We start from the raw sequence: 44,516 nt of genomic DNA on the forward strand, positions 1-44,516 counted from the left end.
GGTGCATCACCACGAACTTCGGATCGATCCCGGCAGCGCCCGCCGCGATCGCGCCGGAGCGCGTCGCGAACTGATTGCCGGAATAGATGTGCAGGATGTCGCCCTTGAACTCCGCGGTGGCGTTCATCGGCTCCATCGGCGCGTGGATGTTGATGCTGGTGGTGTACTCCGCCTCCAGCACCTTGGCCGCCGAGCCGAGCGCGGCTGCGACGTCGCCGTCCTTGACGAAGAACTGGCCGGAATCGTCGAGCCCCTGAAGCCGCTTGGCTTCGTCAAGCAACGACTGGCTCGACAGCTTTGCGTTCGGACCGCCGTCATAGCTGATCTTCAGCGCCGCCGCGGCCTTCTTGGCGTTGGCATAGGTGCCGGCGACCGCGACCACCCAGCCCGTCGTCGTCTGGGTCTTGTCGTCGAGGATGACGGCCTTGATGAAGCCCGGCACGGACTTCGCGGCGGAGTCGTCGACCGATTTCACCGTGGCACCGTAGCGCACCGGCGGCGTGACGATCGCGCCATAGGCCATGCCCGGAATCATCACGTCGATGCCGTATTTGGCGGTGCCGTTGGTCTTGGAGGGAATGTCGATCTGCGGCACCGACACGCCGATCATGGTGTATTGATCAGGTGTCTTCAGCTTGATCGCCTTCAGCTCGTCGGGCGTGAAGGTCTTCGTTGCCTTGCCGCTCTTGACGATGTCGGCGAAGGACATCTGCTTCTTCGACTTCGCGTGCGAGATCATGGAATCGCGCACCGTGAGCTCAGAAGCCGGCACGCCCATGGCCGCGGCCGCGCCTTCCGTCAGCGCCATGCGCCCGGCGGCGCCCGCCCGGCTCATCGCGTCGAAGTTCATCATGGTCGACCAGCTGCCGCCGGTGATTTGCGCACCGAGCACCGGATCGTTGAACTTCGGATCGTTGGAGGCGAGATTGACCCGCATGTCGCTCCACTTCGCACCCAACTCTTCGCAGACGATCTGCGCCATGGTGGAGGCGATGTGCTGGCCCATGTCGGCCTTGCCGCAGGTCACGGTGACCAAGCCATCCGGCGAGATCGAATACCAGACGCTCGGCTCGAAATTGGCGGGCGCGGCAGCCAGCGCGTCGCCGATACCGGGCACGCCGGCATAGCCGAGCACGAGGCCGGTTGCGGCGGTGCCGACCAGGAAGGAGCGGCGGCTGAGATCCGATGTCTCTGGTGTGATGGTCTTCACGTGCTTGTTCATGTGGGCCTCCGCTCGTTGCCGGCGGCGGATGCAGTGCGCATCTCGGTGGCGGCGCGCATGATGGCCTTCTGGATCCGCGAATAGGTCATGCAACGGCAGAGATTGCCGTCCATATGCGCCACGACCTCTTCCTTGGTCGGATTGGAATTCTTCGCCAGCAGCGAAGCCGCCTGCATGATCTGCCCCGACTGGCAGTAACCGCATTGCGGCACCTGCTCGGCGATCCATGCCTTCTGCAAGGGATGATCGCCCTTGGCGGACAGACCTTCGATGGTGGTGATCTTCTTGCCGGCGACATCGCCAACCATGGTCTGGCACGACCGCACGGCTTCGCCGTTGACGTGCACGGTGCAGGCACCGCACAGGCCGGCACCGCAGCCGAATTTCGTGCCGGTCATCTGCAATTGTTCGCGGATGGCCCAAAGGAGCGGCGTGTCGTTTGCCGCATCCACGGACATACTCCGCCCGTTGATCGTGAGCGTTGGCATAGGCGTCTTCCCCTGCCGGTGCATGAAGCCGCTTACGGCGGCAACTTGATCGACGGACGCCCACCGGGCTGGCCCCCGCCTTGCGCGCAAGAATGATCGCGTTCGTGGACGGAGGCAAATGCAATTTGGAATCGATCGAAACCAACCAGGCAGTCACGTGTTGTGCGTTGCGACAACGGCGCTGAAGTTAGCGGCTGGACGCAACAAGCGGCGCGCGAGGTGTACATGCATCGCGATCGCGACGGTTTCCGCGAAGTAACCTTGCGGGCTAGCATGCAGAGAACGAGACAGTGTCGTAGGGTGGGCAAAGCCAAGCGTGCCCACCATCCGTTGCAATCGGAGACAGGTGGCGGGCACGGCGCAAGTGCGCTTTTACCCACTCTACGATTCCGGGCTCGCGGACAAGGACAACAAAGGGCGGAAACAATGCCAAGGATCGATCGGGACGGCGTCGGCATCTATTACGAAGTACATGGCGACGGGCCGCCGCTGCTGCTCACCCATGGCTATTCCTCGACCTCGGCGATGTGGCATGGCCAGGTCGAGGCGCTGGCGAAAGACCACAAGCTCGTGCTGTGGGACATGCGCGGTCACGGCCAGGCAGATTATCCTGACGATCCCAAGGCCTATAGCGAGGCGCTGACTGTCGGCGACATCGCTGCGATCCTCGATGTCGTCGGCGCCGAGTGCGCCATCATCGGCGGGTTGTCGCTCGGCGGCTACATGTCGCTTGCGTTCTATCGCGCCCATCCCACGCGCACGCGCGCGCTGCTGATCATCGACACCGGTCCGGGCTTCAAGAAAGACGACGCGCGCGAGGCCTGGAATGCACGGGCGCTCGCCACCGCCGACAAGCTCGACCAGGAAGGTCTCGCTGTGCTGAAAGCGGCAACCCGCGAACGCGCCACCGCCAGCCACCGCAACGCCAGAGGGCTGGCGCTCTCCGCGCGCGGCATGCTGACCCAGCGCGATGCCGCGGTGATGGAGCTGCTGCCCGACATCAAGGTGCCCTCACTGATCGTGGTCGGCGCCGATGACACGCCATTCCTGGCGGCCTCGGATTACATGGCGGCAAAAATCCCGGGCGCACAAAAGGTCGTGATCCCCGCGGCCGGACACGCCGTCAACATCGATCAGCCCAAGGCTTTTGTTGACGCCGTGCTGCCTTTCCTGAAGAACTTGCCGGCATAGACGGCGAGAGGAGAATACGGGCGATGAAGCGGGTCATCTTGGCGGCGGGCGCAGCGCTTCTCATCATGGCAGCATCCGTGCAGGCCGAGCCGCTCGGCACCGTACCGCTGCGCCGTCCCTTCGTCGACACATTGTCGAACAACACGCCCCTGGCGTTCGGGATGGACGCAGATCAGACCGCGCATGCGCTCGGACAGCCCCTGCAATACGTCAAGGGACGGCCCGGCAACGAGATCTATCTGGCGCTTCGCGATCTCGGTGGCAGCGGACTGGTGCCGTCCCGTCATCGCCTGTTCCTGCAATTCCGTCATGGCCGGCTGGCAGGATGGAAAGAGGATTATGGCGACAACTGGATGTGGGAGTGAGAGTGGTTGCCTGAAACAACTGAGATCGTAGCCCGGATGGAGCGGAGCGAAATCGGGACCGGCCTTGTCCCAGCGCAAGCCACTTCCCCGGATTGCGCTGCGCTCCATCCGGGCTACAGGTGACGGACGAGACGGCTGCGAAGCAACAACAAACAACAAGGATCATCCCGTGGGACAAGACATCAAACTGACGGCGTCGGACAATTTTCAGCTTGGCGCCTATCGCGCCGATCCCGCTGGCAGCCCGAAGGGCGCGGTGGTGGTGATCCAGGAGATTTTCGGCGTCAATCATCACATCCGCTCGGTCTGCGACCGTCTCGCCGGCGAGGGCTATGTCGCGATCGCGCCGTCGATCTTCGACCGGACGTCGCCGGGCTTCCAGTCCGGCTATACGCCCGACGAGATCGCGGAAGCGCGAAAATTCGTCGCCAATCCGGATTGGGCGGCGATGCTGCGCGATACGCAAGCCGCGATCGACGCCGTGAAGGATGTCGGCCCGGTCGGCATCATCGGCTTTTGTCTTGGCGGCAGCATCGCCTTTGTGGCTGCGACGCGGCTCAACGGCCTGAAGGCCGCGATCGGCTATTACGGCGGCGCCGTCGTGCGCTTTGCCGATGAGACGCCGAAGGTGCCGACCCAGCTGCATTTCGGCGAGAAGGATGCCGGCATTCCGCTCACCGATGTCGAGACCGTCAAGGCCAAGCGGCCCGACGTCGAGGTCTTCATCTATCCTGGCGCCCAGCACGGCTTCCATTGCGACGAGCGGCCGAGCTACGACAAGACCAGCTCCGAGATCGCCTGGCCGCGCAGCATGGCGTTTTTCGCGAAGCACCTTGTGAAGTAGCGAACAACACCCTGGCCGTCATTCCGGGATGGTGCGTTAGCACCAGACCCGGAATCTCGAGATCCCGGGTTCGATGCTTCGCATCGCCCCGGGATGACGACGTACGCTGTACGTCGTCAAAACCAGCGCTCGCCGACGAACACGGTGTCGCCGGGGCTGACGGGGGTGCCGAGCGGCACGACGGCGCGCATGGCGCCGCCGGCTTCGGCGTGGGTCACGGTGACCATGTCGCGTTTGGCGCGCGGCGAGAAACCGCCGGCGATCGCGACGGCGCTCTCGACCGTCATGTTGGGCACGTAGGGATATTGGCCGGGCGCTGCGACTTCGCCGAGGATGAAGAACGGGCGGTAGGACTCGATCTCCACAGCAACCGAGGGCTCGCGAATATAGCCGTTGCGCAGCCGCGCGCCGATCTCGCCGGCAAGGCCTGCCGTGGTGCGGCCACGCGCCGGCACCGCACCGATCAGCGGCATGGTGATGGAGCCGCCGGCATCGATGGCGTAGCTGTTGGTGAGACCTTCCTGGCCGTAGACCACGACACGCAGCTTGTCGCCGGCATCGAGGTGATAGGAGGTGTCATAGCGGATCGGGGCAGCCATCACCGGTTCGCCATAGGCGACCGGCAGGGGTGCGGACATCGAGGCAAAGGAATTCGTGAGCGCATCGATGGCGCCGCCGCCGCTGTTGGCAACGGCGACCGGATGTGGCGCGCTGTAGGGCGAGCCATAGGCCATGGTGTCGAGATCGGGGCGAGGCTGCACGTAAGCGACCGGACCTGTGGTCTGCATGCAGCCGCCCAGGGTCAGCGCGGCGGACGCTGCCAAGGACACTGTCAGGATCGACCATCGAAACGCGCGCAGAACCCGCACCAGACCATCCCTGAAAACGAGACAGGTCCAGTGATGCACCCGGTATGGTTAACAAAGCGTTGAGGGCCCGTGGCGCCAGCGACTTGGTGTCATTCCGGGGCGACGCGTCAGCGTCGAACTATGGTGCGCAATTGCGCACCTGAGAACTCGCGCTACAATTTCTGGATTCCGGGGTCGCGCTTGCGCGCGCCCCGGAATGACAGGGTGGAAGCCTACGCACTCACGCCAACACCGATCGGACACGACACGCCGGTGCCGCCGAGGCCGCAATAGCCGGCGGGGTTCTTTGCCAGATATTGCTGATGATAATCCTCGGCAAAGTAGAACGGACCCGCAGGCGCGATCTCGGTGGTGATGGCTCCCAAGCCCTTTGCCTTGAGCGCCTTCTGATAGAGCGCCTTGGACTCCTCGGCGGCCTTCTTCTGCGCATCGGAATACGTATAGATCGCACTCCGATATTGTGTGCCGACATCGTTGCCCTGGCGCATGCCCTGCGTCGGGTTGTGGTTCTCCCAGAACGTCTTCAAGAGCTTCTCGTAAGAGATCTTCTTGGGATCGAACACGACCAGCACCACTTCGGTGTGGCCGGTGCGGCCCGAGCAGGTCTCTTCATAGGTCGGGTTCGGCGTGTGACCGCCGGCATAGCCGACAGCGGTCGTATAGATGCCCTCGCCAAGCTCCCAGAATTTGCGTTCGGCGCCCCAGAAGCAGCCGAGCCCGAACACGGCCTGCTCGAGGCCATCAGGATAGGGCGGCTTCAGTTTGCTGCCATTGACGAAATGGATGCTCGCGGTGGGAATGGCCTGCGCACGGCCGGGCAGCGCCTCAGCGGCATCAGGCAATGCGGTGGACTTGCGCATGAACAGCATGATGGAATCTCCGAGAAACGAGCTGGCGCGCGCATCAGCCAGGTGCTCAGGCGGCGGGCTCGCGATTGCGTGGGAATATAGGTCTTTACGCAAGCAGCCGCAGGCTTGTTACGCCGCCCCTCGTTGCGAGCTCGTCCGGCGGGAATTGAAAGATCAATCCCGGCGGGAATTGATGCTCAATCCCGGGAATAGCCGATCAGCGGCTTGCGCGGGCGGAACAGGATCATCAGGAGGATGCCGAGCAGGCCGAGCACGGCGAAAACCGGCTGGTCCAGCACCAGGCGGATCACCGAGGTCCAGAGCCAGGGCGCCTTGGCCTCGACCCAGGTCCGGAAGGCGGACTGGCTGGCCTGGTTGATGTCGTTCCAGAACTGGCCGAACCGGGTGAAGCGGAGGGTCTGGTCGGCCACCCAGCGGGCGCCGTCATAGACCATGAAGAAGAACCCGCCGGCCAGCAGCAGCAAGCCAATCAGTCGGAAAAAGCCGCGGATCATACCCCACCCAATATGGTCGCCCGATCGGACGACGGCGATAAACGCCGTCAGCCAATAGCCAAGAGACGGCAGAAATTCAACCTCATCAGAGCGTTACGGACCCTTTTGGCACGCCTGGAAGCCTGCTTTTCCAGCCCCTAAAGCGTTGACGGTGCCAAAGACCCCCTCTATAAGGGCGCCAACTGGCGGTGGGCGCAATCCTGCCGCCGCTGTTCTTTGAGCAGTTGCAGGCTCTTTTGGGGCCGCAGAGATGACCGCAAGGCTCATCGCTCATGTTCCGGGAACGGCCCAGCAACCGCACACCCTAAATCCGAGCGTCGATTCCGCGGTCAAGCTGCCGGCGCTACCCGACCAAGACGCGACCGGTACCCGCAAAGGACATTGAGACCATGGCCAACACCACCTCCGCCAAGAAAGCGACGCGCAAGATCGCCCGTCGCACTGCCGTCAACAAGTCGCGCCGCACCCAGATGCGCGGCGCCGTGCGTACCGTCGAAGAAGCCATCAAGAGCGGCGACCGCGCCGCCGCTGCGAAGGCGCTGGCCGCTGCCGAGCCCGCGCTGATGCGCGCCGCCCAGCGCAACATCATTCACAAGAACAACGCCAGCCGCAAAGTCTCGCGCCTCACCGCGCAGATCGCCAAGCTCGCCAAGTAAGCTCGCGAAGCAAGGTCGCGAAATGATCCTCGCGAAGTAGATTTGTTCGCGCCAGGCCAATCGCGTCATTCGATTGGTTGAAGCAGATATCGCAAGTCTCGATCAGCCCGGCTTTCGCGCCGGGCTTTTTGCTGCCTGTTACAATTCACCCTTGCAGTCTTTGCGCGACCGATCTTGCGTTGGAAGAGTATCATCGGCTTCGCTATGCCGCGCCCGTAGTTTTACCTGCCAGTGGTTTTACCTGCCGTTGTTTTGCAACAGCTGAAACCTTTGATTGCGCTGCGCTGCGGTGCGAAAAACCACTGCGGCGCGGGCCTAAATTGAATTCGCGCGAAGCAAGGTTCTGCACACCGTAGTTTCACCGGAACCTGTTTTCTGCTCGGGTTACCCTGTGAAACGAGACTCAAAAAACGGTGTCTCGCTAATCACTTATCGACATAGCGGCGACAAGCATTTGGAAAATTCGCTTGCACGTCGCGCGCGTGACGATTTTGTAAAAATTTTTTGGCGGCGGCGGCGTCGCTGTCACATGACACGCGCGATTTTCGAATCTGTGCACGAATCCAAAAACTTGGTCTCAAGGCTGTGAACAACTCGTGCGCGGCGTTAACGCTGGTCAAGTTTTTTGATGCCTCGAGTGTGAATCAATTTCGTTGCGAGTCTTTCCGCTTAGTGTATTCCTTAAGTCGTTCGCGGCGCCCACGATCTTCAGACCAGCGCGGTTTAAGAACGAGGCGAGCGTGCAAATCGGCGGCGGTGTGCACGTAGGCGACGCTCCAACAAGCGATAGTCGGATAAACCCGTAGCAATATGGGAACGGTAGCTCTTTGTCTTGACCTCTCCAAGCGAGATCTTTTCGATCCCGCACATGTGCAAGATCACACGAGAGGCATCTTGAGACTACCCCGACACGCATGATGGCGTGGCCGAACGGACGACACGAGCAGACGGGCTGGACATCCGCGAGTTGAGTACAGCGCGGAGGTTCTTTTACGCAGGACCTTGCCGTGAGCGATCACGGCAGGACGGGGAGGTATCATGGCCTACGGATTCAACGCGGTATTGACTTTCGCTTCATCGTCCAACGATGCCGTTTCCAATCCGTCCTCCGACCACCCTCCCATTTGCGACGACGCGTCGAGTACGCGCTGACCTCGCGAACCCTCCATCTCCGACATCGCTGGTCTGACCCGCGGCGCTTCCGCCGAAGGGTCGAGCTATGCCCGAATGATGGACTCGCTTGAGGTCGCGCCCTGCATGGCAGGAACTCTGCATGGCGCTCACCACGCAACCTTATCTCTCAAGAAAAGTTTTCAAATGATGACGAACTCGGAACAGGATCGCTGGTCGCGCGTGAAGAATCGCCTGCGCTCGAACGTCGGCGAAGACGTCTATACGAGCTGGTTCGCGCGCATGGATCTGGAAGGCGTGCAGGACGAAAGCGTGCGACTGTCGGTGCCGACGCGGTTCCTGAAAAGCTGGATCCAGGCCCATTATGCCGAGCGCGTGCTGTCGTGCTGGCAGGCCGAGATGCCGGAAGTGCATCGCATCGATCTCACCGTCCGTTCCGCGGTGCGTCCCGTGGTGCAGCCGAAGGAAGCGCCCGCGCCGGTCGAGGCGCGCCGCGCCCCCGCGCCGGAGCTGCGCTCGACCGCGACCGCGCCCGTTTCCGCCAATCATGACGCGCTCGGCGGCTCGCCGCTCGATCCGCGCCTGACCTTTGCAAGCTTCGTCGTCGGCCGCTCCAACACGCTGGCCCATGCGGCCGCGCGTCAGGTCGCCGAAGGCCGCCGCGGCGACGCCGTGATGTTCAACCCGCTCTACATCCATGCCGGCGTTGGGCTCGGCAAGACGCATCTGCTCCAGGCGGTGACCTGGGCCGGCAATTCCGGCAATGAGCGCAAGGTGCTTTATCTCACCGCGGAAAAATTCATGTACGGCTTCGTCGCCGCGCTGAAGACGCAGACGGCGCTTGCCTTCAAGGAAGCGCTGCGCGGCATCGACGTGCTCGTCATCGACGATCTCCAGTTCCTGCAGGGCAAGTCGACCCAGGCCGAATTCTGTCACACGCTGAATGCGCTGATCGATGCCGGCCGCCAGGTCGTGATCGCGGCCGACCGTCCGCCGTCGGATCTCGAGAGCCTCGACGATCGCGTCCGCTCGCGCCTCGCCGGCGGCCTCGTGGTCGAGATGGGCTCGCTCGGCGAGGAGTTGCGCCATGGCATCCTCAAGTCGCGCGTCGCAGCCGCCCGCACCCATCACGCGACCTTCGACGTGCCGGAGGAGGTGCTGCATTATCTGGCCCGCGCCATCACCCATAACGGCCGCGACCTCGAAGGCGCGATCAACCGGCTTCTTGCTCACTCGAAACTCAACAACCAGCCGGTGACGCTGGAGATGGCGGAGCGCGAGGTGCGCGATCTGATCCGCCCCTCGGAGCCGAAGCGGATCAAGATCGAGGACATCCAGCGCGTGGTGGCGCGGCAGTACAATGTCAGCCGCTCCGACCTGCTGTCCTCGCGCCGCACCGCCAATGTGGTGCGTCCGCGCCAGGTGGCGATGTACCTCGCCAAGACGCTGACCCTGCGCTCCCTCCCCGAAATCGGCCGCAGATTCGGCGGCCGCGACCACACCACGGTGCTGCACGCCGTGCGCAAGATCGAGGCGCTGGTCTCCAAGGACAATGCGCTGTCCGAGGAGGTCGAGTCGCTCAAGCGCCAGCTGCAGGAATAAACGCCTAAGCCTCCTGACATGCTCCCGCCGCCCGGCCATGCCTGGGCGGCGGTCGTTGTTTTGGCGGGTAAATCGTGGGGAACTGGCTCCCGATCCCTTGAATCCCGGGGCCATCCGCGCCACCTTGCGCCACCCTGACGGCTTTGGTCATATCGGCTCGATGACCCGGCTTCCCAGGGTCTTCGGTGCCGCGGCGCGCTGTCCTTCGCCCGGCTTTTTCCATCTTTGGGGATCGGGCGAGTAGTGCAATGAAGGTTACGGTCGAACGCGCGCAACTCCTGAAATCACTGGGCCATGTCCATCGCGTGGTCGAGCGCCGCAACACGATTCCGATCCTGGGCAACGTGCTGGTGCGCGCCGAGAACGCGAAATTGTCGCTGAAGGCGACCGACCTCGACCTCGAGGTGACCGAGACGCTGCCGGCGGAAACCGCAACCGCCGGCTCGACCACCGTGCCGGCGCACATGTTCTACGACATCGTGCGCAAGCTGCCGGATGGTTCGCAGATCGTGCTGGAGGCCGACGGCGACCGCGCGGTGCTGGCGATCCGCGCCGGCCGCTCGCGCTTCACGCTGCAGACCCTGCCGGAGAACGATTTCCCGGACCTTGCCGCCGGCGACCTCTCGCATTCGTTCAATCTCGCCGCCAAGGACGTCAAGCGGCTGATCGACCGCACCCAGTTCGCGATCTCGACCGAAGAGACGCGCTATTACCTCAACGGCATCTATCTGCACGCCGCCGGCACCGCGACCGCCGCGACCTTGCGCGGCGTCGCCACCGACGGCCACCGCCTCGCCCAGCTCGATCTCGTCCAGCCCAAGGGCGCCGAGGGCATGCCCGGCGTCATCGTGCCGCGCAAGACCGTCGGCGAGGTGCAGCGCCTGATCGAGGACACCGAAGCCGAGATGACGATCGAGCTGTCGCAGGCCAAGATCCGCTTCACCATCGGCAATGTCGTGCTGACCTCAAAGCTGATCGACGGCACCTTCCCCGACTACGGCCGCGTCATTCCGCAAGGCAATGACAAGGAACTCGTGGTCGACAAGAAGGATTTCGAGAACGCGGTCGACCGCGTTTCGACGATTTCGAGCGAACGCGGCCGCGCGGTCAAACTGTCGCTGTCGGCGGGCAAGCTGGTGCTGTCGGTGACCAATCCGGACTCGGGGAGCGCAACCGAAGAACTCGAGGTCGAATACGCCTCCGACGCGCTCGATATCGGCTTCAACTCCCGCTATCTCCTCGACATCGCCGCCCAGATCGAAGGCGACGTCGCGGTGCTGAGGTTGGCCGACCCCGGCTCGCCGACCCTGGTGCAGGACAAGGACGACAAGAGCGCGCTGTACGTGCTGATGCCGATGCGGGTGTGAGGGGGGTTCTCTCGACCATCCATCGGAACCGTAGGGTGGGCAAAGCCTGCGCCGTAGCTCGAAGAGCGAAGGTGAAAGCGTGCCCACCATCGAGCAGCACGAATCGCCGCGAGACGTGGGCACGGCGCGCAGAGCGCGCCTTTTGCCCACCCTACGGCATGCTCTCAAGGGGAGCGCGCGCGCCCATAACGAATGACCATGACCACCTCCCGCATCCATCGCCTGACGCTGACGCATTTTCGGAACTATCGGGCGGCGGGGCTCGAGACGGCGGCTGACATGGTGGCGCTAGTCGGGCCGAACGGGGCGGGCAAGACCAATTGCATCGAGGCGATCTCGTTCCTGTCGCCGGGCCGCGGCCTGCGCCGCGCCACGCTGGAGGATGTCGCCGATAACCAGGGCGACGGCTCCTGGGCCGTCTCCGCGCAGGTCGAGGGCGCGCTGGGCCTCGCCACGCTCGGCACCGGCATCGAGCCGCCGCGCGCAGATAGCCCGGTGATCAGGCGCTGCCGCATCGACCGCGAGCCGGTGAACTCGGCGGCCAGCTTCGGCGATCACATCCGCATGGTGTGGCTGACGCCGGCGATGGATGGGCTGTTCATGGGCGCCGCGTCCGAGCGCCGGCGCTTCTTCGACCGCCTGGTGCTGGCGATCGACAGCGAGCATTCCAGCCGCATCAACGCGCTGGAACGCTCGCTGCGTTCGCGCAACCGCCTGCTCGAGACGCGCAATTACGACGACCATTGGTGTGACGCGATCGAGCGCGAGACGGCCGAGCTTGCCGTCGCGGTCGCCGCAACACGCGGCCAGACCGCGGCGCGCCTGACCGGCATGCTCAACGCGCGCGCGCAAGCCTCGGCTTTTCCTTCCGCGCAAATCGCGCTCGACGGCTGGATGGAGAACGCGCTGCTGACGGAAACGGCGACCTCGGTCGAGGACCGCTATCGCCAGATCCTGCGCGACAACCGCCAGCGCGATGCCATCGCCGGCCGCACCACTGAAGGTCCGCATCTGACCGATCTGCAGGTGATCTACGCGCCGAAAGGCATGCCGGCGCGCGATGCCTCCACCGGCGAGCAGAAGGCGCTCTTGATCGGCCTCGTGCTCGCGCATGCGACGCTGGTCGCCGAGATGACCGGCATCGTGCCGCTTTTGCTGCTCGACGAGGTCGTCGCCCATCTCGATCCCAACAGGCGCGCCGCGCTGTTCGACGAGCTGCGCAAGCTCGGCGCGCAGGTGTGGCTGACCGGTGCGGACCCGGCCGCCTTTGCCGAGATCGGCGCGGGCGGCGAAGTCTTTGACGTCGAGAGCGGACGCGTTTCCGCCCGGCGCTAGCCTGATGTGTTGAACCCGGCCTATTCGGATCGCGACTAGGACTGTGAGGCCGCAGCTGGCGGTGTCGCAGCCGTTGCAATCGCGCGATCGACAGGCGCGAGATCCCTGGAGAGAAAGACCATGACGACGGTAAGGCGCGGGATGAAAGTCCCGGCACGATGGCGGCTGTTCGTGTGCGGCCTCGCTCTGCCCGGCAGGCCGGGATACCGCTTTTGAACCTGCCCGGTTCCATCCACGACTAGCTGTCTGGGCCGCGCGATGACGTCGCAGCCCGCACATGACGCAAAGAGCGAGAAATCCTGGAGTGCTGCCGATGTCGATGATCAAGCGCGGGATGCGGGTCCCGGCACGTGGGCTGCTGCTCGCCTTTGGCCTTCTGCTGATGGCGAGCACCGCACGCGCGGCGCAATTCGACGCCGGCTATGTTGATCCCCACACGCTGCCGAGGCTGCCAGGCGCGGTCGAGGACACCTCCGATCCCTCCCGGGTGCAATATGGCGTGCCGACCGTGGTCGCGGTGACATCGGCGGCCGTCAGGAAGATGCTCGTCGCCGAGGGCTGGGTGCCCTATGTCCGCCCGCTCGACGAGGCCAACACCAGTCTCGCCTTCAAGAAGGGACGGCAGGGCCTGTCCGTCTCCTTCACGCAGGGCCTCGGCCGACCGGACCAATCCGCGGTCACCTACTCCCCGAGCCGGATCTATTCGAACGTGCCGTTCCCCGAGGGCGCTGTTGACCTCGTGTTCGACGAGACCCGGCCCTATCTCGGCTGCATCGCGCCGGCCACGCTCGAGGCGGTACAGGATTTCTATGCGAAGGAAATGGCCGCGATCGGCTGGCGCAAGCTGACGCCCGAGACGGCCGCAAGCTGGCCGAACGCGGACCTCTCTGCGGTCATCCCGAACGGCGTGCGCGCCTATTACGACCATCCCGAGGGCGACTCGACGCAGTTCTACAAGCAGAAGCCGGTGATGCTGACGCTGACCCGCCGCGACGACGGCCGCACCAATGTCGACATCAGGATCGCGCCGTTCGCGCTGCCCACCGATCTTGAGCGCGGCGATACGGCCGGCCTGCCGGAGCCGAAGCCATACAAATCGTCCTCGGGCCGAGGCAACGCCCGAACATCAACGCGCGAGCTGATCGTTGCCGCCCTCGCCGATCTGCCCACTGTGGAGGCCTTCTACCATCGCGAATTTGCAAGGCGGGGCTGGACGGAAGAGGGAAATGCACCTCTCGCCCCGGGCGACGAGGTCGCGCTGAAATTCTCCTCGCCGGAGGAGAACGGCGTGCTGCATCTCGGCCGCAAATACGATTTCACGATGGTCCATCTGACCGCGCAGGTGAAGGAGAGCGTGCTCGCCGCCCGCGCCAAGGCGAAGAAAGACGCCGATGACCAGTTCATGAACGACGCGGAGGCGATGACGAAGCGGGTCCTCGCCGAGGACGCGGCACGTCGCAAGGCGCAGGCCGCAACGCTGTCCGATGCGCCGTTGCAGGCGCTCGCAGGCAGCAACGCGCCGCTGGCCGTCCCTGAGAACGCGCAGGAGGTGGAGTCCGGCGACGGCCGGCTCGAGTTCAACTCGACCTCGAGCGTGAAGGCGCTGGCCGCCTTCTATCGCGCCTCCCTGAAGCCCGCCGGCTGGAAGGAGCAGCCCTCCGTCATCAACCAGCCCAACATGGCGGTGCTGGAATTTTCCAAGGCCGGCAAGTCGATCTCGATGACCTTGATGCAGATGGGCCCGAAGGTGAACGTCAGCGCCAACGGATCCGGCCTGAGGACAGCCGCTGCCAAGCCTGCCGTCACCAGCCCGGCGGCGAGCAACGATCCTGCTGCCACGCAGCCCGGAGCATCCGCGCCGCTGGAAGCAGATCCGGACTCTGCGCTGCCGGTGCCGAAGCAGCACAGCTCGACCTCGCTGGGCACGGCAAAGCTGCCGGGCATCGCGGTGCCGTTCCGCCGCGAGCTCGAAGCCAGCGTGCCGGCCGAGCTCGGCGACGTGCTCGCCTTCTACCGCAGCGAGCTGAAAAGACTCGGCTGGCAGGAGAAGCCTGAAGGCGCGATCACGACCGCCGATCGCGTCCAGGTCGCCTTCGCCTCGCCGCAGGGACCAGCAATGCTGAAGCTCGGCCGCGCCAATGGCGAGACGTCGATCGACCTCGTGCAGAAGAATCCTGAAGCCGCGGCCAAGGCGGACATCATGCCGAAACCAGGTCAGGCCAAGCTGCTGCTGGGCAATATGGGCAACCAGGAAGCCATGCTCACCATCAACAAGCAAACCGTCAAGGTTGCGGCCGGCGCCGGTGGCCCGCAATCGCCGAAAGGACCGATGCTCGATCTGCCGCCCGGCAAGTATCCGTACGCGCTGAAGATCGCAGGGCAGAGCGGCCGGAGCGGCACGATCGAGTTGGCCGCGGGCGATGCCTGGGGCCTGATGGTGGGGCCGACCGGCGAGGTGCTGCCGCTGCAAATGTATTGATCCGCAGCCTTTGCCAGTCACGGCCGGCTTGAACCTGAGCGGTTCGCGCGGCGACTAGTGGTCCTGAGGCTGCGCATCGCCGCAGCCTTCGCATCGCACGAAGATCACGACGCGGCGTCCCTGGAGAATGAGCATGACCATGGTCAAACGCGGGCCGAACGTCCCGGCACGATGGCGGCTGCTGCTATGCGCCCTCATTCTTCTGGCGGGGTGCTCGAAGGAACAGCTGACGGCAGATCCCAACGTCGAGATGCCGGCACCGAAGCAAAGCAGCTTCAGTCAATTCCGCACCACGCGGGCGCATGGCGCCGAGGCCCCGCTCCGGACCGAGATCGACGCGCGGGTGCCGGCGGAGCTCAACGAGGTGCTGGCCTTCTACCGCAGAGAGCTCGGGCAGCGCGGCTGGCGGGAGCTGCCGGATGACGCAATCATCGCCGCCGATCGCGTGCAGCTGGCCTTCATCTCCCCGAAAGGCCCGGCCGTGCTGAAGCTCGGCCGCGCCAAGGGCGAAACCACGGTCAGCCTGGCGCAGAGGAATCCGGAGGCCGCAGCCAAGGCCGATGTCCTGCCGACATCAGGACAAGCGCGGCTGATATTCGGCTATCTCAGGCCCGACGTGGCTTCGCTTGTGATCAACGCTCAGACCATTGAGATCGCAGGCGGCGAAAATCATCCACAAACGCTGGATCTGCCGCCGGGCACGTATCCCTACGAGCTGCTTGTGTCAGGCCTTCGGGTGCGCGCCGATACGATCACGCTGGCCAAAGGCGAGGCCTGGACCCTCAGCGACGACAAGAAGCCGTCCCAGATCTACTGAACCCCTGGCCTGTTCCGGGCCGCTGCAGCGGCTCCGAACAGGCCCGTCCCCCCGCAAGATCCACGTCTTTGAAGACCCAAAACGGGGCCTCGAATCGGGCTTTTCAGGGAGCTTGGAATCGGCCTTCGAACGGCTTGAAATCAGGCCCAAAAATCCTATCTGATCAAAGGGTTGCCGGGAGATACTTTGCGCTAGGCGCAAACTCTCTTTCATGGCACAAAGAGCATCCTGATCAGCGCCTTTTGCGCGGCTGATTCGGGCGACATTTCGAAGGCCTCTCATGACAGAACCTGCTCGGCAGCAAGCTGCCGAAAACGAGCCCTCCACCGCGAGCGAATACGGCGCGGAATCGATCCGCGTGCTCAAGGGGCTCGACGCCGTCCGCAAGCGCCCCGGCATGTATATCGGCGACACCGATGACGGCTCGGGCCTGCATCACATGGTGTACGAAGTTGTCGACAACGCCATCGACGAGGCGCTGGCGGGCCACGCCACGCGCGTCGACGTGATCCTCAATGCCGACAATTCCGTCACCGTCCGGGACGACGGCCGCGGCATTCCCGTCGACATCCACAAGGGCGAAGGCATCTCGGCGGCCGAGGTCATCATGACCCAGCTGCACGCCGGCGGAAAATTCGACCAGAACTCCTACAAGGTCTCCGGCGGCCTGCACGGCGTCGGCGTCTCCGTCGTCAACGCACTGTCGAGCAAGCTCGGCCTGCGCATCTGGCGCGATGACAAGGAACATTACATCGAGTTCGCCCATGGCGATGCGGTGGCACCGCTCAAGGTCGTCGGCGATGCGCCGGGCAAACGCGGCACCGAGGTGACGTTCCTGGCCTCGACCGAGACCTTCAAGAACATCGAATATGATTTCGCGACGCTCGAGCATCGCCTGCGCGAGCTCGCCTTCCTCAATTCCGGCGTCAACATCGCGCTGTCAGACATGCGTCACGCGGTCGAGAAGCGCGAGGAGATGTATTATTCCGGCGGCGTCGAGGAATTCGTCAAATATCTCGACCGCAACAAGAAGGCCCTGGTGCCCTCGCCGATCATGGTACGTGCGGAAGCCAATGGCATCGGCGTCGAGGCCGCTTTGTGGTGGAACGACAGCTACCATGAGAACGTGCTGTGCTTCACCAACAACATCCCGCAGCGTGACGGCGGCACTCATCTCGCCGGTTTCCGCGGCGCGCTGACGCGCCAGGTCAACGGTTATGCCGAGGCCAATGCCAAGAAGGAAAAGATCGCTCTGACCGGCGACGATTGCCGCGAAGGCCTGACCGCGGTTCTGTCGGTGAAGGTGCCGGACCCCAAGTTTTCGTCGCAGACCAAGGACAAGCTGGTGTCCTCGGAGGTGCGTCCCGTGGTCGAGAACGTCCTCAACGAGGCGCTCCAGGCCTGGTTCGAGGAGCATCCGTCCGAGGCCAAGATGATCGTCGGCAAGGTGATCCAGGCCGCTGCCGCCCGCGAAGCCGCGCGAAAAGCGCGCGAGCTGACCCGCAAGAGCCCGCTCTCGGTGTCCTCGCTGCCCGGCAAGCTCGCCGACTGCCAGGAAAAGGACCCGGCCAAATCGGAGCTGTTCATCGTCGAGGGTGACTCGGCCGGCGGCAGCGCCAAGCAGGGCCGCAACCGCGAATTCCAGGCCGTCTTGCCGCTGCGCGGCAAGATACTCAACGTGGAACGCGTGCGTCCCGACAAGATGCTGTCATCCGAGCAGATCGGCACGCTGATCACCGCGCTCGGCACCGGCATCAGCGACGAGTTCTCGATCGAGAAGCTGCGCTACCACAAGATCATCGTGATGACGGACGCCGACGTCGACGGCGCCCACATCCGCACGCTGCTGCTGACCTTCTTCTACCGGCAGATGCGCGACATCATCGACGGTGGCTATCTCTACATCGCCCAGCCGCCGCTCTATAAGGTTTCCCGCGGCAAGTCCGAGCAGTATCTGAAGGACGAGCGGGCGTTGGAAGATTATCTGATCGACGCCGGCCTCGACGACTGCGTCTACATCCCGGGGACCGGCGGTGATCGCTCGGGCCGCGACCTGCGCCAGCTGGTCGACGATGCCCGCGTGGTCCGCAGCATCCTGCGCAACCTGCACAGCCGCTATAACCGCAAGGTGGTCGAGCAGGCCGCCATCACCGGCGTGCTGAACAAGTCGGTCTACGGCAATCCCGAGACCGCCGCGGCTGCGGCGCAGTACATCGCGACCCGGCTGGACAGCCAGGCCGAGGAGGTCGAGCGCGGCTGGACCGGGCAATTCGTCGAGGGCCAGGGTTTCCTGTTCGAGCGCACCGTGCGCGGCGTCAAGGAAGCGGCCGTGATCGACGACGCGCTGCTCGGCTCCGCCGAGGCGCGCAAGCTCGACGAGTACACGCCCAAGCTCCAGGACGTCTACGCTCGCGCCGGCAAGCTGCGGCGCAAGGACTCGGAGCACGTGGTGCACGGTCCGTCCGACCTGTTCGAGGCGGTGACCGAAGCCGGCCGCAAGGGCATCGCGCTGCAGCGCTACAAAGGTCTCGGCGAGATGAATCCCGAGCAGCTCTGGGAGACCACGCTCGACACCGAGGCGCGCTCGCTGCTGCAGGTGAAGGTCAAGGAGGTCGACGAGGCCGACGACATCTTCACCAAGCTGATGGGCGACGTCGTCGAGCCGCGCCGCGACTTCATCCAGGAACATTCGCTGAGCGCGACGATCGATATTTGAGGCGGTTGGTCTTTGTCGGATAACGCATATCTCTAACTCTATGACGGTAATGTCGGACTCGATTTGCACACAACCCTGACCCAGAGCGTTACTACCAAAGATTGAGCCAGCCCCCTAAGTGCCCGGCCAGCCTCCGTCATTGCCGCCTTAGCCTCTTGAATTGCTGAACTGCCCGGCTTTCCAGCGCGCCTGATCGATCTCTAGTCCTGCCCAGCCTCAAGCCTGGGCAAGTGCTCAGTGAGCCTCCCGCAGCATTCTGGAGCGTCTTTCAGAGCCTTTAGTCTCCAACGGAAGGGGGACCCGCTGCCCCCGAGCCGAAGCGGCGCCCTGGAGCCTCCAGCCGGCAATAGCGCACCATGTGCTCTCAACGGTCCCTTCCCGCGTCTGACGGCTAACCCCAAGCCAATGAGCCATGTTGCCCTTGCCGACAAGGCTCCCGATACGGTCTGAAAGAAAGCAATTTTCTCCGGATAGGAAGCAATTGCGTACTCGGTGAAAGCAATTGCCGCGGCTTTCGCGTTTCGCCTTCCATTTGATAGCTATTTTGGGAACTCTACCCAAGCCACTGCGCGGCATCAAAATGCAACTTTGCACACGCAATCGGAATGTTTGAGCTCACCCGGAAGCCGTCGCTCGCTACCGACTATCGACCCGCCACCGGGAAGAAGGCCCCTTGAGCTCCTAGGCGTTTTCAGCCCTCCTTGTGAGGATTGGCTACCTAGAAGTGTCCCGCGTCGCATTCGCTGCTCGAATCGTCCAGCGGGCGGGCCGCCAACCGCCCTTGGGTTTGAGAATCAGTCCGGAGACGCATTCCGAGAGGAACCCAGGGCCCACGGAACGATAACCACGACGGAGCCGAAAGTGCCTGAATACCTTTCTCAGCGACAGAATGTCCTCACCCAAGATCCCGCCGAGACCGCGGAGCCATCATATGCCCGTGTAGTAATCTGGTGAAGGTGGTCAACAACTGAAGGCGGGGTTCTGGGCTCACCCGCGTCTCTCCGAGTTTCCGGAATTCGCGCGCCGCTTGGTTCGCCATGGCGAGATTTTTCTCAAATCATGCACGGAGCTGCCCTGCTCTACAACCTGTCTCTCAGCGAGCTACGTGGGCGCGACGACTGGACCAAAGAATATGGCGAGCGAATTAGGCCGCCTGGAGCGAGGAGACCGGGCCCACGATCGCGCGGCTGGTCACTTGGCGAATTTTGGAATGCCGTCAAGAGGCATCCGCCGAAATTGGGAACGCGCTCACCGGGAAAGTGGGCGCACCAACAGTTGCCCCAAGGATTGCATTCGATCGTCTTTCCCCAGCGCGCGCATTCGACCGACATCGGAATCTTTTCTATTTCTCCGGAACCAGCAGAGCGCGCAGCACGTCCGGCTTTTCGAGTGCCGCATCGGAAGGGCTCACGGTACCCGTGTCCATCTGCACGAACTTCGCGAGCCTGCTTTTCTGCTCCAAGGAGAAATCCACGAACTCGTCGATTGAGTTCTCTGCGACGAGCAGCACGATCTCACACTCTCTCGTCTGGGAGATTCGGTGAATGCGGTCCTGGGACTGAAGGTAGTCGACGAGATTGAAGGTACGGTCCAGATAGATCGCGAGATTGGCCAGGGTGAGCGTCAGACCTTCCCGGGCTGCGGCCGGGTTCGCTATCAAGAGCCTTACATCGTCATCCGTCTTGAATGCGCGAACCGACGCATCGCGCTTCTCGGCGGACAGGGAACCGTGTAGCGTGACGGGCGAGAGCGAAGCGAAACGCGTCTGCAGAGCAGGAATGTTCTGGACGAAGGAAGTCCATACGATCGCTTTTCTGTCGGAGCCGTCGAGCGCGATCTCCAGAAGCTTGTCGAGGGCCGAGAACTTGCACGGTGTCTCGTCGTACGAGGCGTCGAGCACGCCGGGATTGGAAGCAAGTTGCGCTAGTCGGATCAATCTCGCCAGGATAGCTTCGGCCTCCCTGACCACTTCCCGACCATCCATGGATTTGACCCAGATCGCCAGTTCGTCGCGCATACTCTCGTACAACTCGAGCTGTCGACCTTCCATCCGCAGAAGCATCCGCCGAAAAAGCTTCGGCGGCAGCGAGACTGCGTGGTCCTTCAGGCGGCGCTTGGAAAGGTGCGCCACCTTGTCCCGCAGTTCGTCGAGCGCGACGTACCCTCCTCCCTCTCCGCGGTATCTCGCGCGGAAGTCGTCGAAGGACGCCCCGAGCGATTCGCCGTCGTCCAGAAAATAGAACTGGCTCCACAGATCGTCCGGTTTGTTCGCGACCGGCGTCCCGGAAAGGATGTACCTTTTTTTGGCGCTCGAACGAAGCTGCAGCACAGCCGACGTCACGCGGGCCTCCGGGGTCTTGATCCGGTGGCTTTCGTCCAGGACCAGCGCCATCGGCTTGAACCGGAGCAAGGCCTTCAAGGAAGCGAGCTCGGCGGCGACTGCCTCGTAGTTGATGACGTAGAAGGCGGCGCGCAACCGGGCGAACGCGCCTCGCCTGGCCTTTCGGCCCGAGCCGAAGACCGCCACGGGCAATTCGGAGAACTTCGCGATCTCCTCGGACCAGTTCGTCTTCAGCCCATTCGGGCACACGATCAGTGCGCCGGCGACGTCGCCGGAAGAGATCTGTGCCGCTATCGCATCGATGAGTTGCTTGCTCTTGCCGAGGCCTTGCTCGTCGAACAAGGCGGCCCGCTCGTTGCTGACGAGAAAGTCCGTACCTTCCACCTGATGGGGAAGCGTCGTCGGTGCATCACGCCGCATGACGTCCTCTCAGCAGAACTTCGGGAACGTGCAGTCTGAAGACATTGCGGGCGCCGATGACGCCCGCTGCGGAAAGGGCCTCGTCGAGCAGCGTCGCATCTTCGCGAGGAACGGCGACGTAGAGAGGACAGCGGGCCGAGGAGCCCTTTATCCTCAGACGCCCGAAGATGGCGAACTGCTCGCGCGTGCGCGGCGACATGAGATCCTTGCCCGTCTTCGCCTCGCAGAACGCGAGAATGCCGTCCGCGTTGATTCCGAACGCGTCCGGGCGCCGGCCGCGCAGGGCGAAGGGCTTCGGCAAGGCATTCCAGGTTCCGGCCTGACGGGCGCAGCCGTCGAACGCGGCGACGACGAACCCGTCGGCCGCCATGCGGCGCGTCGCCCACAACAGAAGAGCCTGATGTGCTGCCCCGACCGTCATGCGCGGCGGCCTCGCGCTTTTCTCGTCCCGACGCGGCGGACGTTGTCAAGGACGTCGTCGAGCGTCTCGCGCAGGTTCTCGAGCACCTCCAATCTGTCGGAACCGCGCGCGGCTTCCATCATCTCGCTCACCGACATGTCGGCGAGCCGCTGCCGTGTCCGCTCCATGAGAAGGTAGAACTCCTGCTCGCGGGGATTCTTGGCCGCCAGATATTCTTCCGCCGCGTCGAACCCCTCGATCTCGAGCAGACGGACGGCTTCGTCCGCATCGAGGATCTTCGGCAGCTTGCGCACCTTCATGCCGGTATCCACCCGACCGTCCATCACCCAGTGGGCGAACCTCTCGGGAAGGTTCTCCATGGTCTGGCGATGGCGTTGGATCCGTCCGTTCTTCGAGAACTCGAGGAAGTAGGAGAACTTCGTCCTATGCTCCGCGTCGGTAGGATCGGAGGCGATCGGAAAATAGAGCCGATCCATCAGATTTGCGGCTTCGATGTGCTGACGCACGTCGTTGGTGGTCATTCGGTATCGTTCGGCGACTTCCGCCTCTATCAGCCCACCCTTGACGAGTGCCCTCATCTGAAGCGCCTTTTCGTAGGGCGCCCAGCCGCGCACTGATCCGAGATGGATCTCGTTGAGCAGGTCCTGCACCGCCTCTTCGGGCGTCCCTTCCGGGATCAGCCAGGCCGGCATCGACGAGAAGGCCGGATTTTGCGGAAACTCCTCGCGTGCCGCGCGCAGCGCGACGACGCGGCGGTTACCTTCCGCGACCGTGCGGTCGTGCCGCACGTAGATCGGTTCCTGGACGCCCCCGGACAGGATGATCGAGCGCTTCAACGCTTCGGTATCCTCCTGACTGGTGAGCAGGAGCGCGCATGCCGCGTCGCTTGTCTCGGCCGGCTGCAATTGCCTGATCGAGAATCCGACGCGCGGGTTGGTCGGATCGAGAATTACCGCATCGGGGTCGACTTCGATCAACTCGAGTTCGACCTTGGCACCTTGGATGTTGCGCGCATATTTCGCCATGTTGGCTCCCTTAGTCCAGACCGTCGCAGAGATCGACGAAGCGCTCCAACGCTTCGCTGAGTCCGCGAACGATCGCCTTGGCGCTTCCGTTCTCGTCCCTTCGGACCCTTTGAATGTCGTCCAACCGCGCGTCTTCCAGCGCTTCGGTCATTTCGACCATCAGCTTGAACAGCGGAGAGGTGAGCTCCGGCCTGTCCTGCTTCAGGATCTTCATCGCGGCGTCGCGACCCTGCCGGTTGAAGGCGGCGATCGCCCGCGGATTGGAAACGATGTCCTTGAGCTCGCGGACGTGCTGGCCCTGCGAGATCTTGCCCGTTCCCACCCACTTGACGAAGTCGTCGATGGACTCGGGCGAACGTGTGATCCAATCCCTCAGCTCGGGCTTGTTGAAGAGCTCGAGGAAATAGCTGAACTTGCGGACCGCTCCGGGTCCGGGAAAGGCGATCAGATACTTGTTTTTCATGACGTCGAAGGCGCGCACGTTGTGGTTCACGGACGTCTTGGAGGTCTTCAGTATCTTGGCGATCTCCTCCTGCACCATGCCGAATTGCGTGAACAATTGGTGGATATGACCCGCCTTTTCGAAGGCCGACCACTTGTTCTTGCCTCCGACGTGCAGTTCCCCGAGCAGGATCGCCACCTGCCGATCCGAGATGTCCGGCGGCAACACGCGGGCGGGAATGGTACGCCAGGTCGGATCGTTGGGATGGTTCTCGCGTAGCTTCCGATAGACAACGGTACGGCAGTTTCCCTCGGCCACGACCATGTTGCTGCGAACGATGATCCGCTCGATGAGGCCCTTGTTCGCCTGCACCGAACGATAGAGATCGTGGACGTCGCTGTCGGACCACAGCAGGCCTTCGAGCGCCGCCTGCAGTGCGGGCTCGTTCCCGCTCGCCGACAATGCCGCGGTGTTGGCGACGCGGGGATTGGTGGGGTCCAGCAGGACGTCGTCCAGAGGGATGTCGAGGCCGCGCACCTGGACCTTCATCCTGTCCAGCGTGATCTCCTCGACCTGCTCGACGACGACCTTCGCCGGTTCGGACTTCTGACTGCTTGCGACCATCTTCAACCCTTTACGGCGCCGATCACTTCGGCGACGGATTGCACGGCTTCCCTGAGCTCGAGCACCGTCCGTTTGGCCGGCGCCGATTTCTTGAACATGGCTATTTCCGATTGACTGAGATCCTTGAGCGCATCGGTGACGCTCTTGACCAGTTTCAGCGCCCGCGATCCCGCCAGGGGATCGACCTTGGTCAAGGTCTTCTTGGCAGCCTTGAAGTCGGATTTCCTGAGCTCGGCGGCCGACTTCCGGTTGGAGTATACCTTGTCGAACTCGCGTACTTCGGCGCCCTTGATCTTGTTCGTCGCGATGAGCTTCGCCAGCACCTTGCGGGCGGACTTGTCCTCGCGGTGCGCCTCGTTCTTCTTGGTCTTGAAGAATTCCAACGCGTGGCTGAATTTGGATTCCAGCACTTCGGTCGCGTTCCCGTTCTTCGCGTGAGGAAGGACCTCGTTCACGAGGTAGTTGAACGCATCCAGATACTGGCGGACTTCGCGCTCCGACATGCGCGTCTCCTCGGCGATCTGCGCGAGCGGAAGTTTGTGATCGTGCGCCATGCTGTGGATATGTTCGGCCTGCGCGTACGCACGCCATCTGGTCTTTCCGGCGATGTGATAACCAGCCATCAGAATCGCCATCGACCTCCCGTCGATGTCGCGAGGCAAACGCGCCACCGGGACGGTCTTCCATCTCGCGTCGTTCGGGGCCCCCTCGTTGAGCGTAGCCACCGCGGTCGTACGGTTGTTTCCCTCGACCACCAAGCCGTCGCTCGCGATGATGATGGCTTCCTGCAGGCCGCCCGACTTCCGGGAGGCAATCAGAAGGGCTCGGCACCTCCGGTCAAACTACCCAGGAGTGCATGCAGCTCTCAGGATCGGAACTGCATGAAATCGATGACGACGATCACGGGCCTCGCAAGGTTGAATGCGTCCGTACCACTGTGGTCAGACGAGCCTGCGTACGCCTTGGCAAGCAGGCTAGCGCGACGCAATGGTGTGAATTCGCTTGAGTCTTTCGAGGGCGATCACGGAATCCCTCTCCGGGAACTCCTTCATGGACACCGAAACGCCGAAATAGCCGTCCTTGCAGGAGCGAAGCTCTCTGAACTCGACAAAGCTACCTTTCGCGTCGCGAGAAACGGCGAGCGAATTTGGATCAACGACGAGGTGCTCCATCGAGATGATTGGTCTTATGCTTCGTTGCGAATCTGTCCGAGCTGCGTCCAAAGCGATCTCGAGCACCAGGATAGCAGGCGCGATTTTCTCCCACACGTCCGTTCGTGGTGGAATCTAATTTCGATATCAGTCTGCCCGATCCACGCTGTCGAACTCGTAGAGTGGGACCGAGCCGAGACGCCTTCGTTAAAGGGCGGTCACGTACGATTGGACGTACGCTTCGCCGTCGGGCTGCAACGCGACTTCACCAGGCTAGGTCGCAAGAGAATCGAAGATGTGAGCGCCGAGGCATACATTCTCGGTCGCCTGGGCTTCATGCCACGCCTGAAATCAACCGTACTCGACGGATTACCCCTCTGGAACGCAATTCGACTGATGGACCGTATGGGAGCGGTGGCAACGGGAGGCATCCATGAGTACACGTCGTTTGGTGGGAGCGTGGGCCGGCGTGAGGCTCTCGCCGCTGGCTACGGTCTGTTTGCCGAGGGTAAAGAAGGTTTCTTTCGTTTCCTCGACGGCTTGGTTAAGTCCGCTGAGATTAGGAATGGCAAATGGGGTCCTCGACGCGTGTACGGGCGCGTTTACAAATGGCTGTCGTACGAGACCCGAGACAGTGCATACGATCCCATTCGCGAGCTCGTTCGCGAGCATGCGGCGGATAACCTTCCGCTGAGACCCAGCGATCTTCTGTTCGGTAAACCCGTTCGCTACCGTCGCGTCTACACTCTCTGGCATGCATCGCGCGCCATCGGGGTAACCGCCTCAAACGCCGGACGCCGTATCTTTCGTGCACTTGGCTATTTGTCCTCTGACGACGTCGCGAAGCCTGAATGGCAACTCTTGCTCAAGTCTCATATCGTTGATGACACGCGCGCGCAGATTTCTGACCGGATGAACTATAACCAGGCCATGCGATACCTAGGAGTCCCACGCGGGCCGATGCTCAACTTGTACGAAAAGGGACTCCTGAAGCCATTTCTCGATGCTTCGATGGATTTGCATGAGCACATCTTCCGACAGCGCGACCTTGATCGTTTCCTGCATTCGGTCATGGGCGACGCTCCCAGGGTTCAAGGTGCAACGTCCAGTACGTGCAACATCGTCATCGCGGGAAAGCGCAGCCAGACCTCAACTGCGGAGATTCTTGAGGCAATGCTCTCCGGTCGACTTAGATGCAAGGGGCGCCTGACGTCGGCAAAGGGTTTGATGAAAGTCTTGGTCGACCTCGTTGAAGTCAAGGAGCTTCGTGACTGGAAAGCCGCAATTGACCCGAGCAGGACTATCGATGCATGCCGAAGGCAACTCGGCATCACCTGGATCGTGATGGAGCGTTTGATCGCCTTGGGGTATATCAAGATATCGTACGCAAGAATCGGCTTGAGAAACAGGCAACGAGGTCTCGTCGACGAGCAAAGCTTCAAGCGGTTTGTCGCTACTTACGTTAAAGGGACAGAAATCGCGAAGCTTCGACAAACTCACGTCCGGACACTTGTGCCCGAGTTGCGAAAGCTTGGTGTCAGGCCAGCGATAGAGAAGCGTGATGTAGGGCAGTATTTCTATCGACGCGCAGATCTACCCAAGGCATTCACACAGATCGAATTCGTGGGAGAAAAATCACTCCGAGAATTGAGCCGTTGAGACTCGCCGGGCACATCAAGATCTTTTAGCAGGTTAAGGGCGACGACTGAGGGCGAAAACCTTTCAATCCACGCTGGCGGGCGTGGATTTGACGGCCGTATGTGGCTAAAGCGGCAGGTATTCTCGTCGGCGGAGGGGCTCCCAGTCAGATGGGGTTCGGGCAGTTATCGCCGATGCCCATCAGCACCTCCAGGAAAGAGTCTCCCCGTCAATTTCAGCCAGAGCGGCGTTTGCCCTTAGCATCTGCAAATCACGGCGGCGACCGCCAACTCGCCCGACTATTCCCGGGCAATCAATCCCGTGAAGAGCGTGAGGCGCGGTTGCCGAATACGGTTGGACAGGCGCCGCTGAGATCACTCTAGACCCCAGCTCAATGAGGTACGCCCACCAATGTCGCCCCGCATCGATACGTGCCGGTAGCGAGATTCTGCCCCTTGCCAAGGGATGGGCGAGGGGCGCTTTCTCGCACTTGTTCTATTGCCATCGGAACGCAGGTGCGAGCGCATTTTCTTCCACCATTGGCCTTTCGATCACACTCGAAATGTACTTATACTCGCTCATGCCGAGTCAGCTACAGGCCCGACCAATGAAATGTAACATTGCCATTGCCATGATCTTGAGTGTTGCATTCGCGCTGCCTGCTCGCGCGGAATTTGTCGGAACGCTCGAATTCGAGCCGGCCGGCTGCAAGAGCACGGGGCAGTGTCTATTGGTCTATGACTTCGGCTACATCGATCCCAGTGGCGTCGGCTGGCAGGCGAAAGCGGGGCTGAAGACCGACGGCGCATCAATTCCGGCGTGGGCGCAATCCATTATCGGCGGCGCCTGGGATACGGAATATTTACGAGCGGCTGTGATACACGATCATTATTGCGAAAGGACCGTGAGGCCGCGAACGGCGACGCACCGCATGTTTTACAATGCACTGATCGAGAGCGGAGTGAGCCAGGCGAAGGCTTTGGTAATGTACTATGCGGTCATGGTCGGATCGCACATGTGGATCAATCTCATGGAGGGGCAGCCCTGTTCGGGCATAGCCAACTGTGTTCGTCGCGCGCCCGCAGAGACTGTGATCCCAAACGCATCCATCCGGCCAAACCAAGCCGGCGAACTTCAGGCATATCGTCCGCCCAGATTTGATGACCCGGCCGTGATGCGGGATATTCGCGAAGCGCAGAAAATCATTGAGGCCGGATCGATCAAGGCCCCGGAAGAAGTCGAACAGTTCGCAAAGCGTCGCAATCCGTCGGACTTTTTTCTGACGCATGGAGATAGCGTTAGATATCACGGGCCTAGCAGTAAGCTGCCGGACAGATGATTGCTTGAGATTACGAGTTCTACTCGGCTAACGATCAAAAATGACTGTGCCGACGTACTGCAGCCCATCCAACCCCGCATTCGAGCGAATGAGGAACGAGGTCGGTGATACGTTGCTGGTCACGCCCTTGTTGATCTCGCCCGCCATCGGCGCAGGCTCACCCATCGCGTAGTAGCCGTTCACGACCTTCATGCTCGCACGGCTGTCCTTGGCGACCTTGATGTGCCCAGAAGACATGCGACTGGCGAGCTGGGACTCGTCGGTCAGGAAATCCACAAATACGGATTGTGTTAGGATCGCCTTCGATCGCTCGGCTGTATATTTTCCTCCGATCAGGGCCGCTTCCGGTCCTTGAACCAGTCCTGCATCTCCAGCGATCTTCGGTATGATGCCGGTCAGCATGCCGTCGGTCGTAGAGAAAATCGGCCTTATGCAACTTTCATCGAACGAGCCAGGGTTGCAGTCACGAAGCCCAAGAAGGCTCCAGACAAATTCGGAGCAATAGCTCTTGAAGCTTGAATTCTTTTGGCCAAGAGCGATCTCCGCCAGAAAGCGAATCTGATCTTTAGGCACGGTAATGCCCACAATCCCTCGCTTGTACATTGGAACGCCGTAGTCAGCGAAGAACTCGAAGTTTCCGCGTTTGCCCAGGATCGCCTTGGCCCATTGCTCCAGATTGCGTCGCTGGCCGTCGGTGAGAGCAGGACGGATCACATGAATGGCGTCCAGATCGGAATAGTGCTCCGGATAATTGAGCGGACTGCTGTAGGAGATCGGAGACTCGAGCGTCATGACAAATTGGTCGTTTGCATCCGAGACGATAAATGCCATCCCGGAGTGGGAAACACCTAATTGCATGTGTGCGTAGGCGAGTGTCTTGTCCCACAAGGGACGAAAGCTGAGAAGGATATCACCCGGCCGCAGTAACTTCGACCGTGCAAGATCGACGGCAGCTTGTTTGGAGCCTTTGACGGCTGCACGAAGGTGGAAAACCCGAAAGCCAACATCGCCTTCGCCCATATGCTCGCTGACTGTGACGTTCGCATCTGCCGAGCTGTCGATCGTAGCCCATGTCGACCGAGGCGGCATCATGAACGACGAAACGTTGAGCAAGGATGCAATGGGCGCGACCTGAGCCATCGTCGGCGCAGATCCCAAAGTGGAAAATAACGCAAATTGGATCAGTAGAATCCACCGCATCGCTATTCCTCCCCGACGAACTTGATCTTCAAAGGATCAATCGCGGCGTCCTGCTGCCGTTCGATAATGGAAAAGTTGCCAGCGCGACCCAACCGGACCACGAAAGCCGAACTGGCGTCCGGCGCATCCGGCTTCTTGGTTGCGCTGCGAACCAGGCCGACGAAATCCACATGTAGCAAAGTATTATTTTCGTCTACCGTCACGACTACTCGCTTTGCGGAGCGGTCGTCGGCGGTTAGGCCGCGAACTGCAATCAGGCGAGCCAGCGGCGTCGACCTTCCTCGGGCGTGGCTTGCCACCGCGAGCACTACTTGCTTACCGAGATCCGTGATCCTGCAAGGTGCTTGTCGCATCGAGTTAGCATCGCAGCCTGGTAGGCCTGCAAGTGTGTCGTCCGTTCTCGAAATATCGATAGATGGACCGGAGGTCGCACCCAGCCTCAGCCGGCGCTCTCCGCTGCCGGCCGTATTCAGCCGTACCGCGAACTCCGATGTCGTGGCCGAGCCAGAGCGTCTCCGGAATGCATCGCCAGTCGTGTCAGAACGTTGTTTTATCTCAACGCTTACGTGATTCAGATTGTCGCGCTGAACCCATGTCGGCAGTTCGCTGGCGCGCGGGATGATGGCGAGGGCCAGGGTTGCTCCCTGCGGATCAATCTGGTTCAGCAGGATTTCTCGAGGTTGAGCCAGGGAAAGATCGGAAATCCCGGCAAGAGCGATCGTGCAGACAATAAATAGAAATCTATGATTCATATTGCGCTCCGTCACGAGGCGTACGAAACACGATCAATAAAACAAATCCAACCTGGCCGGCTTACGTTTCGGCTCAAGCTTGTCTGGATGTATCCTGATGTCGTGACAAATCTAACCCAACTATCGCACAGGATGCAAGAAATGACACTTGCTATCGGCGAGGTTCGTCGACCGCCGACGAGAAGACCCGAAGCCGCGCTCGCGAGCCGTTGCAAATTCCAGTTGCAGCACCAATAGATCGTTGTCTAAGATAGAGTTCGTAGACTTCGGCGGGGCGCGGAAGGTATGCTACGGCTATTCGTTTTTTTCTTTGTTGTTCTTATTTCGTCGGCAGTCGCTCAAACTTCGGACCCAAGGTTTACAACGGAAGCACCCGTCAAGCGGTTTGCCTTCGTGATTGGGAATGCCGATTATGCGACAGCCGAGAAATTGCCGGGATCAATTGCGGATGCGAAGACGATCGCCTCAAAGCTTCGCAATGTCGGTTTTGACGTCAAGGAGCTAGATAACTTCAAGGATCGCGACGAATTTCTTGTACAGTTCGACGCGTTTCTGGATTCGATCCGCCCTGGCGCATTTGTCGTGTTCTATTTTTCAGGGCATGGTTTCACCTACAGAGGCGAGAGCTATCTGGTCCCCCTTCAATTTCCATCCCTTGTCGATGCAGACGACGTGTTCTACACTTTCCTTTCGGCGACTGCCCTGCAGGATAAGATCAATCTCCGCAAGCCAGGGCTGCTTCTGATGCTGCTCGATGCTTGCCGCAACGTTACTGCTTCGGTCAGGGAGCCTGGAGGTGGCGATGTGGCCGTGGGAAAAGGTCTCGCAAGCCTCCTGACTGCCCGCAATAATATCATCGGGTTTTCTTCCGCGCCGGGTTCGACTTCGATCGGCAGTGCGAGCGGCGGGCTGAGTAAGTACACCGAGGGACTTGCTGCCCATCTGACAACGCCGGGTATCGAGATAAACGAAGTTCAGCGCCTCACCGTCAAAGATGTTAGGGATTCGACAGGGGGCAGGCAAAGCCCATGGATGTCGTCTTCTTTCACAGTTTACGTCCACTTCAATCCTGATGAGCAGACGAAGAAGGTCTATCAGGTACAATGGCTGGCTGCGTTGGACCGTGACAATGAGCGGGCAGTCACAGATTATCTCGAACTTTACGGCCTCGGACCGTACGCGAACGCGGCGCGGACATGGCTGGCGGAACGGTCAAAGAAGGCAGCGACCTTTACACGCCTCTCACCCGAAGAGATCGATCTCAGCTGGACGTTTGCCAAAGGCAACGGAACGGTCGCTACCGTCAAACAATTCAAGATGCCTCTGGGGTTTGAGCGGACCGCCTCGTCTGCTCTTGTAGGACCAGATCCCGGCGCGCCGCTGCACGATCGCGTCGCGTCGACCTTTGCGAACCAGACTGCCATCGCACTCGGGCCCATTACAGGGCGCGCGGCGCCGGATGCGACCGCGCCTGCAACGACGAATCTGAGCTTTGGTGACAAGATCAAGGTCGAATCGTACCATGTGCAATCCGGGATAGTCTGGCTTAAGGCGGTCGGCAAGACGTCGACCTCCTTTTGGGTGCCGCTTCCGGAGAGCGGGATTCCGCCGCGAGATGTCACAATTGGATCGCCATTGGAGGAGTTTGATCTTCTGCCTGGCCCAGGACCAGCGTTGGCGAACGAGGAGCAAATCGACAGGCTCATCGTCAATCGAAAGGGATCACAGATCAAATGGGTATCGATCGCGATGCCGGAGAGAGCCGGTCGAAGCGCCGCCGAACAGAAGGCGGCCACCGAAATCCGTGTGAGAGCGGCCCATGCCGCCTATCTGATTTCGAAGGTTATCCCGACAGGCAGGATCTCTCTCGTGGAAGGCGTAAATGGCATCGCCGAGCCGCGGATACGTCTTTTTGGCAATTGATTGAGGCAGGAGGCCTAGCGTGAAGGCATTTGTTTTGCTTGCAACTGGCGCCATGTTACTCGGGGCCACGCTTGGACATTCTCAGGAACTCACCAAAGAGACGTTCAAGCAGACGCGCTCGAAAGACTTCAATGAGACGGTGGCACGGTATCTGAACAAGGAAGCGCCGAAAATCGTTGGAGGAGATCGGGCGAAGAGCGGTGCATATCCTTGGCAGGTGACGCTCCTCGTGAAGGGAATTTCCGATGCCAGGCAGGCTCACTTCTGTGGTGGAACCATCTACAATGAGCGGTGGATCGTAACGGCGGCTCACTGCCTGGACGGCCTAGATTCAAGCCAGCTTGAGGTGGCCGCGGGAACCAACGTGCTGGGCTCTGGGATAAAAAGGATTGCCGCGGCCCGGCTTTTTGTGCATGCGAGCTTCGACCCGTCTACACTGGACACCGACGTCGCCTTGATCGAGCTAATCCAGCCAATCGCCCTCGATCAGCGGCAGACCTCGATACCGCTGCTGTCGACAGCCGAGGAAGCAAATGTCTACAAGGCGGGATCCGAATTCATGGTGACCGGGTGGGGGGCCACCGAAGAAGGAGGAGATACAGTCCGCGACCTGCGGGAAGTGAAAGTGCCGTTCATTTCGATGGCAAGATGTCGTGACCCTCTCGCGTATGGCAAGGAGGCGGTCACCGACAGGATGATCTGCGCAGGTAGAGATGGCGTAGATTCCTGTCAAGGTGACAGCGGCGGACCACTGGTCACGGCTGTGTCAAAAGAAAAGGCCGTTCTCGCCGGCATAGTCAGCTGGGGAGACGGATGTGCAAAGCCCGGTAAATATGGTGTCTACACACGTGTCCCTGCAGTGAGCGCATGGATTGAAGCCTGCGTAAGCGGCGGCGGTTGCCCGGCAAGTAATTGAATTGGCAGGAGCCGTCGACCGGATGCACGAGAGTATCGTGCGCAGTTCTGTGAGCGGCACGCTTTGATGTTTTAGCGCGTTCGCACGGCGTCGGTTTGGCTTGGCCCCTGTCTCAACGACGACTTAAGGTAGAATGATAGAGCGGCCTCCGAAAGTGTCGCCCTTCGCGCGGCCGAGCTTTGCAATGTTGCCCCCGGCAGATGGATGCGGATCACGGGCACGGTCGATGCGGTGACGCTGAAGGCCGCGCTGGCGGCACTGGGAGACGGACGGCCGCGGTAATCCCCATTGCGGTCGTCGGGCCGGGAAAGATTGACGTCTTTTGGACCATAGGGACGTTGAACCGTTGGCCAAATCTCTATTTTCCAAGCAGGAGATCTATCATTTTGAAGTCGACCCGCGACAGTCCAAGCATACCGGTACAGCCGAACGTCAGGCGGCGTGCGGTTTTGGAAACGGCACGGAAACTTGGTCTGCTCGGTGGCGAGCACCGTCGGATCGGCGGCCGCGTTTGCCGAGATCAGGTGGCAGCTGCGAAGAAAAAATCCGGCATAACGTCCGACACTGAGCTTATCGAGTACGCGCTGGCGAAGGTGGCGCTCGAAGACGACTTCGGCACGAGACTCATCCGTCGTAAAGGCCTGGTCGCGAAAGACGTCGACCTTGAGTTTTGATCTGCTCCGTTCGCTGCGGCGGATCAAGCTGCATCGCACTGCGACCGCGATTCACCGCCGCCGTGCGAGTCGTGGAGACGACGCATCTCTGCGTGCGCCGAACTGCTCTTAGATATACGCGCGTCTGCATCGATGTGCTTCGAAGTCGCACTCCGCGAGCACTGAAAGCTTGCTCGAAAGTATGCATTTGTCGTCTTTGCCGGACAGTTGATTGGGCTCAAGCAGCGTGAGCGACGCTCTGCGAACGCCAGTTCCAGGGGAAGAGTTCGTGAATGCGCTTGGCAGAGTGATCCGGCAGGCGGGCTAGGACATCGGCCAGCCAGGCTTGCGGATCGATATTGTTGAGCTTGGCAGTAGCGATCAGACTGTAGATCGGCAGCGGTGCGACGGCCGCCCTCATCGGAACCCGCGAAGGTCCAATTCTTTCTTCCGACGGCGACGGCTCGTAGCTCGCGTTCGGCAGCGTCGTTCGACATGCATAGGCGCCCGTCGTCGAGGAAGCGGGTGAAAGCGTCCCAGCGGCTGAGGCAATAATTTATGGCCTTGGTCGTGTCGTTGTTCCTGGAGAGCTTGGCGCGCTCTCGCAACCACGTCTCGAGCTCGACGATCAGAGGGCTGCTACGCTCCTGGCGCACGCGCAGGCGCTCCTGCGCAGCAAGACCGTTGATCTCGCGTTCGACGGCGAACAGGACATCAATGCGCTTGACCGCCTCGGCCGCGATCGGCGCCTTGCTGAGCCGCGCGAGGTCAAAGAACTTGCGCCTGCCGTGCGCCCAGCACGCGGCCTCGATGATCGGACCGCCCTTGCGATTGGCCTCGTAGCGCCTGCCAAAGCCGGCGTAGGCGTCGGCCTGCATCAGTCCGGCATAGCCCGCCAGATGCTGCTCCGGATGCGCACCGCCACGGTCGGGCGAGTCGAAGAACACGGCCGCCGGCGGATCTGGGCCGGCAAACGGACGGTCGTCGCGCACATAGGTCCAGACCCGGCCGGTCCGGGTCTTGCCCTTGGCCAGGACCGGCACCGTGGTGTCATCCGCGTGGATGCGCTCAGCGGCGAAGACATGGCTCCGGATCGCATCGACCAGAGACATCAGGGTTGCCGCGCGGAGGCACCCACCCGGTCCGCGAGCGTCGATATGTCGAGGTCGATGCCTTCACGCTGGTAGACGCCGCTCTGACGATGAAGCGGCAGGTGCAGGCCGTACTTGGCGAACAGGACATGGGCCAGCAGCTTGGGCCCTGCACGCCCGCGCGCAATCGGATGCGAGGGAGCCGGCGGCTGAGCGATCGCTTCGCAGGCCCGGCAGACGAGCTTCTCGCGCACGTGCTGGATTACCTTCCACTGGCGCGGAACGAGCTCCAGCGTCTCGGTCACGTCCTCGCCAATCTTGCGCAATCGGCTGTCGCCGCAGCATGGGCAAGTGGCCGGCACCGGATAGACAATGCGCTCTCGCGGCAAATGCTCCGGCAGCGGCCGACGGGCTGGCTTGCGGCGCTCGAACGATGGCACCGCTATCTTCTCGGCTGCCATCTGCGCCGCGGTCTCAGCTTGCGCCGCGGTCTCCTCCAGGTCGGCGAGCTGCAGCTCGAGCTGGTCCAGCAATGCGCCTCGCTCGGAGGACTGTCCGAACTGCTCGTGCCGCAGCTTCTTGATCGTGAGTTTGAGCTTCTCGATCAGCAAAGTCCCAGCCTGAGCCTCGGCTTCCGCGGCCAACCGGGCCGCTCGCTCGGCGCGCAGCATCGCCTGCAGCGTGGTCACATCGTCGGGAAGAAAATCATCGGCGCCCATCGCCGACCAGAGAATCACAAGGTGCGGTCTCTGTCCGGACCGCTGATCGTGCCACCAATTCAAATCCCAGCGATCAGCCGGCCGCCTGCGGTCGCCAGGTCTGTTGCGGCATCCGCCAGTCGATGCCCTCCAGCAGGTAGCCAAGCTGGGCTGGGGTGATTGTCGCCACGCCATCAGCCGACGACGGCCACAGAAAGCGGCCGCGCTCCAGCCGCTTGGCATAAAGCGACATGCCCAGTCCATCGTGCCAAGGATCTTGATCAGCGTGCCACTCTTGCCACGGAACACATAGAGGTCGCCGCTGTGCGGGTCTCGCGTGAACGCTTCCTGCACCAGCAACGCCAGCGAGTTCATGCCGCGACGCATATCGGTGTGGCCGGTCGCAATCCACACGCGCACGCCCGATGCAACGGGGATCACCGCGGCCGTCCATCTGCCAGTGCCGCCACCGCGGCCTTCAGCGTCACCGCATCGACCGTGCCCGTGATCCGCATCCGAGTCCCAACCGCAAACTCGATCTCGATGGCACCGCCGCTGCTGGACGGCGCGACTGGACAGGATGTCGACCCCGATTCCGCGACCACTATCGCCGGTACGAAGCCAGGTTGATCGGCGGCAACCTTCGGCTCAGGGCGAAACGACCGTCGCCATCGCAGCAGCAATGACCGCGAAACGCCATACCGGCGGGCTGTTGCCGCGACCTGGCGCGGCGCCTGCAAGCTCTCCAAGCGATCTTGAGCTTCTCATCCTCGGACCAACGCCGCCGCCGGCCCGTGTCCACCACCTCAAGCCGTTCGACTTGGGCACTGGGCCTATCACCGTCCATAAAGACAGTTCTCAACAACACGCCTCATTCGGCAAGGCGGCCTTCACCGGGCGGATACTCAAATGGTCTAGTTTTGGCCATTGCTCTTCTCCAACGCCACTGGCGAGCGCGCCAAATCAATAACGGATTGAGACAACTGGCTGGTTTCTCTAACCTACGCCACGCCGTATTTTATAAGATACAAATCCCGCAGCAACAACTCAATGCCGTCGTTTCTCGCTTGATCTGGCTGCTAAACCACCGAGTCAACGGCGAGCTTGCGGGACCAGGGTCTTGCCCGGACGCATACTTTCCGTTTGGTCTGGGTCGACAGATCCAGCCAGGGTCTTTACCGGATGCGTACGTTCCAACTGCTAAGAAGCCAATCTTTGGAGACGCTCCAATAGCCACCCACTGTCGAAACGCTAGGTTGCCGCAGATGCGTATCTTGGCGGGAGAGCTTGCAGATCCGGGATCAGTAAGTCATCCAGATCACGGCAACTGCACAACCTTCCAATGCTGCGCATCGGCCAACAAACGTCCTTGATCCACTAAGGGAAGGGCTGCTGGCCTTCATCAACCGCGCGACGAAACTATTGCTCCCACGATCTATGGATACTTGTACGTCCAAGAAGTCGAGAAAGTGCCGAGTGGCCGGGAAATATGCCTTGAAGAAGGCCTCCTTCGCCACAAACCGCAACAACATCAAGTCGGTCGCGCCGTCCTCCTCGTCGAGTTCGGCTTCGTCGGGGCGGCAGATTAGTGGTTCTATGTCAGGATTGATATTCGTCCTCTGCTCGATATCGATCCCAAGTCCAGCGAGATTGCGTGCATGGCCTACAAGTGCGGCGCACAACTTGCCTGAATGGCTTATCGTTCCGACGAAGCCGTCGGGCCATTGCGGTACCCGATTTTGGTCTGGCGGAAGACTGACTGCTCCACTACCGAGGCGTGCAAGCGCCTCACGGGCGAGACGACGACCGGTCACGAACTCATCACGACGTAAGGATACAGCGCGGGCCACCACTGCCTGCTCCGCAGCGTCGAACGCGGTAGAGGAGCTAATGCGATCTATCGCAATAGCGATATCCTGAGGCACAACAGCAGAGAGCCAGACGCCAAGGTGCTCAAGAGAATCGCTGATCTCAGGCGCTTCGTACGTGGCCATCTCCGGTCTAGTCGAGCCGCGCAAGTAGCTCATCGCGACCTATGACACGGTTTGCATGATTGAGATTCTTGCCCCCGACCAGAACACAGGCGTGCTGACTCACGTCAAGATTTGATCCGTCAATCGGCCTAGAGTCGGCGCGAAAGGCGTAGACGGTTGTGTCAGAGGGCGTGAAACGCGCATTAATGCCGAGTCGCCGCCTTTGGCTATTGTTTGCCGATGAACCATGCATCGTCCGCTCATAGAACATCACGAATGAACCTGCTGGCATTGGGACGGAGACTATCTCATGCTCGGCCGGATCGAAGCCTAGGGTGACAGCTCCCTTCTCAGTCTGAAGACGACCGATAACATGGGCTCGCGCCTCCTCAAGACTCATCCTGGCAGGATCAATAGTATCGAAATAGAGAGCGGTATCAATATCAAGCACAAGTGCATTCGAACGCGCGCGTCGCACAAGCTCCTCGACTGTGTCGATCCCAAGAAAAGGATCAAGGAAAAATTCCGATTGGACAAGTGGCTCCATTGCAATGGGGAAGCGTCGATGATGAGAGCGTCGAGCGAAACGCACCGGTCCCATGTCGGCATCAACATCGTCTAGCGCTACCCAAACAGTTAGGTTCCAAGGCAACTCCGCTCGTTTCGCGGTAGGCCGCAGGGCGGGTCTGTCATTGCCGATCTCCTCGCCGTTAAAGGCTCCCCACTCCTGGTGCCATCCGAGCGGACCCTCGCCAGGCGGCTTACAGAAGATCTTGGAACGCCACATAAGCAGGTTTTCATCCAGGATTTGCGCCGCACGCGAGACGATTGCTTCGCAGGAAAGAATCTCAAGCAGCCCACGATTTACAAGATGGTAATCTCTCACCGAAAAACGGCCATAGAGAGGGTTCGGACGCCGCTCAAATAGAACGTCGTCGACGTAGGAAGCGGCTTGAGCCATTCTTTCGCGCGGTATCCCTGTATCGAAGGGCCCTGCGAATCCGTCGCGCTGAATGGTCTCATAAACGGTGTTTGTAATGCCGTTGGACTTCATATGTTGATCTCCGACTCTGAGAGATTCGCTGAGAGTGGACTAACCATGACAATGTGGTGCCTCGGCCCCACGAAAGGAGCGCGTGCATGGGACGTGCGAACGTTGTCGACGATTAAGACGTCACCCGATTCCCAGCTAAATGTGAACGCGGCGCGGCACTGGGAGTCGTGAATGGCAATAGCCCACGAGTCGGGAAGCGGCGCGCCACTACCAAGCGTGACGTTGCGCGGCATTCTTCCGCCGCAGATATCGGCCATCTCGGTACGCAGATCCGGATCAAGAAAGACGGGGTGATGAAGTGCGATCTGTTGGAAAAGACATGATTGGCCATTCGCGCGAGAGAGAGTCGCAGGTCGGCGAGAAACGGTGCAAAGCACATCATCGTTATCCCACTGAAGGGTTAATCCTTCTGCGATTCCGCGCTCCATGGCCTTTGCGCGATCGTCCGTTCTGAAGAAGTTCTGCCACAACACATCAAGTCCGGGAATGAAAGCTCGCTCGTAACAAAGTCCCTCGCTTTGTAGAGCGCGAGAAATCTCTGGTCGCAATGTCGATAGCGCGAGGAAGTTGTCAGACAGCGGTGTCGCACCGCCCGCAAGCGCCGGCTGAATGCAACCAAATGCAATCAGCCTCGGCGCTCTCGCCATATGAGAGGCCTCGCTATGAAAGAAAATCGATTCGGAAGGTGGATACTGCGTTGTACGGAAGACACCTGGCCAACCCTCGTCAGGTAAGTCGCCGTAATGGACCGCAGTAGCTATACCGAGTTCCGCAATCGTCGAGGAAAAGCTCTCGGCGTCTATGACCCCGGTGTTGCGCAATAACGCAAATCCCCTTTGCACGAGTAGCTCCTTCACAGCGAGTCGCAAAGGAGCAAAACAGCCAGGACTAGATCCGCCAGCTATCCGAAGCGCCGGGATCTGCCGAGGCTCGATTGATCCGAGATCAAGCATTTGCACCCGCCTCCACGCGCAAAATGAAATTCTCGAGGATCGCTCGTGCAACATTCTCGTCGAGCGCGCCGGCGCCGTATGTGAGGCGCGTGATGAGCCCGCCGCCTTCGTCGCGAGATACGGAAAACTTGGTCCGGCTCCTCCGGGGGGCGATCGAGTGCCGCAGCACAGCTCCGTGGGGCCAAAGTCGAGTAAGGGTTGGAGCGGCTTCTCGATAGGAAAAGGCGATTGCAGCGGGATCCTGCCCAAGTACTTCAGCGGCGGGCGCTCGAAACAGTTCCGTCAACTTGGCCGCTGCGGCGAGAGCGCTGCCAGCCAGATCCTTAGCCGGTTCATCGAAAACTAGTGGAAGGTCAGCCGTTAGCGGGCCGATCATGTCGTCGCGCCACTCCTCTGGCAGGAAAGGTCGCAAACTTGCGGCACAGCCTATGATTAGTCGTTCCGCTCCTATCTCGCGCTGGAAGGCAGTAGCAAGCTGACCGAGTAGCAAGGCCGCAGGTGTTACTCCGAGATCAGCCGCTACCGAGCCGAGCGCCCGCGCTTCCCCTACGCTCCACCTACGCTCCAGGTAGCGGGTTGGTTCGCACTGCGGGGATACGGACTCGCGGTCATTGTAAGACCTTTCACTGCCCACGATTGTCCGCTCGTATTGTGCCCAAGTAGCATAATCTGGCGCCATCGAAAGATCGCCGCGACTCAGCCCCGACACAACATCGCGCAAAAGTATCGTCAGTGAGTCGCCGTCAAAGGCGAACGGATGTGCTCGGAGGAGCACATGTGTGACCTGGCTGCCCTCACAAAATGCTGCAAGTGCCAATGGTCCATCGCGTTCGAGATCTAGCGGAGTAGAAATCTCTGTTACCAGAGCCCTTGCATCCGACGGACGCCGTATTAATGCAGCTGGCCCGGCAGCTCCGACGACCCGTCCGTCGCGATCGAACTGCCGCATCAGTATGGGATGTCTCGCGCAGGCACGAAATATGGCTTCTTCAAGTACAGCCGTCGCAATCGGGCGTCTTAGCTCGATGGCGAACCCCATGTGCGCGTTTGCCATGTTCATCCGCATTGTCGAGCGTAGGATCGCCGCTTGGGTGGGGCTCGGTAGCCCGGCAGTTGCGTTAGAGCCAGCGGACGAGAGTTCCGAAAAACATAAGCGGGACTTGCTGGAGGAGGCCGCGAGATTAGCGACTTCGTCCACAAGCGGACCAAGGCGGCGTAACTCGAATATCCGGATGACGGGCAGCGTGACCCCGAATTCGCGAGATAACGCTGCCGCAAGCCTCGCCGCCATCAGCGAATGGCCGCCGCGCTCGAAAAAATCGGTTTCACGTGCGAACGGCCCCGGACCAAGCAAGTGCTCCCAAATGTCCGTCATCACCGCTAGGGCAAGGTCACCTTGAGCACGCGAATGGGAAAACGCTCGGTCGTCTGGATCGAACGTGCGAAGCGTCTCCTCATCGATTTTGCCGCCTGAACGAGTAGGAATGTGATTCAGAAACACTAGTCGAGCGGGAACCATTTGAGCAGGCAAGTGGGCGGCAGCGTGTCGCAAAAGCGGGGCGCGGTAGGTACGCGCTCTCATTCCAAACATGGGATCATTGGCGTGCTGCGCGGGGACCACTTTTTTCGGGAAGCGAACGCTGGGAACCACCGCAAGTTGCTTAGCGCCGCCGACCAGCACAGCATCAAAACGTGCTGGATCGGAATTCACCAAAAGGATGAGTTCGAGGCCAAGCCGCCGTGCTAGGGCAAGAAGGTCCGAGGGATCGACCCCGGTATCAGACAGGCGCCGATTATGTACGTCAACTAAGCGAACCGATCCGCGCAGATCGCGGAGGCACGACGCCAAATCAGCAAGTCCCTGATCGCTCAGCTGCATCAAATCTTCCGCATCACAATCCCCCTCCGCAGCACGGTCGTACAGCACGTCAAAGCGATAATTTGAAAGTTCGTTGTCGACGACGGCGTGCTTTAGAAGGATACTTGGTGGCTTCGCAAAGCGAGTTGACCTGCCAATACCCAGGAAGAATTCGGGTGCGAGATGCAACTCCTCATCGTTCATACGAGCTCGGGTCACGAGACGTCGCAGTTCTTCGCCGCTCGGATCACCACCTATGCGCTTTCGGACTGTCCTTTCCCAGAAGGACTCGCTGAGACGGAAATCGCGTATATCGCCCACGAACAACCGGCCGTTGGGAGTAAGACTTGCGAGCAGTTGCTCAATGAGTGTCTGCGCGGTTACCGAGTCGGGGAAGTACTGCAGGACGGAGTTGACCACTATCAGATCGAATAAGCCATTGAAATCGGAGCCCCTCGGGTCGGTAGCGTCAACCTTGAACACCTTTAGCTTTTCGAGCCCGCGCCGCTGCGCCTCTTCGGAAAGGCGCGCAACAGCTACGGCTGAGCTGTCGACAGCAACATAACTTTCCGCTTCGGGTGCGAGTTCAAGAGCGATGAGCCCGAGACCGCTGCCAATTTCTAGCACCCGACCCAAACGCCGTCGGCGCAAAGTCGAGAGGGTCTCATCCAACCAAAGGTCCATCTGATCGCGGGGGATGTCTTCCCCGCTCGCCGTTTCAGTCCATCCGGCATAGTTACGAGGCGAAGTCGGCGCGCCTCGGAACAGCCCGTCGAACAATTCTCTCCATGCCGCGGTGTGCGCGGATGCATCGACTTTCATCTGCGAACCCGGAACCACACATGCGCCCAGCACTCCATCGCTACCGATGAAAGCATGGCATTTCTCGACGCCCGGGAAGCGCGAAAGCGCGTTCTCGATCTCCACCAATTCCACGCGCATGCCATTAATTTGTACCTGCCGGTCAATACGCCCGGCATACTCCAACTCTCCCGTCTCTAACCATCGGGCTCTGTCCCCGCTACGATACCAGCGGCGATCGCCGCTACCGTAAAGATTAAGGATGGGAAATCGCCCGGTCGTCTCCTCCGGGTCATCCAGATAGCCGTCAGCAAGGTAGGTACCGCCGATAACGACCTCCCCATATGCGCCGATCGGCGCAAGATTGTCAGAGCGATCGAGTATGGCAATATCTACACCAGGTATCGGCCGACCAATCGTCACACAGTCAGGTGCGCGGTCGTAAATCGCAGTCGTCGCGTTGATCACAGCCTCGCAGGGACCATACTGGTTTGCAAAGCGCGCTTCAGTAAATTCGAAGTGGCGAGCAGCGAGCCTGGGAGGACAAACGTCGCCACCGGTAATCACCAACTCAAGATCTGGCAATCCTGTGCGCGGCCATCTTTCGTAGAGCGAGGCAAGCACTGTCGGAATTGTGTCCAGAACCGCAACACGGGAGAGGGCGAGGCGCTGGGCAAGGCCGGAACCGTTTCCAAGCAGATCCAGTGGAATGAAGTCGACAGTTGCACCCCGTGTGATCGGCCAAAATAAGGACGACAGACCGCCGTCGTAATTGAGGCTGTAACAATGGGCGAAATTCATTCCACGAGCGAGAACTCCAAACAAGCAATCATTGGCGTCAAGACGTGCCGCGAGCGCGGCCTGCGATACTAATACGACTCTTGGAGACCCTGTCGTTCCGGAGGTGAAACTCGCGTAGGCCGGATCGCTCGACTCAAACCGCGCTGGAACAGGACACTTCCCCTGCATGATCTCCTCGATCCGCACTGTCCGGAGCCCATCAACCTCGGGGGAGACGCCTGAGGCGTTTGTCAAACACCATGTCAGCTGGATAGTCTGAGCGAGGAGGTCCCTGCGAGCCGGCGGATAGCCTGGATCTAGATAGACCGGGATTGCGCCCAGCCAATGAGTGGCAAAATAGCCAAACGCAGCCAAAGGCCCTCGTTCGAGAAGCAGGCCGACGCGATCACCTGCGCCGACGCCTGCGCGAGCCATCGCGCCGGCTAACGCCTCGATGCGCTTAGCGAGAGTCCGGTAGGAAACGGGCGGGCCAACACCCTTCATCGCGACGATCTCTGGGTGAGATCGCGCATGATCCATCACCCGCTCAAGCGGCGTGCGCGAGCGCGCACCATCTTGGAAAGGACCACGCGCAAACCCGGCAAGCATGTAGTCTTCGTTCGCGGAGAGCAGTGAAATTGCACGTATCGGTGCGTCGGGCCGGGCGAGAAGTCTTTCGAGTAGGGTAACAAATCGATCGATGATCCGTTTCGCCGTATGGCTGTGGAAGAGGTCGGTCGCGTATTCCAGTTCTCCGTGGATGATGTTCGCGTTCGCGTCGTCCCACATTTCGAGGCTTAAGTCGAACATTGCACCGGTCGGCGGCAGGCGGATACGTTCGCCGACCGCTCGGCCGAGACGTAGCTCCTCGCGAGGAGTTGTCTGCATTGCGAACAGGACTTGGAATACAGCCTGATAGTCAGAGCGTCGATCAACCGCCAAGCGTTCGACCAAAAGTTCGAAAGGCACATTCTGGTGCTCGAATGCGCCAATGAAAGTTTCTCGCATTGCCTCGAGGTGACTGGTGTAGGAGCCGATTTCAGGCAGCCGGCTGCGAATCGCGAGCGCGTTCACGAGAAAGCCCACCAACTTTTCTGTCTCGACACGATTGCGGTTTGCAATCACCGTACCAACGACGATGTCATCTTGCTCGGAAAGGCGATGGAGAAGCGCTGCGTATGCGGTGAACAAAACCATAAAGACCGTCGCACCAGTCCGACGGGCATGATCCCGCACGCAGGCGGACTGATGCGGTGACAGTGAAAATACGATCTTCTCACCGCGCCACGTCCGTCGAGCCGTGGGCACCTTATCATGCGGGAGAGCCACAATCGGAGGTGCGTTCTGCAGAATGTCAAGCCAGTAGGCGATACCGGCCTCGTAAGCCCCACGTCGTTGCCTCGCACGCTCGTCAGCCACTAAGTCGTAGTAGTCGACTTGAAGTGGTTCCACGCCTCCAGATTCGGGGTCTAGCCGCGCTGCGTACAAAGCCGCGAGATCGCGTGTTGCCACGAGCATTGACCAGCCGTCGCAGACAATATGATGCGCGACGAGGCTAAGGAGATAATCATCATCACCTAACGTGCCCAGCAGTACGCGCGCCAGTGGCGCACTGGACAAATCAAACAGTTCGTTACGGACCGCAATTATCGCTTCTACAGCCTCGTCGAGAGAGTTAAAAAGCCCGAGATCTTCAAGCGGCGCATTCCCGGGTGGACGTACAACAGCGATCGGCTCACCGTCGCGGTCCGGAAAGTTCGTGCGAAGCGGCGCGTGGCGCGCGAAAAGGTCCATAATCGCTCCTTCGAGGACCAAACGATCGATAGGTCCCCTAAGGCGCACAGCATGGGCTACCGCATACACGGCCTCGGCCGTCCCCAAGCGCTCGATGAACCAGAGCCGTCGTTGCGCAAAGCCAACTTCAGCCGTCGCAGGATCTGTACGACGCCGGATAGGCTCCAGCCCGTCGGATGATATCCCTGGTTCATTGCGCAGCGCGGCAGCTATTGCGGCGGGGG

32 protein-coding genes and 3 pseudogenes are annotated in these 44,516 nt (G+C 61.1%); 16 read left to right on the forward strand and 19 right to left on the reverse strand.

All coding sequences use genetic code 11. The features are described 5' to 3' along the window. Window positions 1-1,222: molybdopterin cofactor-binding domain-containing protein (locus AOQ71_RS48775; protein WP_245317236.1), on the reverse strand; the 1,222-nt coding region annotated here is incomplete at its 3' end. Beyond that, window positions 1,219-1,710: a (2Fe-2S)-binding protein gene (locus AOQ71_RS29030; protein WP_057754010.1), complete on the reverse strand. Its 492-nt coding sequence runs from the start codon at window positions 1,708-1,710 to the stop codon at window positions 1,219-1,221. The genes AOQ71_RS48775 and AOQ71_RS29030, both read right to left, overlap by 4 nt. 426 nt (window positions 1,711-2,136) lie before the next feature. Between AOQ71_RS29030 and AOQ71_RS29035 the strand changes: the two genes are divergently transcribed. From AOQ71_RS29035 to AOQ71_RS29045, 3 genes are all read left to right on the forward strand, one after another. Then, on the forward strand, window positions 2,137-2,901 hold the full coding sequence (locus AOQ71_RS29035) for an alpha/beta fold hydrolase (protein ID WP_057754014.1): 765 nt from the start codon (window positions 2,137-2,139) through the stop codon (window positions 2,899-2,901). A 23-nt stretch (window positions 2,902-2,924) separates the two neighbouring features. Further along, a complete protein-coding gene (locus tag AOQ71_RS29040) occupies window positions 2,925-3,266 on the forward strand; it encodes a hypothetical protein (RefSeq protein WP_057754017.1) in 342 nt (113 codons plus the stop codon). A 169-nt stretch (window positions 3,267-3,435) separates the two neighbouring features. Continuing rightward, complete coding sequence (locus tag AOQ71_RS29045) at window positions 3,436-4,110, forward strand: dienelactone hydrolase family protein (protein ID WP_057754020.1); 675 nt, start codon at window positions 3,436-3,438, stop codon at window positions 4,108-4,110. 116 nt (window positions 4,111-4,226) lie between these two features. Here AOQ71_RS29045 and AOQ71_RS29050 read toward each other — a convergent pair whose 3' ends face one another. From AOQ71_RS29050 to AOQ71_RS29060, 3 genes are all read right to left on the reverse strand, one after another. Further along, the gene (locus tag AOQ71_RS29050) at window positions 4,227-4,979 is read right to left on the reverse strand and encodes a polysaccharide biosynthesis/export family protein (protein WP_057754023.1); all 753 of its coding nucleotides are present in this window, start codon (window positions 4,977-4,979) and stop codon (window positions 4,227-4,229) included. A gap of 212 nt (window positions 4,980-5,191) precedes the next feature. Beyond that, window positions 5,192-5,848 carry a peptide-methionine (S)-S-oxide reductase MsrA gene (msrA, locus tag AOQ71_RS29055; protein ID WP_057754026.1) on the reverse strand — a complete coding sequence of 219 codons (657 nt, stop codon included), beginning with the start codon at window positions 5,846-5,848 and terminating at the stop codon, window positions 5,192-5,194. A gap of 176 nt (window positions 5,849-6,024) precedes the next feature. Beyond that, window positions 6,025-6,342, reverse strand: a complete 318-nt coding sequence (locus AOQ71_RS29060) for a hypothetical protein (protein ID WP_057754029.1) — start codon at window positions 6,340-6,342, stop codon at window positions 6,025-6,027. Window positions 6,343-6,731: 389 nt separating this feature from the next. On the opposite strand from AOQ71_RS29060, the gene rpsT reads away from it, so the two are divergent. The 7 genes from rpsT (at window position 6,732) to gyrB (ending at window position 18,445) form a co-directional block, all read left to right on the forward strand. Continuing rightward, on the forward strand, window positions 6,732-6,998 hold the full coding sequence (rpsT, locus tag AOQ71_RS29065; protein WP_057754033.1) for a 30S ribosomal protein S20: 267 nt from the start codon (window positions 6,732-6,734) through the stop codon (window positions 6,996-6,998). A 1,320-nt stretch (window positions 6,999-8,318) separates the two neighbouring features. Next, window positions 8,319-9,731 carry a chromosomal replication initiator protein DnaA gene (dnaA, locus tag AOQ71_RS29070; protein ID WP_057754144.1) on the forward strand — a complete coding sequence of 471 codons (1,413 nt, stop codon included), beginning with the start codon at window positions 8,319-8,321 and terminating at the stop codon, window positions 9,729-9,731. A 248-nt stretch (window positions 9,732-9,979) separates the two neighbouring features. Beyond that, a complete protein-coding gene (gene dnaN, locus AOQ71_RS29075) occupies window positions 9,980-11,098 on the forward strand; it encodes a DNA polymerase III subunit beta (RefSeq protein WP_057754036.1) in 1,119 nt (372 codons plus the stop codon). 198 nt (window positions 11,099-11,296) lie between these two features. Then, entirely contained in the window at window positions 11,297-12,433 is a 1,137-nt protein-coding gene (gene recF / locus AOQ71_RS29080; protein ID WP_057754146.1) for a DNA replication/repair protein RecF, read from the forward strand. Window positions 12,434-12,746: 313 nt separating this feature from the next. Beyond that, entirely contained in the window at window positions 12,747-14,912 is a 2,166-nt protein-coding gene (locus tag AOQ71_RS29085) for a hypothetical protein (RefSeq protein ID WP_057754149.1), read from the forward strand. Window positions 14,913-15,045: 133 nt separating this feature from the next. After that, window positions 15,046-15,729 carry a hypothetical protein gene (locus AOQ71_RS29090; RefSeq protein WP_057754039.1) on the forward strand — a complete coding sequence of 228 codons (684 nt, stop codon included), beginning with the start codon at window positions 15,046-15,048 and terminating at the stop codon, window positions 15,727-15,729. Window positions 15,730-16,009: 280 nt separating this feature from the next. Beyond that, complete coding sequence (gene gyrB, locus AOQ71_RS29095) at window positions 16,010-18,445, forward strand: DNA topoisomerase (ATP-hydrolyzing) subunit B (protein ID WP_057754041.1); 2,436 nt, start codon at window positions 16,010-16,012, stop codon at window positions 18,443-18,445. Window positions 18,446-19,787: 1,342 nt separating this feature from the next. Here gyrB and AOQ71_RS29100 read toward each other — a convergent pair. From AOQ71_RS29100 to AOQ71_RS29120, 5 genes are read right to left on the reverse strand one after another with little or no spacing between them, the layout of a single operon-like run. After that, window positions 19,788-21,206, reverse strand: coding sequence for a DEAD/DEAH box helicase (locus AOQ71_RS29100; protein ID WP_057754044.1), 1,419 nt, complete (start codon window positions 21,204-21,206; stop codon window positions 19,788-19,790). Beyond that, a complete protein-coding gene (locus AOQ71_RS29105; RefSeq protein WP_157083672.1) occupies window positions 21,196-21,627 on the reverse strand; it encodes a hypothetical protein in 432 nt (143 codons plus the stop codon). Before AOQ71_RS29105 ends, AOQ71_RS29100 begins: the two co-directional genes overlap by 11 nt. Further along, window positions 21,624-22,652, reverse strand: coding sequence for a hypothetical protein (locus tag AOQ71_RS29110; protein WP_057754050.1), 1,029 nt, complete (start codon window positions 22,650-22,652; stop codon window positions 21,624-21,626). Before AOQ71_RS29110 ends, AOQ71_RS29105 begins: the two co-directional genes overlap by 4 nt. 10 nt (window positions 22,653-22,662) lie before the next feature. After that, entirely contained in the window at window positions 22,663-23,718 is a 1,056-nt protein-coding gene (locus AOQ71_RS29115; RefSeq protein WP_057754053.1) for a hypothetical protein, read from the reverse strand. Between the two features lie 2 nt (window positions 23,719-23,720). Beyond that, window positions 23,721-24,353: a hypothetical protein gene (locus AOQ71_RS29120; RefSeq protein WP_057754057.1), complete on the reverse strand. Its 633-nt coding sequence runs from the start codon at window positions 24,351-24,353 to the stop codon at window positions 23,721-23,723. A 255-nt stretch (window positions 24,354-24,608) separates the two neighbouring features. Here AOQ71_RS29120 and AOQ71_RS50405 point away from each other — a divergent pair. From AOQ71_RS50405 to AOQ71_RS29135, 3 genes and pseudogenes are all read left to right on the forward strand, one after another. Then, window positions 24,609-24,986: pseudogene (locus AOQ71_RS50405) on the forward strand (hypothetical protein); the annotation flags it as partial. A gap of 111 nt (window positions 24,987-25,097) precedes the next feature. Then, window positions 25,098-26,528 (forward strand): hypothetical protein, encoded by a 1,431-nt coding sequence (locus AOQ71_RS43990; RefSeq protein ID WP_057754065.1) that lies wholly within the window; start codon window positions 25,098-25,100, stop codon window positions 26,526-26,528. Window positions 26,529-27,114: 586 nt separating this feature from the next. Beyond that, window positions 27,115-27,846, forward strand: coding sequence for a DUF1353 domain-containing protein (locus AOQ71_RS29135; protein ID WP_162268416.1), 732 nt, complete (start codon window positions 27,115-27,117; stop codon window positions 27,844-27,846). 27 nt (window positions 27,847-27,873) lie between these two features. On the opposite strand, the gene AOQ71_RS29140 is transcribed toward AOQ71_RS29135, so the two are convergent. After that, window positions 27,874-29,046 carry a hypothetical protein gene (locus tag AOQ71_RS29140; protein ID WP_057754071.1) on the reverse strand — a complete coding sequence of 391 codons (1,173 nt, stop codon included), beginning with the start codon at window positions 29,044-29,046 and terminating at the stop codon, window positions 27,874-27,876. A 2-nt stretch (window positions 29,047-29,048) separates the two neighbouring features. Then, the gene (locus tag AOQ71_RS45465; RefSeq protein ID WP_157083675.1) at window positions 29,049-29,798 is read right to left on the reverse strand and encodes a hypothetical protein; all 750 of its coding nucleotides are present in this window, start codon (window positions 29,796-29,798) and stop codon (window positions 29,049-29,051) included. A gap of 285 nt (window positions 29,799-30,083) precedes the next feature. Between AOQ71_RS45465 and AOQ71_RS29150 the strand changes: the two genes are divergently transcribed. The 3 genes from AOQ71_RS29150 (at window position 30,084) to AOQ71_RS29160 (ending at window position 33,311) form a co-directional block, all read left to right on the forward strand. Further along, window positions 30,084-31,721 (forward strand): caspase family protein, encoded by a 1,638-nt coding sequence (locus AOQ71_RS29150; protein ID WP_057754077.1) that lies wholly within the window; start codon window positions 30,084-30,086, stop codon window positions 31,719-31,721. A 19-nt stretch (window positions 31,722-31,740) separates the two neighbouring features. Then, window positions 31,741-32,637: a S1 family serine peptidase gene (locus AOQ71_RS29155; RefSeq protein WP_157083676.1), complete on the forward strand. Its 897-nt coding sequence runs from the start codon at window positions 31,741-31,743 to the stop codon at window positions 32,635-32,637. Window positions 32,638-33,023: 386 nt separating this feature from the next. Further along, the gene (locus tag AOQ71_RS29160) at window positions 33,024-33,311 is read left to right on the forward strand and encodes a hypothetical protein (protein WP_245317238.1); all 288 of its coding nucleotides are present in this window, start codon (window positions 33,024-33,026) and stop codon (window positions 33,309-33,311) included. 217 nt (window positions 33,312-33,528) lie between these two features. Here the strand turns inward: AOQ71_RS29160 and tnpC are convergent. From tnpC to AOQ71_RS29195, 7 genes and pseudogenes are all read right to left on the reverse strand, one after another. Then, window positions 33,529-35,100 (reverse strand): annotated as a pseudogene (gene tnpC / locus AOQ71_RS29165) (IS66 family transposase). Window positions 35,101-35,173: 73 nt separating this feature from the next. Next, window positions 35,174-35,466, reverse strand: a pseudogene (gene tnpB, locus AOQ71_RS29170) (IS66 family insertion sequence element accessory protein TnpB). 50 nt (window positions 35,467-35,516) lie between these two features. After that, the gene (gene tnpA, locus AOQ71_RS50410) at window positions 35,517-35,828 is read right to left on the reverse strand and encodes an IS66-like element accessory protein TnpA (RefSeq protein WP_430648660.1); all 312 of its coding nucleotides are present in this window, start codon (window positions 35,826-35,828) and stop codon (window positions 35,517-35,519) included. A gap of 552 nt (window positions 35,829-36,380) precedes the next feature. Continuing rightward, the gene (locus AOQ71_RS29180) at window positions 36,381-37,073 is read right to left on the reverse strand and encodes a 4'-phosphopantetheinyl transferase family protein (RefSeq protein WP_162268417.1); all 693 of its coding nucleotides are present in this window, start codon (window positions 37,071-37,073) and stop codon (window positions 36,381-36,383) included. 7 nt (window positions 37,074-37,080) lie between these two features. After that, window positions 37,081-38,106 carry a phytanoyl-CoA dioxygenase family protein gene (locus AOQ71_RS29185; protein ID WP_057754087.1) on the reverse strand — a complete coding sequence of 342 codons (1,026 nt, stop codon included), beginning with the start codon at window positions 38,104-38,106 and terminating at the stop codon, window positions 37,081-37,083. Continuing rightward, complete coding sequence (locus AOQ71_RS29190; protein WP_083514570.1) at window positions 38,103-39,113, reverse strand: TauD/TfdA family dioxygenase; 1,011 nt, start codon at window positions 39,111-39,113, stop codon at window positions 38,103-38,105. The genes AOQ71_RS29185 and AOQ71_RS29190 overlap by 4 nt, the downstream gene beginning before the upstream one ends. After that, the gene (locus AOQ71_RS29195) at window positions 39,052-44,505 is read right to left on the reverse strand and encodes a condensation domain-containing protein (protein ID WP_347336718.1); all 5,454 of its coding nucleotides are present in this window, start codon (window positions 44,503-44,505) and stop codon (window positions 39,052-39,054) included. Before AOQ71_RS29195 ends, AOQ71_RS29190 begins: the two co-directional genes overlap by 62 nt. Between the last annotated feature and the right edge of the window lie 11 nt (window positions 44,506-44,516).

It is taken from the genome of Bradyrhizobium manausense (genome assembly GCF_001440035.1).
GTDB classification, from domain to species: domain Bacteria; phylum Pseudomonadota; class Alphaproteobacteria; order Rhizobiales; family Xanthobacteraceae; genus Bradyrhizobium; species Bradyrhizobium manausense.

Excerpts from the sequence above, each read along its gene's own strand:
- AOQ71_RS29030 (WP_057754010.1), bottom strand. The coding sequence starts at position 1,710 with ATGCCAACGCTCACGATCAACGGGCGGAGTATGTCCGTGGATGCGGCA.
- AOQ71_RS29035 (WP_057754014.1), top strand. The coding sequence starts at position 2,137 with ATGCCAAGGATCGATCGGGACGGCGTCGGCATCTATTACGAAGTACAT.
- AOQ71_RS29040 (WP_057754017.1), top strand. The coding sequence starts at position 2,925 with ATGAAGCGGGTCATCTTGGCGGCGGGCGCAGCGCTTCTCATCATGGCA.
- msrA (WP_057754026.1), bottom strand. The coding sequence starts at position 5,848 with ATGCTGTTCATGCGCAAGTCCACCGCATTGCCTGATGCCGCTGAGGCG.
- AOQ71_RS29060 (WP_057754029.1), bottom strand. The coding sequence starts at position 6,342 with ATGATCCGCGGCTTTTTCCGACTGATTGGCTTGCTGCTGCTGGCCGGC.
- rpsT (WP_057754033.1), top strand. The coding sequence starts at position 6,732 with ATGGCCAACACCACCTCCGCCAAGAAAGCGACGCGCAAGATCGCCCGT.
- dnaA (WP_057754144.1), top strand. The coding sequence starts at position 8,319 with ATGACGAACTCGGAACAGGATCGCTGGTCGCGCGTGAAGAATCGCCTG.
- dnaN (WP_057754036.1), top strand. The coding sequence starts at position 9,980 with ATGAAGGTTACGGTCGAACGCGCGCAACTCCTGAAATCACTGGGCCAT.
- recF (WP_057754146.1), top strand. The coding sequence starts at position 11,297 with ATGACCACCTCCCGCATCCATCGCCTGACGCTGACGCATTTTCGGAAC.
- AOQ71_RS29085 (WP_057754149.1), top strand. The coding sequence starts at position 12,747 with ATGTCGATGATCAAGCGCGGGATGCGGGTCCCGGCACGTGGGCTGCTG.
- AOQ71_RS29090 (WP_057754039.1), top strand. The coding sequence starts at position 15,046 with ATGACCATGGTCAAACGCGGGCCGAACGTCCCGGCACGATGGCGGCTG.
- gyrB (WP_057754041.1), top strand. The coding sequence starts at position 16,010 with ATGACAGAACCTGCTCGGCAGCAAGCTGCCGAAAACGAGCCCTCCACC.
- AOQ71_RS29100 (WP_057754044.1), bottom strand. The coding sequence starts at position 21,206 with ATGCGGCGTGATGCACCGACGACGCTTCCCCATCAGGTGGAAGGTACG.
- AOQ71_RS29105 (WP_157083672.1), bottom strand. The coding sequence starts at position 21,627 with ATGACGGTCGGGGCAGCACATCAGGCTCTTCTGTTGTGGGCGACGCGC.
- AOQ71_RS29110 (WP_057754050.1), bottom strand. The coding sequence starts at position 22,652 with ATGGCGAAATATGCGCGCAACATCCAAGGTGCCAAGGTCGAACTCGAG.
- AOQ71_RS29115 (WP_057754053.1), bottom strand. The coding sequence starts at position 23,718 with ATGGTCGCAAGCAGTCAGAAGTCCGAACCGGCGAAGGTCGTCGTCGAG.
- AOQ71_RS29120 (WP_057754057.1), bottom strand. The coding sequence starts at position 24,353 with ATGGCGATTCTGATGGCTGGTTATCACATCGCCGGAAAGACCAGATGG.
- AOQ71_RS29135 (WP_162268416.1), top strand. The coding sequence starts at position 27,115 with ATGAAATGTAACATTGCCATTGCCATGATCTTGAGTGTTGCATTCGCG.
- AOQ71_RS29140 (WP_057754071.1), bottom strand. The coding sequence starts at position 29,046 with ATGCGGTGGATTCTACTGATCCAATTTGCGTTATTTTCCACTTTGGGA.
- AOQ71_RS45465 (WP_157083675.1), bottom strand. The coding sequence starts at position 29,798 with ATGAATCATAGATTTCTATTTATTGTCTGCACGATCGCTCTTGCCGGG.
- AOQ71_RS29150 (WP_057754077.1), top strand. The coding sequence starts at position 30,084 with ATGCTACGGCTATTCGTTTTTTTCTTTGTTGTTCTTATTTCGTCGGCA.
- AOQ71_RS29180 (WP_162268417.1), bottom strand. The coding sequence starts at position 37,073 with ATGGCCACGTACGAAGCGCCTGAGATCAGCGATTCTCTTGAGCACCTT.
- AOQ71_RS29185 (WP_057754087.1), bottom strand. The coding sequence starts at position 38,106 with ATGAAGTCCAACGGCATTACAAACACCGTTTATGAGACCATTCAGCGC.
- AOQ71_RS29190 (WP_083514570.1), bottom strand. The coding sequence starts at position 39,113 with ATGTTGCACGAGCGATCCTCGAGAATTTCATTTTGCGCGTGGAGGCGG.